Annotated in this window: 45 protein-coding genes, 1 tRNA gene and 1 riboswitch (1 of these 47 only partly in view); of the genes, 21 read left to right on the forward strand and 25 right to left on the reverse strand. The window is 67.0% G+C overall.

What is annotated here, in order from left to right:
- The first annotated feature begins 171 nt into the window (after positions 1–171).
- The gene (locus VSR71_RS11445) at positions 172–855 is read left to right on the forward strand and encodes a Fe2+-dependent dioxygenase (protein ID WP_342913972.1); all 684 of its coding nucleotides are present in this window, start codon (positions 172–174) and stop codon (positions 853–855) included.
- A 64-nt stretch (positions 856–919) separates the two neighbouring features.
- Here VSR71_RS11445 and VSR71_RS11450 read toward each other — a convergent pair whose 3' ends face one another.
- Both VSR71_RS11450 and VSR71_RS11455 read right to left on the reverse strand, forming a co-directional pair.
- Positions 920–1,228 carry a hypothetical protein gene (locus VSR71_RS11450; RefSeq protein WP_342913973.1) on the reverse strand — a complete coding sequence of 103 codons (309 nt, stop codon included), beginning with the start codon at positions 1,226–1,228 and terminating at the stop codon, positions 920–922.
- Positions 1,229–1,393: 165 nt separating this feature from the next.
- Complete coding sequence (locus VSR71_RS11455; protein WP_342913974.1) at positions 1,394–2,833, reverse strand: PLP-dependent aminotransferase family protein; 1,440 nt, start codon at positions 2,831–2,833, stop codon at positions 1,394–1,396.
- 132 nt (positions 2,834–2,965) lie between these two features.
- Here VSR71_RS11455 and VSR71_RS11460 point away from each other — a divergent pair, with 132 nt between their 5' ends.
- The 4 genes from VSR71_RS11460 (at position 2,966) to lpxO (ending at position 6,415) form a co-directional block, all read left to right on the forward strand.
- Complete coding sequence (locus VSR71_RS11460; protein WP_342913975.1) at positions 2,966–3,409, forward strand: carboxymuconolactone decarboxylase family protein; 444 nt, start codon at positions 2,966–2,968, stop codon at positions 3,407–3,409.
- A gap of 128 nt (positions 3,410–3,537) precedes the next feature.
- Complete coding sequence (locus tag VSR71_RS11465; protein WP_428979391.1) at positions 3,538–4,992, forward strand: DUF2252 domain-containing protein; 1,455 nt, start codon at positions 3,538–3,540, stop codon at positions 4,990–4,992.
- Positions 4,993–5,050: 58 nt separating this feature from the next.
- Positions 5,051–5,374 (forward strand): hypothetical protein, encoded by a 324-nt coding sequence (locus tag VSR71_RS11470; protein WP_151071348.1) that lies wholly within the window; start codon positions 5,051–5,053, stop codon positions 5,372–5,374.
- Between the two features lie 138 nt (positions 5,375–5,512).
- A complete protein-coding gene (gene lpxO / locus VSR71_RS11475; RefSeq protein ID WP_342913976.1) occupies positions 5,513–6,415 on the forward strand; it encodes a lipid A hydroxylase LpxO in 903 nt (300 codons plus the stop codon).
- A gap of 68 nt (positions 6,416–6,483) precedes the next feature.
- Here the strand turns inward: lpxO and VSR71_RS11480 are convergent, their stop codons facing one another.
- Together VSR71_RS11480 and VSR71_RS11485 are read right to left on the reverse strand one after the other, a co-directional pair.
- Positions 6,484–7,956 carry a sensor domain-containing diguanylate cyclase gene (locus VSR71_RS11480; protein WP_342914082.1) on the reverse strand — a complete coding sequence of 491 codons (1,473 nt, stop codon included), beginning with the start codon at positions 7,954–7,956 and terminating at the stop codon, positions 6,484–6,486.
- A 244-nt stretch (positions 7,957–8,200) separates the two neighbouring features.
- Entirely contained in the window at positions 8,201–9,637 is a 1,437-nt protein-coding gene (locus tag VSR71_RS11485; RefSeq protein WP_342913977.1) for a PLP-dependent aminotransferase family protein, read from the reverse strand.
- Between the two features lie 175 nt (positions 9,638–9,812).
- On the opposite strand from VSR71_RS11485, the gene VSR71_RS11490 reads away from it, so the two are divergent.
- Both VSR71_RS11490 and VSR71_RS11495 read left to right on the forward strand, forming a co-directional pair.
- Entirely contained in the window at positions 9,813–10,202 is a 390-nt protein-coding gene (locus tag VSR71_RS11490; RefSeq protein WP_342913978.1) for a hypothetical protein, read from the forward strand.
- A 67-nt stretch (positions 10,203–10,269) separates the two neighbouring features.
- On the forward strand, positions 10,270–11,895 hold the full coding sequence (locus VSR71_RS11495) for an NAD(P)/FAD-dependent oxidoreductase (RefSeq protein ID WP_342913979.1): 1,626 nt from the start codon (positions 10,270–10,272) through the stop codon (positions 11,893–11,895).
- On the opposite strand, the gene VSR71_RS11500 is transcribed toward VSR71_RS11495, so the two are convergent.
- The gene (locus VSR71_RS11500) at positions 11,892–13,178 is read right to left on the reverse strand and encodes a TIGR03862 family flavoprotein (RefSeq protein WP_342913980.1); all 1,287 of its coding nucleotides are present in this window, start codon (positions 13,176–13,178) and stop codon (positions 11,892–11,894) included. The two genes, VSR71_RS11495 and VSR71_RS11500, sit on opposite strands and share 4 nt — an antisense overlap.
- An 88-nt stretch (positions 13,179–13,266) precedes the next feature.
- Here VSR71_RS11500 and VSR71_RS11505 point away from each other — a divergent pair, with 88 nt between their 5' ends.
- The gene (locus tag VSR71_RS11505; protein WP_342913981.1) at positions 13,267–13,908 is read left to right on the forward strand and encodes a DUF1415 domain-containing protein; all 642 of its coding nucleotides are present in this window, start codon (positions 13,267–13,269) and stop codon (positions 13,906–13,908) included.
- Between the two features lie 5 nt (positions 13,909–13,913).
- Here the strand turns inward: VSR71_RS11505 and VSR71_RS11510 are convergent, their stop codons facing one another.
- Entirely contained in the window at positions 13,914–14,771 is an 858-nt protein-coding gene (locus tag VSR71_RS11510; RefSeq protein ID WP_342913982.1) for an SAM-dependent methyltransferase, read from the reverse strand.
- A 264-nt stretch (positions 14,772–15,035) separates the two neighbouring features.
- Between VSR71_RS11510 and VSR71_RS11515 the strand changes: the two genes are divergently transcribed.
- Both VSR71_RS11515 and VSR71_RS11520 read left to right on the forward strand, forming a co-directional pair.
- A complete protein-coding gene (locus tag VSR71_RS11515; protein WP_342913983.1) occupies positions 15,036–16,649 on the forward strand; it encodes a FapA family protein in 1,614 nt (537 codons plus the stop codon).
- Positions 16,650–16,934: 285 nt separating this feature from the next.
- A complete protein-coding gene (locus VSR71_RS11520) occupies positions 16,935–17,090 on the forward strand; it encodes a hypothetical protein (RefSeq protein ID WP_167884582.1) in 156 nt (51 codons plus the stop codon).
- A 72-nt stretch (positions 17,091–17,162) separates the two neighbouring features.
- Here the strand turns inward: VSR71_RS11520 and VSR71_RS11525 are convergent, their stop codons facing one another.
- Positions 17,163–18,275, reverse strand: a complete 1,113-nt coding sequence (locus VSR71_RS11525; protein WP_342913984.1) for a CapA family protein — start codon at positions 18,273–18,275, stop codon at positions 17,163–17,165.
- Between the two features lie 239 nt (positions 18,276–18,514).
- Here VSR71_RS11525 and VSR71_RS11530 point away from each other — a divergent pair, with 239 nt between their 5' ends.
- Together VSR71_RS11530 and ppk2 are read left to right on the forward strand one after the other, a co-directional pair.
- Positions 18,515–19,906, forward strand: coding sequence for an FAD-binding oxidoreductase (locus VSR71_RS11530; RefSeq protein WP_342913985.1), 1,392 nt, complete (start codon positions 18,515–18,517; stop codon positions 19,904–19,906).
- Positions 19,907–19,985: 79 nt separating this feature from the next.
- Positions 19,986–20,903 carry a polyphosphate kinase 2 gene (ppk2, locus tag VSR71_RS11535; protein ID WP_342913986.1) on the forward strand — a complete coding sequence of 306 codons (918 nt, stop codon included), beginning with the start codon at positions 19,986–19,988 and terminating at the stop codon, positions 20,901–20,903.
- Positions 20,904–21,380: 477 nt separating this feature from the next.
- Here ppk2 and VSR71_RS11540 read toward each other — a convergent pair.
- The 3 genes from VSR71_RS11540 to pepN all read right to left on the reverse strand — a co-directional run bounded on the left by VSR71_RS11540 (position 21,381) and on the right by pepN (position 25,478).
- Positions 21,381–21,456, reverse strand: a tRNA-Thr gene (locus tag VSR71_RS11540).
- Positions 21,457–21,638: 182 nt separating this feature from the next.
- Positions 21,639–22,655: a class 1 fructose-bisphosphatase gene (locus tag VSR71_RS11545; RefSeq protein WP_342913987.1), complete on the reverse strand. Its 1,017-nt coding sequence runs from the start codon at positions 22,653–22,655 to the stop codon at positions 21,639–21,641.
- A 96-nt stretch (positions 22,656–22,751) separates the two neighbouring features.
- The gene (gene pepN, locus VSR71_RS11550; protein WP_342913988.1) at positions 22,752–25,478 is read right to left on the reverse strand and encodes an aminopeptidase N; all 2,727 of its coding nucleotides are present in this window, start codon (positions 25,476–25,478) and stop codon (positions 22,752–22,754) included.
- 257 nt (positions 25,479–25,735) lie between these two features.
- On the opposite strand from pepN, the gene VSR71_RS11555 reads away from it, so the two are divergent.
- Together VSR71_RS11555 and VSR71_RS11560 are read left to right on the forward strand one after the other, a co-directional pair.
- Positions 25,736–26,395, forward strand: a complete 660-nt coding sequence (locus VSR71_RS11555; protein ID WP_342913989.1) for a DUF4136 domain-containing protein — start codon at positions 25,736–25,738, stop codon at positions 26,393–26,395.
- A gap of 298 nt (positions 26,396–26,693) precedes the next feature.
- Entirely contained in the window at positions 26,694–29,015 is a 2,322-nt protein-coding gene (locus VSR71_RS11560; RefSeq protein ID WP_342913990.1) for an NADP-dependent malic enzyme, read from the forward strand.
- A gap of 120 nt (positions 29,016–29,135) precedes the next feature.
- Here the strand turns inward: VSR71_RS11560 and VSR71_RS11565 are convergent, their stop codons facing one another.
- From VSR71_RS11565 to VSR71_RS11590, 6 genes are all read right to left on the reverse strand, one after another.
- Complete coding sequence (locus VSR71_RS11565; protein WP_029045604.1) at positions 29,136–29,381, reverse strand: hypothetical protein; 246 nt, start codon at positions 29,379–29,381, stop codon at positions 29,136–29,138.
- A gap of 239 nt (positions 29,382–29,620) precedes the next feature.
- Complete coding sequence (locus tag VSR71_RS11570) at positions 29,621–30,688, reverse strand: porin (RefSeq protein ID WP_342913991.1); 1,068 nt, start codon at positions 30,686–30,688, stop codon at positions 29,621–29,623.
- 183 nt (positions 30,689–30,871) lie between these two features.
- Positions 30,872–31,390, reverse strand: a complete 519-nt coding sequence (gene uraD / locus VSR71_RS11575; RefSeq protein WP_342913992.1) for a 2-oxo-4-hydroxy-4-carboxy-5-ureidoimidazoline decarboxylase — start codon at positions 31,388–31,390, stop codon at positions 30,872–30,874.
- Positions 31,391–31,402: 12 nt separating this feature from the next.
- Positions 31,403–32,347 carry an allantoinase PuuE gene (gene puuE / locus VSR71_RS11580; protein ID WP_342913993.1) on the reverse strand — a complete coding sequence of 315 codons (945 nt, stop codon included), beginning with the start codon at positions 32,345–32,347 and terminating at the stop codon, positions 31,403–31,405.
- Between the two features lie 111 nt (positions 32,348–32,458).
- Complete coding sequence (locus VSR71_RS11585; protein ID WP_342913994.1) at positions 32,459–33,865, reverse strand: nucleobase:cation symporter-2 family protein; 1,407 nt, start codon at positions 33,863–33,865, stop codon at positions 32,459–32,461.
- Positions 33,866–34,059: 194 nt separating this feature from the next.
- A complete protein-coding gene (locus VSR71_RS11590; RefSeq protein WP_342913995.1) occupies positions 34,060–34,827 on the reverse strand; it encodes a GntR family transcriptional regulator in 768 nt (255 codons plus the stop codon).
- 311 nt (positions 34,828–35,138) lie between these two features.
- On the opposite strand from VSR71_RS11590, the gene uraH reads away from it, so the two are divergent.
- Positions 35,139–35,492, forward strand: a complete 354-nt coding sequence (gene uraH / locus VSR71_RS11595; RefSeq protein ID WP_029044808.1) for a hydroxyisourate hydrolase — start codon at positions 35,139–35,141, stop codon at positions 35,490–35,492.
- A 31-nt stretch (positions 35,493–35,523) separates the two neighbouring features.
- Positions 35,524–36,729 (forward strand): urate hydroxylase PuuD, encoded by a 1,206-nt coding sequence (locus tag VSR71_RS11600; protein ID WP_342913996.1) that lies wholly within the window; start codon positions 35,524–35,526, stop codon positions 36,727–36,729.
- A 175-nt stretch (positions 36,730–36,904) separates the two neighbouring features.
- Here the strand turns inward: VSR71_RS11600 and VSR71_RS11605 are convergent, their stop codons facing one another.
- The 8 genes from VSR71_RS11605 to xdhA form a co-directional block, all read right to left on the reverse strand.
- Positions 36,905–39,850 (reverse strand): HD domain-containing phosphohydrolase, encoded by a 2,946-nt coding sequence (locus VSR71_RS11605; RefSeq protein WP_342913997.1) that lies wholly within the window; start codon positions 39,848–39,850, stop codon positions 36,905–36,907.
- Between the two features lie 144 nt (positions 39,851–39,994).
- On the reverse strand, positions 39,995–40,570 hold the full coding sequence (locus VSR71_RS11610) for a TMEM165/GDT1 family protein (RefSeq protein WP_342913998.1): 576 nt from the start codon (positions 40,568–40,570) through the stop codon (positions 39,995–39,997).
- A 31-nt stretch (positions 40,571–40,601) separates the two neighbouring features.
- Positions 40,602–40,826, reverse strand: a riboswitch (yybP-ykoY riboswitch).
- Between the two features lie 58 nt (positions 40,827–40,884).
- Entirely contained in the window at positions 40,885–42,045 is a 1,161-nt protein-coding gene (locus VSR71_RS11615; RefSeq protein ID WP_342913999.1) for a fatty acid desaturase, read from the reverse strand.
- 202 nt (positions 42,046–42,247) lie between these two features.
- Positions 42,248–43,567, reverse strand: a complete 1,320-nt coding sequence (gene guaD / locus VSR71_RS11620; RefSeq protein WP_342914000.1) for a guanine deaminase — start codon at positions 43,565–43,567, stop codon at positions 42,248–42,250.
- A 75-nt stretch (positions 43,568–43,642) separates the two neighbouring features.
- The gene (locus VSR71_RS11625) at positions 43,643–44,698 is read right to left on the reverse strand and encodes an adenosine deaminase (protein WP_342914001.1); all 1,056 of its coding nucleotides are present in this window, start codon (positions 44,696–44,698) and stop codon (positions 43,643–43,645) included.
- 51 nt (positions 44,699–44,749) lie between these two features.
- On the reverse strand, positions 44,750–45,739 hold the full coding sequence (gene xdhC, locus VSR71_RS11630; RefSeq protein ID WP_342914002.1) for a xanthine dehydrogenase accessory protein XdhC: 990 nt from the start codon (positions 45,737–45,739) through the stop codon (positions 44,750–44,752).
- 152 nt (positions 45,740–45,891) lie between these two features.
- Positions 45,892–48,246 carry a xanthine dehydrogenase molybdopterin binding subunit gene (xdhB, locus tag VSR71_RS11635; RefSeq protein ID WP_342914003.1) on the reverse strand — a complete coding sequence of 785 codons (2,355 nt, stop codon included), beginning with the start codon at positions 48,244–48,246 and terminating at the stop codon, positions 45,892–45,894.
- A 20-nt stretch (positions 48,247–48,266) separates the two neighbouring features.
- Positions 48,267–49,769, reverse strand: a complete 1,503-nt coding sequence (gene xdhA / locus VSR71_RS11640; protein ID WP_342914004.1) for a xanthine dehydrogenase small subunit — start codon at positions 49,767–49,769, stop codon at positions 48,267–48,269.
- A gap of 220 nt (positions 49,770–49,989) precedes the next feature.
- Here xdhA and VSR71_RS11645 point away from each other — a divergent pair, with 220 nt between their 5' ends.
- Positions 49,990–50,937, forward strand: coding sequence for a LysR substrate-binding domain-containing protein (locus VSR71_RS11645; RefSeq protein ID WP_063241445.1), 948 nt, complete (start codon positions 49,990–49,992; stop codon positions 50,935–50,937).
- Between the two features lie 24 nt (positions 50,938–50,961).
- On the opposite strand, the gene VSR71_RS11650 is transcribed toward VSR71_RS11645, so the two are convergent.
- The gene (locus VSR71_RS11650) at positions 50,962–51,807 is read right to left on the reverse strand and encodes a substrate-binding domain-containing protein (RefSeq protein WP_342914005.1); all 846 of its coding nucleotides are present in this window, start codon (positions 51,805–51,807) and stop codon (positions 50,962–50,964) included.
- 142 nt (positions 51,808–51,949) lie between these two features.
- Between VSR71_RS11650 and VSR71_RS11655 the strand changes: the two genes are divergently transcribed.
- The 4 genes from VSR71_RS11655 to VSR71_RS11670 form a co-directional block, all read left to right on the forward strand.
- Positions 51,950–53,047, forward strand: coding sequence for a substrate-binding domain-containing protein (locus VSR71_RS11655; protein WP_342914006.1), 1,098 nt, complete (start codon positions 51,950–51,952; stop codon positions 53,045–53,047).
- Positions 53,048–53,300: 253 nt separating this feature from the next.
- Positions 53,301–53,909, forward strand: coding sequence for a DUF4126 domain-containing protein (locus VSR71_RS11660; protein ID WP_342914007.1), 609 nt, complete (start codon positions 53,301–53,303; stop codon positions 53,907–53,909).
- A 99-nt stretch (positions 53,910–54,008) separates the two neighbouring features.
- Positions 54,009–56,630, forward strand: a complete 2,622-nt coding sequence (locus VSR71_RS11665; RefSeq protein ID WP_342914008.1) for an ABC transporter permease — start codon at positions 54,009–54,011, stop codon at positions 56,628–56,630.
- A gap of 24 nt (positions 56,631–56,654) precedes the next feature.
- Positions 56,655–56,914: the 5' portion of a group II truncated hemoglobin gene (locus tag VSR71_RS11670; RefSeq protein ID WP_342914009.1), read on the forward strand. It continues 169 nt past the right edge of the window; 260 of the gene's 429 nt are visible here — the first part of the coding sequence; its start codon is at positions 56,655–56,657; the stop codon falls past the right edge of the window.

Raw genomic sequence — 56,914 nt, forward strand, 5'->3', positions numbered from 1 at the left:
CCTTGGCGATGACGGGAACACAAAAACCATTGTAGTGGAGCCGGCGCCTGCGCAAGCTCAAACAATAATGATTCTTGTTCGAGCGATATCAGGGTTCACATACAATACGCGTTCACGACGCGTCCGTCAGGCGCGCGCTTTCCCCATTCTTGCCCAAAGGTTGTCGCCACCATGCTGCTGCAGATTCCAGACGTACTTTCCAAGGCCCAGGTGGCGCAGGTCCGGCAGATCATCGACGCCGCGCCGTGGACCGACGGCAATGAAACCTCGGGCTACCAGTCGGCGCTGGCCAAGCGCAACCTGCAGTTGCCCGAAGGCTCGCCCGCGGCGCGCCAGGTTGGCGACCTGATCCAGGATGCGCTGGGCAACAACGCGCTGTTCTTCTCGGCGGCACTGCCGCTGAAGGTCTATCCGCCGCTGTTCAACCGCTACGAGGGCGGACACACCTTTGCCAATCATGTCGACAACGCGATCCGCTACCTGCGCGGCACCAGCTTCCGCATCCGCAGCGACCTGTCGGCAACGCTGTTCCTGACCGAACCGGACCAGTACGACGGTGGCGAACTGGTGATCGAGGACACCTACGGCCAGCAACGCGTGAAGCTGCCGGCCGGGCATATGGTTCTTTACCCGGCTACCAGCATCCACCACGTGACGCCGGTTACGCGCGGCGCGCGGGTGTCATCGTTCTTCTGGATCCAGAGCATGGTGCGCGACGACGGCCAGCGTTCACTGCTGTTCGAGATGGACGGGCGCATCCGCCAGACAGCGCAGGAACTCGGCCAGTCGCATGAAGCCGTGATCGGCCTGACCGGCGTCTATCACAACCTGCTGCGCCGCTGGGCGGACGCCTGAGCACTACCAGCGCCCGGCGCCGGGATGCCGGCGGGGCGCTGCGTCAATGCGGCGAAGGGCGCGGCTACTCGTCGCGCCGCCGTCGCATCTGCAACTGCTCGATCGGGGAGGACTGGATGCGGCGCCGTGCCGGCCGCAGGGCGCGGTTCGGCCACAGCACGTAGTTGGTGTGCGGGTCCAGCGGCTTGCCGAGATACGAGACCCAAACCTGCACGCCGTGCTCGGTTTCGGCGATCACGGCCGCGACGGCGCGCGCCGCGGCGGAAGGGGACTTGAGCAATTCCGCCAGGGCTTCGACGCCCTGCACGACATGGTGCTTTACCCCTGAAAACCATGCGTACTGACGCATGGCGGACAACAAACGCTTGGTCATGAACGCGACTCTGGTGTGGTTGGAAGTGCGAATGAGACTGCTTCCCGTCCGATTTGTTCAACGGAAGCTTGCGGACGCCAGTATGACGGTGCGTGCGCTCCCACGCATTCGGTGCGTACCCTGAGGCCGACGTTTCTGTCGGAATGGCGCCGACGTCACAAGACGCTACGCCGACTCGGGGGCCAGGGCCGAGAGTACCATTGCCAGCCGGTCGAGCGCCGGATCGATGTCGAGCAGGTCGATGGCGCCGAAGCCGAGCACCAGACCGGCGCAGGTCGGCGGCGGCTTGGCGTAGAAGGGGTCGAGGGTGGCCAGTTCCAGGTCGGCGAGCCGTGCCATCGCCACCAGCGCGTCGGCAGCCACCGGCACGCGCAGCCGCGCTGCCAGGTGAAAGCCGGCCATTGCCGGCAGGGCTTCGAGCCACGGCGACAGGTCGCCGTGCAGCCGCGCCAGCAGCCGCGCGCGCCGCTGCGCATGGCGCGCGTGCGAGCGCCGGATGTGGCGCAGCAGGTGTCCCTCCGACAGGAAGCGCGCCAGCGCCTGCTGGATCAGCGTCGGTGTGTACCAGTCCATCAGGTGCTTGACCTTGCGTGCCGCCGGCATCAGCCATGGCGGCACTACCAGGTAGCCGCAGCGCAGGTTGGCCAGCAGGGTCTTGGAAAACGTGCCCAGGTACACCACGCGGCCGTGGCGGTCCAGCGTCTGCAGCGCGTCCAGTGCCTGCCCGCCATAGCGGAACTCGCTGTCGTAGTCGTCCTCCAGGATCACCGCGTGGCGGCGCGCGGCCCAGTCGAGCAGCGCCTGCCGCCGCGCCAGGCTCATCGGCACGCCCAGCGGCGACTGGTGCGACGGCGTGACGAAGACCAGCGTGGCCTCGCCGGGCAGTGCCTCCACCACCAGTCCTTCGCCGTCGACCGGCACCGGCACCACGCGCGCGCCCAGCGCCTGGAATAGCGCGCGGGCCATCGGGTAGCCCGGATCTTCCATGGCTACCACGGCGCCCGGACCCAGCAGCAGCCGGGCGGCCAGGTCGATGCCCTGCTGCGCGCCGGCGGTGACCAGGATATCGGTGGGCGCGCCCTGCACGCCGCGGGTGAAGGCGATATGGGCGGCAATGGCCTGCCGCAGCGGCATCTCGCCACAGGGATCCGCGGGCCCGGGCGCGCGTTGCCGCTCCACCGCCAGTGCCGCGCGCACGCAGCGCGACCAGGCTTCGTGCGGGAAGCGCGCGGTGTCGGCCTGACCCGGCTGGAAGGCATAGCGCGCACCACCGGCCGGCCCGAGAAAGGGTGCCTCGACCGCCATCCAGCGCTGCACCGCCGGCGGCAGCACCGGCGCGGCGGCAATGCGCACCGGCTTGCGCGCCAGACCCTCGGCGACATAGGTACCGTCGCCGACGCGGGCGTGAAGCCAACCCTCCGCCACCAGCCGCTCGTAGGCGGTGGTCACGGTCTTGCGCGCGACACCCAGCTGTGCGCCGAGCAGCCGCGTGGGCGGCATGCGTGCGCCAGCCTCCAGGCGCCCGGCCTGGATCGCGTTGCGGATCTGGTGGACGATCTGCGCGGTAAGGTCGCCGGCGTGGTCCAGCGCGAGATGGAGCTCCATGGCGCTTGCCCGGAAATTGGTCTACCGATTTTGCCGGAAATTGGCAGTGTACGGGGCCAATCGCCAGGGCTATCTTTGAGTCCAACGGGCCAGCGCCCGCCAATCACTTAACCGGATCCCTGGAGAATCGACATGGAAGAACGCATGAACTGGCAAGACGTGGCCCCGGACGCCTACAAGGCAATGGTCGGCGTGGAGATCTACCTGGCCCGCTGCGGGCTCGAAAACAGCCTGAAGGAACTGGTGAAGATCCGTGCGTCGCAGATCAACGGCTGTGCCTTCTGCCTCGACATGCATGTGACCGACGCGCGCAAGCACGGCGAGAGCGATCGCCGCCTGAGCCTGCTGCCGGCATGGCGCGAAGTGAGCTGGTTCACCGCGCGCGAGCGTGCCGCGCTGGCCTGGACCGAGGCGCTGACGCTGCTGCCGCAAAGTCAGGCGCCCGATGCCGACTACAACGCGGTGCGCGAGCAGTTCTCGGAAAAGGAAATCGCCGACCTGACCCTGCTGATCTCGATGATCAATGCCTGGAACCGCTTCGGCGCCGGCTTCCGCCGCCAGCCGCCGGCGCTCTGAACGTAGCGCCACGAAAGCCGCCGCGGCCGGTCGATTGACAAGCCGCGGCGCGCTGCATTAGCTTGCGCCACAGTAGCTGCACATATGGCACAACCGCCGGCGCGCCGGCAGGGGGAGGCATCGTGGCGATACGGCAAGACGTGGAAACGGATGGCGGCGCGGAAAGCCGCCCAGCTCCCCAGGATGTCGTCGGGGCCCGTCTCGAGCGCGGCAAGGCCATCCGGCAACAGGTGCCACGCGGCGCGCACGAGGCGCTGGGCAACCTGGACCGCGATCCCGTCAAGCTGCTCGAGATCAGCAGCGAGGGGCGCGTGTCCCGGCTGGTGCCGCTGCGCTACGGCCGCATGCTGGCATCTCCGTTCGCCTTCTACCGCGGCACGGCAGTCATCCAGGCGCACGATCTCGCCGGCACGCCCGACACGGGCCTGACCATGCAGGTCTGCGGCGACGCCCATGTGGGCAACTTCGGCGGCTATGCCACGCCCGAGCGCGCGCTGCTGTTCGACCTCAACGATTTCGACGAAACCAGCCCCGGTCCGTGGGAATGGGACCTGAAGCGGCTGTGCGCCAGCTTCGTGGTGGCCGCGCGCCATCTGCGTCACCCCGCCGACACCGCCGACGACCTGGTACGCCAGGCGGTGCGCAGTTACCGGGACCGGATGCAGGCCTACGCGGAGATGGGCATGCTCGACACCTGGTACGACCGGATCACCTTCGAGCGGCTGCTGGAGGAAGAGACCTCGCCCAACGTGCAGAAGCGCATCCGCCGCGGCATCGAGCGCGCGGCCGACCGCACCCATGAAGCGCTGCTGCCCAAGCTGGCCGAACGCGTCGAAGGCCGCTGGCGGATCCTGGACGCGCCGCCAGCTGTCTTCCATGTACGCGGCATGCAGACGCTGTTCGATCCGGGCGACGACTGGATGACCGTGGCGGATCCCGAACAGACGATGGAGCAGTCGTTCAAGGATTACCTGTCGACGCTGGCGCCCGACCGGCGCCGGCTGCTTAGCCATTTCACGCGGCACGACCAGGCCTTCAAGGTGGTCGGGGTGGGCAGCGTCGGCACGCGCTGCATGATCCTCCTGATGGTCGACCAGCACGACAAGCCGCTGTTCCTGCAGGTCAAGGAAGCCACGCGCTCGGTGGTGGCGCGCTTTTTCAAGGGGCCGCAGGCGGCGCACGAGGGGCGCCGCGTGGTCGAGGGCCAGCGGCTGATGCAGGCAGCCAGCGACCTGTTCCTGGGCTGGACCAAGGGGCCATTCGGGCGGCACTTCTACATGCGGCAGTTGCGCGACATGAAGCTGTCGCCCCAGCTTGAACTGATGGATGCCGAAATCTTCGGCCGCTACGCCGCGTTGTGCGGCTGGGTGCTGGCGCGGGCGCATGCCAAGGGCAGCGGGCTGGCCGCCGAGGTCAGCGGTTACCTGGGACGCAGCGACCGGATGGCCGATGCGATGGTAGGCTATGCCAATGGCTATGCCGACCAGGTCGAGCGCGACTATGAGCAGTTTGTCGCCGCGTGCCGGTCGGGCCGCCTGGAGGCGCGCACCGACGCCGACATGGCGGGAGAATTCCGCGTATAGCAACGAATGGCCGCGCTGGCCGTGCCCGTTGCATTCATGCTTTGCCAGGAGTCTGCCCATGACAGAAGACACCCTGCTGCAACTGATGGCCGAGGTCGAAAAGGAAGACCCGATCGACTACGCCGACCTGCCGTTCGATGACCGCGCGCTGCGCCAGCTGGCGTGCCGGCTGATCGCCGAGCGTTCCGAGCAGATGGAAGCGTCCGGCATGCCGACGGAAGCGCTGCTGGCCACGATGTGGGCCTCGACCGCCAAGCTGGTGCTGGAAAACCTGGTGCTCAACGCCCGCCTGCTGACGCTGCAGGGCATGCCCGAGGATGCCCAGGCGCTGATCGATCGCATTGCGCGCCAGTCGCGCGGCGGTCCGGACCGCGAGTCCTGATAGCCGCTCCGTTGCGATGTGCGGCAGCCGCCACTAGCTGCGGCGGGTCGGCCATTTCGGTAAAATGCCGGTTTTCGCCCAGCCTGCCCGCTGCGCAAGTCATCGGCGCGCCAGGGCGGCCAACCAGGAGGACTTCGGGTGATCAAGTGGATAATCGTCGCGGGCTACCTCGGTGCCATCCTGTATGTGCACTTCCGCGGCAAGGTAAGGCTGAAGATCTGGCGCCAGCTGCTGGACCATTCGGCGCTGGTCGCGCCGATCAACTGCTTCATGTACGCGTTCTCAGGCGTGCCGCGCACGCCGTATATCCCGGTCGATAATTTCCCCGACCTGGAGAAGCTGCGCGCCGCGTGGCCGGAGATCCGTGACGAAGGCCTCGCGCTGGCCGCGATGCGCAAGATCAAGGCCGCGGACAAGAACGACGACGCCGGCTTCAATTCATTCTTCAAGTACGGCTGGAAGCGTTTCTACCTGAAGTGGTACGAGGCCCAGCACCCGTCCGCCGAAGTGCTGTGCCCCAAGACCGTGGCGCTGCTGCGCGAGCTGCCGAGCGTGAAGGCCGCGATGTTCGCCGAGCTGCCGCCGGGCGGCAAGCTCAATCCGCACCGCGACCCGTTTGCCGGCTCGCTGCGCTACCACCTGGGTCTGTCCACGCCCAACGATGACCGCTGCTTCATTGAGGTCGACGGCGAGCGCCACAGCTGGCGCGACGGTGAGGGCGTGGTGTTCGACGAGACTTACCTGCACTGGGCCGAGAACCGCAGCGACGCCAACCGGCTGATCCTGTTCTGCGATATCGAGCGGCCGATGCGCTATGGCTGGGCCATGAAGTTCAATCACTGGATGGGCCGCAAGGTCATGACCGCAGCCAGTTCGCCCAACGACGAGCACGACCAGACCGGCATGATCAACAAGCTGTTCCGCTTTGTCTGGCTGGGCGGGCAATATCGCCGCCGCTTCAAGGCATGGAACCGCAAGCTGTACTACGTGGCCAAGTTCGGCCTGATCGTGGGGGGCGTGGCCCTGGTCATCTTCCTGTAATTCGCGGGATGTCATCAGCAAAAGAGCCGGCGCATGCCGGCTCTTTTGCTCTTCTGCGTCAGGCTGCTTCAGTTCCCGCGGCGGCGCTCATTGCCCAGCGCCACGTAGTGCGCGCGCTTGGCTTCGTACATGCGGCTGTCGGCCACCTTGACCGAGTCGGTCAGGCGCTCGCCCTGCACGCAGGTGGCGTGGCCGATAGAAAGGCTCAGGCGCACGCCGGGATAGAAGGTGTTGTTCAGTTCGACCACCTTCTCAATCTGCTCGACCACCGTGGCGGCGCCGCGCTCGTCGCGGCCGGGCAGCAGCACCATGAATTCGTCGCCGCCGATGCGCGCCACGCAGGCCTGCTCGCCCACCGCTTTCTTCAGCACCTCGCCGGTGCGCCGCAGCAGGCCGTCGCCGTCGCCGTGGCCGAACTGGTCGTTGACCACTTTCAGCCCGTTCAGGTCCACCGCCACCACGCTGACCGGCCACGGGCCCTTGCGGCCCAGCCGCGCCAGTTCGTCTTCGTAGTAGGCGCGGTTGTAGAGCTTGGTCAGCACGTCGTGCTTGCCCAGGAACTCGACATAGGCCTCGGCCTTCTTGCGCGCGGTGATGTCGGTCAGCGACACCAGCACCTGGTCCCAGTCGGCCTCGCAGCCGGGGAAGACCGACCACTGCATGAAGACGTCGACCTGGCGGCCGTCGAGCGCGTAGTTGATGACTTCGCGCTGCTGCCACAGCTTCTCGTGCCAGAGGTCGATCAGCTGCTCGGCAAAGTGGATGCGCATGTCGTCGCGGAACACATCGCCGAGGCGCGACAACAGGATCTGCTTGGATTCGGCGCCGAACATGAGCAGCGTCTGCCGGTTGACGTCGAGCACGCGGATCTCTTGCATGCAGCGCGAGACGAAGTCCGGATGCACGTTGAGGAAGGTGCGGAAGTCGGTAATGCCGGCCGCGCGCACTTCGTCGAGCAGTACCTTGACCGCGCTGAAGTCTTCCACCCACAGCGACACCGGCGAGTGTTCGAACAGGCCAACGGCGTATTGCTCGCTGCGGCGCAGCTCGCGTTCGGTGCGCACGCGTGCGGTGATGTCCTCGATCGACAGCAGCACGCGCTCCCAGCTGCCTTCATGGCCGGGCATCACCGTGGCTTCGAGCCGGATGTCGAGGCGTTCGCCGTCCAGCGTGTAGTTGACGGTCTGGCTGGCAAAGCGGTTGCCGCCGTCCCAGAGCTGGCCGAGCTCTTCCACGTGCTGGTCGAACATGTCGTCGCGGAACACCGTCTCTAGGTTGGCGATCAGGTCATCGAGGTCGGCCGCACGGAACAGGTCGAGCGTGCGCTGGTTGACGTCGATCACGCGGATCAGCGACGAGCACTGCGCGACCTGGTGCGGATTGGCGCGCAGGTAGGCGCGCAGGTCGGTGACCCCGTCGCGGCGCAGCTGTTCGAAATGCACCCGCACGTCGCTGAAGTCTTCCAGCCACAGCGACACGGGCGCGAGCTGGAACAGTGTCTGGTAGTCGTCGATGCTGTTGCCCGGCTCGGTGCCGGCCAGGCGGTTGCGCGATGCCGCGGATGGATTGCTCAAGGCCACTCTCCCTTATTCTTGTTCCCGTCTGGTGGCGGGGCCTGGCAGCGGGGCCACCGGCAGCGGGGACCAGCCGGGCCACGGCCGCGCGCCAGCGCACTAGGATAGGCGAGGCGGCGGCAAATGGGGGAGAACCGGGCGCAAAAAGCAGGTCGATCCGGCCGGGCGGTTGCGCGTGTGTTGCAAAAAGGCGCGCCGGCCCCGCGCGTGGCTAGCCGGCCAGACGGTGCACCACACCGGCCAGCGTGGCCAGCGCGCGCTCGATCTGCGCCGAGCGCGGCGTGCCGCAGTTGATGCGCAGGCAATGGTCGAAGCGCCCGGCGTTGGAGAACATCACCCCGGGCATGACGCGGATGCCGGCCTGCAGCGCCTGGTCGAAAACCGCCTCGGACGAGACCTGCGCGGGCATCTCCACCCACAGGTGCATGCCGCCGCGCGGCGAGCCCAGCCGCGTCCCGGCCGGGAAGCTGGCCGCCACCGCCTGGGCGAACCATTCGCGCTGCAGCTGCAGACGCGTGCGCAGCCGGCGCAGGTGCCGTTCATGCGCGCCGCTGGCAAGGAAATCCGCCGCCGCCATCTGCGACAGCATCTCGTTGGGCCGCGACAGCCCGAACTTGAGCATTTCCACGCGCGGCTGCCATTTGCCGGCAGCGATCCAGCCGAGCCGCATGCCCGGCGCCAGCACCTTGTGCAGCGAGGCGCAGTGGATCACGTTGCCGCGGCCGTCCCAGGCCTTGGCCGCCGCCGGCTGGGTATCGCCGTCGGCGGTGGCGGAGAAGCAGTCATCCTCGATCAGCGCGATGCCGCGCGCCTCGCACCACTGCACCAGGCGCGCCTTGTGCGTGTCAGGCATGATGCAGCCGAGCGGGTTTTGCAGGTTGGGCACCACCGCCACCGCGCGGATATTGTCGTAGTGCTGCGCCGCCAGCTCGAGCGCCTCGAGCGACATCCCGGTCTGCGGGCTGCACGGGATTTCCAGCGCGCGCATGCCGAGGCTTTCGAGGATCTGCAGCAGCCCGTAGTAGGTGGGCGATTCCACCGCGATCACGTCGCCCGGGCCGGCCACCGCGCGCAGCGCCAGGTTGAGCGCCTCGGTACAGCCGTGCGTGATGACGATCTCTTCCGGCGCCAGTTGCATCCGCGCGTGCAGCGCCTGGCGCGCGATGGCGCCGCGTAGCGGCGCATGGCCTTCCGGCTCGACCGCCTCGCCGAACAGCATCGGATGCCGGCGCAGGGCGCGCGCCGCGGCGCTGCGCAGCGCATCGGCGGGATACAACGAGGGCGCGCAGTAAGCGCCGCCCAGGTTGGTATGGACATGCTGGTGCTGGCTGCGCGCCAGCAGCCCCGAAATGCGCTGGTGGATGCCGACATACTGCGCGGGATCGGGCAGCGCGGCGTCGGGTTCGGTCAGCGGTGCCAGCGGCGCGCGCACAGGTGCCGCGACAAAATAGCCGGCGCGCGGGCGGGCTTCGAGCAGGCCGTCGCTCTCCAGCTGGCGGCAGGCCTGCAGCGCCGTGGACAGGCTGACGCCGTGCAGTCCCATCAGCGCGCGCACGGATGGCATGCGGTCGCCGGCGGTCAGCGTGCCGGATTCGATGGCGCGGCGGTAGTGGCCGGCAACCTGGCGGTAGAGCGGGGTGGATTCCATGGCGGCATGGTGGCGCGGATGGCCATCCGGGTACAGATACAGATGCGGGGGTCCTGTATCGTAACAGCCTCGGTTTTCCCTTGCTGTTCCGGTGGCGGTCGCGCGGGGGTGTGCCTGCCGTTCGTGAGAGGCGGCCGATAGGCTGGAGGCCTGAATCTGTTACCGGAGCCAAGCCATGCCAAGCCTGTCGATCAACACTTCAGGGGCCGTCCTGCCGGCGTTCGCCACGCGCCTGTCCGCCGGGCAATGCCTGCACCTGCGCGTGCGGGCGGATACGGTGCTGCATGCCCACGCCGGCCGGATCGAGGTCTGCGGACCGCCGCAATGGCTGGCCGAAAGCTGGCACGTCCCGCGCTGGCGCCTGGGCGCGGGCGAGACGCTGACCATGCCGGAACGAGGCTGGCTGCAGGTCGCGGCGCACGCCGACGCCGCCTTTACCATCGCCATGCCGCCTGGCTGGCTCGGACGCCTGGCGGCTCTGCTGGTGTGGCGCGGGCGCCGCGTGCCGGCGCCATGGCGCGATCGGCCTCAACCGATTGCCGACCCGGCGCCCGAAAAACTATAAAATTGCGCTCCGGCCGGCCTGGCACATTGGTGTGCCCAACCCCCCGGCCGCAGTTCCCGGGTTCCCCATGCTACGTCTAAGTGAAGTCAAACTCCCGCTCGACCATACCGAAAGCGACCTGGACGCCGCCGTGCGTGCCAGCGCCGCGCAGATCGGCGTCAAGGGAGACGGCCTGATCGGCTATACCGTATTCCGCCGCGCCCACGATGCGCGCAAGCGCTCCGATATCAAGCTGACCTACATCATCGATATCGAAGTCAGCGACGAAGCCGCGGCGCGCAAGCGCATGGCCGGCAAGCCCAACTGGAGCGTGACGCCCGATATGGAGTACCACTTCGTCGCGCGCGCGCCGCAGGGCGGCCCCGCGCTGCGCCCGGTGGTGATCGGCATGGGCCCGTGCGGCCTGCTGGCCGGCCTGATCCTGGCGCAGTCGGGTTTCCGCCCGATCGTGCTGGAGCGCGGCAAGGAAGTGCGAGAGCGCACCAAGGACACTTTCGGCCTGTGGCGCAAGAGCGTGCTCAACCCGGAGTCGAACGTGCAGTTCGGCGAAGGCGGCGCGGGCACGTTTTCGGACGGCAAGTTGTACAGCCAGATCAAGGACCCGAAGCACTATGGGCGCAAGGTGCTGAACGAGTTCGTGCGCGCCGGTGCGCCGGAAGACATCCTGTACAAGGCGCGCCCCCATATCGGCACCTTTCGCCTGGTCAGCATGGTCGAGAAGATGCGCGCGGAGATCATCGAGCTGGGCGGCGAGATCCGCTTCGAAACGCGCGTCGACGATATCGACATCGACGGCGGCCAGGTGCGCGGCCTGAAGCTGTCGAATGGCGAGTACCTGGAAGCCGATCACGTCATCATGGCGGTCGGCCACAGCGCGCGCGACACCTTCCAGATGCTGCACGAGCGCGGCGTGTTCATGGAGGCCAAGCCGTTCTCGCTCGGATTCCGCATCGAGCATCCGCAGGGCCTGATCAATCGCAGCCGCTTCGGCAAGTTCGCCGGCAACAAGCTGCTGGGCGCGGCCGACTACAAGGTGGTGCACCACTGCAGCAACGGGCGTTCGGTGTACAGCTTCTGCATGTGCCCGGGCGGCACGGTGGTGGCGGCGGCGTCGGAGCCGGGGCGCGTGGTGACCAACGGCATGAGCCAGTACAAGCGCGCCGAGCGCAATGCCAACGCCGGCATCGTGGTCGGCATTACGCCGGAAGATTACCCGGGCGGCCCGCTGGCCGGCATCGAGTTCCAGCGCAAGTGGGAAGAACGCGCGTTCGAGCTGGGCGGCAGCAACTACAACGCGCCGGGCCAGCTGGTGGGCGACTTTATTGCCGGCCGTGCCTCGACATCGCTGGGCTCGGTCGAGCCTTCGTACAAGCCGGGCGTGACGCCGACCGACCTGAGCACGTCGTTGCCCGACTACGTGATCGAGGCGATCCGCGAAGGCATTCCGGAGATCGACAAGAAGCTGCCGGGCTTCGCGCTGCATGACGCGGTGCTGACCGGCGTGGAGACGCGCACCTCGTCGCCGCTGCGCATCCGCCGCAACAACGACGATTACCAGAGCATCAACGTCAGGGGCCTGTTCCCGGCGGGCGAGGGCGCCGGCTATGCCGGCGGCATCTACTCGGCCGCGATCGATGGCATCGAGGTGGCCGAAGCGGTGGCGCTCAGCATCGTCGGCGGCAAGCAGGCTTAGGCTTGCTGCATAGGTTGTTGCAAGTACGCCGCGGCGCCCAGCGCCGCGGTGCGCCCGCTGGCAAAGCACGCCGTCAGCAGGTAGCCGCCGGTGGGCGCTTCCCAGTCCAGCATTTCGCCCGCGCAGAAGACGCCTGGCAAGGCGCGCAGCATCAAGCTTTCATCCATCGCCTCGAAACGCACGCCTCCCGCGCTGCTGATGACCTCGTCGATCGGCCGCGGCCGCAGCAGGCGCAACGGCAGCGCCTTCAGCGACACGGCCAGCGTGCCGGGATCCTGCATCGCATCTTTCGTCAGGCATTCGCGCAGCAGCCCGGCCTTGACACCGGTAATGCCGAGCCGGCTCTGCAGATGGCTCGACAGGGAACGCGAACCGCGCGGATGGTTCACTTCGTTGCCGACCTGTTCCGCGGTGTGCGAGGGCAGCAGGTCGAGGTGTATCACCGCGCTGCCGTCGGCTTCGATGCGGTCGCGGATCGGCGCCGACAGCGCATAGACCAGGCTGCCTTCGATGCCGGTAGCGCTGATGACGAACTCGCCCTGGCGGTAGTGCGCGTTGCCGTCGCGATCGGTCAATGCGATCGCCACCGGCTTGATCGGCGTGCCGGCGAAACGATCCGCAAACGATTCGCTCCATGCCACATCGAAGCCGCAATTGGCCGGGCGCAGCGGCGCGATATCGACGCCACGGCCAGCCAGCCGCGGCACCCACGCGCCATCCGATCCCAGCCGCGCCCAGCTTGCGCCGCCGAGCGCGAGCACCACGGCACGCGCGGGCACGGAGGCCTCGCCCTGCGGCGTGGCAAAGCGCAGCGCATGCGGCGCGCCTTCGTCACAGTCCAGCCAGCCGAGCCAGCGATGCCGCATGTGGAACTGCACGCCGGCCTCGCGCAGCCGGTGCAGCCATGCGCGCAGCATCGGCGCCGCTTTCATGTCGGTCGGGAAAACGCGGCCCGAGCTGCCGACGAAGGTGTCGATGCCAAGCCCGTGCACCCACTCGCGCAGCGCCTGCGGGCCGAAATCCGCGAGCATCGGCGCGATCTGCGCGGCACGGGCGCCATAGCGGCCGAGGAAGGCCGGTTCCGGCTCCGCATGCGTGAGGTTCATGCCGCCCTTGCCGGCCATCAGGAACTTGCGCCCCACCGACGGCATCGCGTCATAGACCGCCACGCTGGCACCTTGCGCCACCAGCACTTCGGCAGCCATCAGCCCGGCCGGCCCCCCGCCGATGATGGCGACATCGGGTGGCTTGGCGGTGGCGGCGGGAGGCGTGGCAAGGGACATGGGGCGCTCGGCAGGGCAGCAGTGTTTCCGCCGCGGATTATAGAGCCTGCGGCAGCGCTAGAATGACGGTTTCCCCCGTATCGCCATCATGTCCTCCGCCGCAACTTCCGCAGACGCTGTCATCGCCGCCACCCGCCACTGGCTCGAGCGCGCGGTGATCGGGCTAAACCTGTGCCCCTTCGCCAAGAGCGTCTATGTGAAGGAGCAGGTGCGCTACGTGGTCAGCACGGTAACCGAAGCGCCGGATGTGCTGGATGAACTCGAGCGCGAGTTGCGCCTGCTCGAGGAGTCCGATCCGGCAGAGATCGACACCACGCTGCTGATCCTGCCCGGCGCGGTGGCCGATTTCCTCGATTACAACGACCTGCTGTACTTCGCCGACCGCCTGCTCGGCAGCCTCGGCCTGGAAGGCACGCTGCAGATCGCCAGCTTCCATCCGCAGTACCAGTTCGCCGATACCGGGCCGGACGATATCGAGAACTACACCAACCGCGCACCGTATCCGATCCTGCACTTGCTGCGCGAGGACAGCATCGCGCGCGCGGTGGCGGCCTTCCCGGATGCGGCGGATATCTACGAGCGCAATCAGGCAACCATGCGCCGCTTGGGACATGCGGGCTGGCGGCGCTGGATGGCGGGCGAGGAGGAAGCCGAAGGCGAGGCCGAACGCAATGCCGAAGAAAAGGCCGAACGCAAGGCCGCCGGCAAGAACCCGCCCGCGAAAGACTGACTGACTTACGCCGGCTCGGCCGGCGTGTCCGATACCGGGGCGGTGAAGAAGCGCTCGTTCATCTCTTCCAGCCCCAGCGTTTCCAGCACGTTCTGCAGCCGCTCCGCCGGGCGCCGGCGCGGCAGGTCCTTGTACTGGGCGATGATCAGCTCGTTCTTCATCGAGTGTTCCCAGCCCACCAGCTCGGTCACGCTGACCTGGTAGCCATGCGCCTCCAGCTGCAGGCAGCGCAGCACATTGGTCACCTGGCTGCCGAATTCGCGCGTATGCAGCGGGTGGCGCCAGATCTCGGTCAGCGGGTTGCCCGCGAGCAGCTTGCCCTTGTGCTTGCGCAGCACGCCGGCCACTTCGGCCTGGCAACAGGGCACCAGCACGATGTGCTGCGCGCGCTTGGCCAGGGCGAAGCGGATGGCGTCGTCGGTGGCGGTATTGCACGCATGCAGCGCGGTGACCACGTCGACGGTCGGCGGCAGTTGCGGCGAGGTGATCGAGTCCGCCACCGACAGGTTCAGGAACGACATCCCGGGAAAGCCCAGCCGCGCTGCCAGCGCCTGCGAGGTCTTCACCAGTTCCTCGCGCGTCTCGATGCCGTAGATATGGGAATCGTCCTTCAATGCCTTGAAGAACAGGTCGTACAGGATGAAGCCGAGGTACGACTTGCCGGCGCCATGGTCGACCAGCGTGACGCGGCCGCGCTCATCCTTGACCTGCTGCAGCAGCGGCTCGATGAACTGGAACAGGTGGTAGACCTGCTTGAGCTTGCGCCGGCTGTCCTGGTTCATCTTGCCGTCGCGCGTCAGGATATGGAGTTCCTTGAGCAGCTCGATGGACTGGCCGGGGCGGATTTCGTGGGTATTTGACATGGGGACTGCGCAGGCTGCGGGACGCGGCGCGTCCCGGAAATGCCGACAGTTTACCGAAAAGTCCGGCGATGCCATCTGCTGGCGATCTGGCCCACCCCACCTCGGCGGGGATCGTTGCTCGCTCAAGTTTCGCACTCCCGCTGCCGATGGTCATGGATCGATAACAAGTGGAGCGTCAGCGGTCCGGGCCCGCGCTGTCCGCCAGCGCGGGCATGCCGCCGTGGCCGATCGCCATGCAGCTCCGCAACCAATGTCAAGGGACTCATGACGCACGAGTCGGGTTTGCGCCTGGAGCTGACCGAGCCAGGCGAGCAGGTGCATGCACGCTACACGCCGGAGCCAGGCAGGCTGGCTCCGGATCACGCCAGCCTGAAGCAGTGCCTGGACAGCCACGGCTGGGCCGGCGCCCGGCTGGACGCACGCGCGGTCGCGCAGTTCCTGCAGCAGTGCCAGCGCGCCGAGCACGAGATCGACGCCGCCATTGGTGTGCTGGTCGATGGCGCGTTCGAGCTCGATATCACGGATGACGGCCTGGCCGTGCGGCTCACGCTGTTGCCTGCCGAAGGCGGCCGCCCGGTCACCGGGGACGATATCCGCCGCGCCGTCGCCGGGCGCGGCGTGGTGGCGCCGATCCAGGTGCTGGCGCTCGACGCCGCGCTGGCCGAAGGCCGCTGCGAGCTGCGCACCATCGCCGCCGGCGTGGCGCCGCGCCAGGGCGAGCCGGCGCGCTTCGTCAACCTGCTGCAGCCGCGCAAGCCGGTGCAATCCGATGAAGACGATGCGCGCGTCGACCTGCGCGACCTCGGCAACCTGCTCCTGGTCAGCCCCGGCACGCCGCTGATGCGCCGCATCCCGGCGGTGCCCGGCCATGACGGCGTAGACGTATTCGGCAAGCCGATTGCCGCCGATCCCATGGACGATCCGCCCTTTGCCGAAGGCCTGACCGGCGCCGCCGCCGATCCCGACGACCCCGACCTGCTGGTTGCCGTGATCGCCGGCGCGCCAGTGGCCGGCGTGCATGGCATCGCCGTCAGCCCGGTGGTGCAGGTGGAGGCAGTCGACCTGCATTCGGGCAACGTCGCTTTTGACGGCACGCTGCGCGTGGCGGGCGATATCCGTACCGGCATGTCGGTGCGCGTCAGCGGCGACGTGCTGGTCGAAGGCACCATCGAAGCCGCCGATATCGACGCCGGCGGCAATGTGGTGGTCAAGGGCGGCATCATCGGCAAGGCCGAGAACGGCCGTGCCGACGGCGGCATCAGCCGCGCCAGCGTGCGCTGCAAGGGCGCGGTCAAGGCGCGCTTTATCGAGAACGCCGTAGTCGAGGCCGGCACCGAGGTGAGCGTCGACAGCGGCATCCGCCAGAGCGACGTTGCCGCGGGCGCACGCATCGTGGTCGGCGGCCCCGGCGTGCAGGGCAGCATCAGCGGCGGGCGCACGCGCGCCATGCTGGCGGTGCGCGCCGCGGTGCTCGGCAGTCCTGCCGGCAGCGCCACCAGCGTGCAGGTGGGACTGAACCCCTTTGCCGACGCGCAACGCGCCGCGCTCGAGGCCGAACGCCGGCGGCTGCTGGAAGAGCAGAACAAGGTCAGGCAACTGGTCGCGTTCTTTGCCGCGCATCCGGAGAAGGCCGTCGGCGACCTGCGCGAGAAGGCGCGTGCCACGCTGTTCAAGCTCTCGCGTGACCTGTTCGAGCTGGAAGGCCGCCTGACCGAGCTGGGCCAGCAGATGCAGCCCGCCGCCGATGCCGTCATTGACGCGGCACGGCGCATCCATGGCGGCGTCACGCTGCAGGTGGGCAGTCGCGTGCTCAAGGTGATGGAAGACAAGCCTGGTGGCCAGATCCGCCTGGTCGACGACCGAATTGCGGTGACGTGAACGGGACCTGATCGGCACCCGAGCGGGGGCTTCCCCGGGCCCGAATTTGTACTATCCTGCAGGTATGTCCTGGGGTGCCGCAGGATGGGCGAGAGAGCTAGTCTCGGGCAGTGAATGCAGAAGCGGACCAGCAAACTGTGGAAGCGTTACACGGAACCGACTCACGTGGCACTTGAGATACCGGAAGGCCAGCCAATGCGGCTGGCCTTCCTGCTTTTGCGCGCATCTGCAACGCGCGATCCGACCTACACTGAAGGTGCAACCAGTCGCTTACAGGAGGTTGCTATGACTGCCGCACTGATCACGGCACTGGCGCTGATCGCCCTGGTCGCCTGCGCCGCCTTTGCCATCTGGATCATGCGCGAGAAGAACCCGACGCTGCTGCAGCAGCAGGAGCAGTCGGTGCGCACATGGTTCGACCATATGATTCACCGCCACTAGCGGCGCACCGCAGCCTGGCGCTACGTGCCGCAAGAACCCGCCGTGCAGGCGGGCTTTTTCATGGCGCCGGGGTCATGCCGCCCACAGGCGCAGTTCGTGCAGCGCGCTGCGCTCGATCCGCGTGCCGAGCGAGCGTCCTTCGTAGGCGAACATCGCCAGCAGCCATGCGATGTCGACTTCGCCCGCATATTCGAGCCGGAAATGGCTGCGCCGCAGCGGCACCAGCCGCAGGTCTGCGTTGCCTGCCGTATCGAAGCCGACGAAGACCATCAGCGCCAGGTCCGGCCGGTAGTCGTCGTAGCCGCCGATGCCCTCGTAGTCGTTGATGAAATCGCCGCAGCCATAGAGGATGGGCTTGCCCGCATGCAGCTCGATGCCGAGCGGATGGTGCGAGGAATGTCCATGCACGATATCCACGCCGGCCCGTTCCACCAGCCTGTGCGCAAAGGCGCGTTGCGCCGGATCGATGCGGTAGCCCCAGTTGCCACCCCAGTGGATCGATGCCACCACGAGGTCGCCGGCACGCCTGTCCTTGCCGATCCGCGCGGCGATGCGTTCGCACGATGCGGCGGACCAGTCATCCAGCAAATTCACGCCGGAGTGGCCGGCGGTGGCGCGCCATGCCGCGGGTGTGCCGCAATCATGCATGGCGAAGGCAAACACAACGACGCGGCCGCCGCCCGGCCGCGGCAGCCACGCCGGCCGCATCGCGCTGTCTTCGTCGGGGCCGGCACCGGCATGCGCGATATGCGCGGCATCGAGCGCCGCCAGCGTATCGGTCAGTCCCGCGCGTCCCCAGTCGAGCACATGGTTGTTGGCCAGTGCCACGCAGTCGATGGCCGCCGCCTGCAGGCAATCGACATTGCCCGGATGCATGCGGTAATGCACGGCCTTGCCGGGCCATGCGTCGTCGCTGGTGGTGATCGCCGTTTCCAGGTTGGCAATGCGCGGCCATGCGCCGCGACGATCAAGCTCGGCGAGCGCATCGCCCCATGGATACGCCGGCGCCACCGGACGCGCGATCGCGCCCGCCTTGCGCTCGGCCAGGCGCACATAGTCGAGTGCCGAATGCACATACGACTCATGCAGCAGCGGCTGGCTGGGATGCGCCAGGATCTGGTCGATGCCGCGCCCGGTCATCACATCGCCGCACAGGAACAGGGGAGGGTGGCTGGTTGTGTCCATTGCGCAGCCGGCCGGCGCACGTTTGCACCGTGCCAGCAGTACTTCCATGATAGGCGGGCACGGCGCCATGATCGCGTTGCGGCACTTGGGCGAGACGCGCCGAACGTCGCGGTTGATGCCGCGTTTACATTCGGCGGGGGCCTGCCTTAAATGGTGAAGTCATCGGGCTCGTGGCCATCTTCCTGCACCCGGCAGCCGCGCGTCGTCCGATGGTTCCAACCCGCATCGGGAGACAGATCATGAGCCAGTTATCGCAAGAACATGTCGAATCACTGAAGGCGCAATTGCGCGGCCGGCTGTTGCAGCCCGACGACGCCGCCGCCTACGATGAAGCCCGCCGCATCTGGAACGCAATGATCGACCGCCGGCCGCAACTGATCGTGCAGGCCGCCGGCGTTGCTGACGTGATCGCCGCGGTCAACTTTGCGCGCGAGCGCGGCGTGCTGCTGGCGATACGCGGCGGCGGCCACAATATCGGCGGGCTGGCGATCTGCGACGGCGGCATGGTGCTCGACCTGTCGGCGATGCGCTCGGTGCGCGTCGATCCGCGGGCGCAGCGCGCCTGGGTCGAACCCGGCGCCACGCTGCGCGACTTCGACCATGAGGCGCAGGCCCTCGGGCTGGCTACGCCGCTGGGCATCAACTCGACCACCGGCGTCGCGGGCCTGACCCTCGGCGGCGGCTTCGGCTGGCTCAGCCGCAAGTTCGGCACCACCGTCGACAACCTGGTCTCGGCGCAAGTGGTCACTGCCGACGGCAAGCTGCTGCGTGCCAGCGCCGACGAGCATCCCGACCTGTTCTGGGCGCTGCGCGGCGGCGGCGGCAATTTCGGCGTGGCCACAATGTTCGAGTTCCGGCTGCACCCGGTCGGCCCCGAGGTCTATGGCGGCCTGATCGTCTACCCGCTCGAGCAGGCTCTCGCCGTGCTGCCGGCCTTCCGCGAGCAGTTCAAGTCGATGCCGGATGAATTGACGGTGTGGGCGGTGTTGCGCCAGGCCCCGCCACTGCCGTTCCTGCCACCCGAGGCGCACGGCAAACCGATCGTGGCGCTGGCGATCTGCTATATCGGCCCGCCGGGACAGGGGCCCGCGCTGGTCGAGCCGCTGCGCAAGCTGGGCACGCCTTATGGCGAGCACGTCGGACCGATGCCGTTCACGGCATGGCAACAGGCCTTCGATCCCTTGTTGACACCGGGCGCGCGCAACTACTGGAAATCGCATAACTTCGCCGGGCTCGACGACGGCCTGATCGCGATGCTGGTCGAGCAGATCGGCAAGCTGCCGTCGCCGCAATGCGAGGTGTTCGTCGGCGCGATGGGCGGCCAGACCAACCGCGTGGCGCCGGACGCCACCGCCTATGCCAACCGCGATGCGCAGTTCATCATGAACCTGCACGCGCGCTGGGACACGCCGGCTGAGGACGACGCCTGCATCGGCTGGGCCCGCGAGGTATTCCGCGCCGCGGAGCCGTTCGCGCTGGGCAGCGTCTATGTCAACTTCCTGACGCAGGAAGAAACCGACCGTGTCGGCGCTGCCTACGGTCCCAACTTCGCGCGGCTGCTCGAGGTCAAGCGCCAATACGATCCGGGCAACCTGTTCCGCCACAACCACAACATCAACCCGGCGGCATAGTGCCCGGAGCCGTTCACGCGGCTGCAACACTGGCGTGCCAGCATCGGAGCGACCGCGATGTATCCGACAGGAGGAGCAGATGAGACCGGGCGAGGCAGAGCTGGTACGGCGCATCCACAACGAAGTGGCCGACTACTACGACGAAGAGATCGAACTGGAACTGGATGACCGTGAAGCCAGTGAAGCCTTCGGCGACCCGGTAAACCTGCCCGACGGGGCCGAGCAGGACAGCCGCCGCCACTATTTCCGCGAGCTGTTCCATCTGCAGGGCGAACTGGTGCGGCTGCAGAGCTGGGTCGCGGCCACCGGCCACAAGCTGGTGATCCTGTTCGAGGGGCGCGACGCCGCCGGCAAGGGCGGCGTGATCAAGCGCATCACGCAGCGGCTGAACCCGCGCGTGTGCCGCGTGGCCGCGCTGCCCGCGCCCAACGACCGTGAACGCACCCAGTGGTACTTCCAGCGCTACGCGGCGCACCTGCCCGCGGCAGGCGAGATCGTGCTGTTCGACCGCAGCTGGTACAACCGCGCCGGCGTCGAGCGCGTGATGGGCTTCTGCAACGACGACCAGTATGAAGAATTCTTCCGCTCGGTGCCCGAGTTCGAGAAGATGCTGGTGCGCTCCGGCATCCAGGTCGTCAAGTACTGGTTCTCGATCACGCACGACGAACAGCGCCTGCGCTTCCTCAGCCGCATCCACGACCCGCTCAAGCAATGGAAGCTCAGCCCGATGGACCTGGAATCGCAGCGGCGCTGGGAGGACTACACCAAAGCCAAGGAGACCATGCTCGAGCGCACCCACATCGCCGAGGCGCCGTGGTGGGTGGTGCAGGCCGACGACAAGAAGCGCGCGCGGCTGAACTGCATCCACCACCTGCTCAGCCTGGTGCCCTACCAGGACGTGGACGCACCCACGATCGTGCTGCCGGCGCGCGAGCGGCATGAGGACTACGTGCGGCATCCGGTACCGAAAGAGATGTTCGTGCCGGACGTGTACTGATCCACCTTGCTCGAACTAGGGTAAGTGCGGGGTGCGGTATCGGCCCCGCAGCGGCAGCGCTCCCTATAATGAAATCGGCCACCTGGCAAACAAGGGTGGCCGTGCATCGTGGAACTGCTTGTTTTTTGGGCGACCGTGCTTGTCGCCTTCCTCCTGATGAAGCACGCTGGCTGCTTCAGCCAGCCGGTGCTCTATCCCGACTTCGACCATCCGTTCCGGTATTGGTGGGCGCGGCGGTTGGGGCGGTAGCCTGCCTCATCCCCCGTTCGCTGGATCGTCCATGGACGATGTGTCCGCGGCGGCGTCATGCGCGCCGGGGTGTTCCAGTGGCGTCATGCTAGGGACGCCGCGAGGAAGGATCCTGCCGAGATGTGAAGATCCGCTTGGACTGGCCTGACCTGCGTACGTGCAGGCAACAAAAAACCCGGAGAGCGTGACGCTGTCCGGGTTTGCGTGGGCGATGCCCTGAATGCTTTTTGGTGCCGAAGAGAGGAATCGAACCCCCGACCTTCTCATTACGAATGAGCTGCTCTACCGACTGAGCTACTTCGGCAACAAGTTCCGGTGAACTGGAACAGCCCGCAATATTAGCAGTGTTTTTCAGGCTTGGGAAGCCCTTTGTGTCGCCCGTGTCATCCGGCGGCGCAATCCAGGCGGCTCCTGCTCCGCTTGCAGGAGGCGGATGAAGAACGGGGCGCCAGCTGGCGCCCCGTTCTTGTTGCCGGGTGGCGAGGCTCAGGCCTTGCCTTCGGCTTCGTGGTGGTAGCGGGTGACGCGTTCCACTTCGTTCTTCGAACCCAGGATCACGGACACGCGCTGGTGCAGCTTTTCCGGCTGTACGTCCATGATGCGGATCTTGCCGTTGGTGGCCGCGCCGCCTGCCTGCTCGACCAGCATTGCCATCGGGTTGGCTTCGTACATCAGGCGCAGCTTGCCGGCCTTTTCCGGCTCGCGCTTGTCCCACGGGTACATGAAGACGCCGCCGCGGGTCAGGATGCGGTGCACGTCGGCGACCATCGAGGCGATCCAGCGCATGTTGAAGTTCTTGCCGCGCGGGCCTTCGTCGCCGGCCAGGCATTCGTCGATGTACTTGCGCACCGGCGGGGCCCAGTGGCGCATGTTCGACATGTTGATGGCGAATTCCTTGGTGTCTTCCGGGATCATCAGGTTGGACTGCGTCAGCACGAAGCTGCCTGCCTCGCGGTCCAGCGTGAATACGTGAACGCCGTTGCCGACGGTCAGCACCAGCGTGGTCTGCGGGCCGTAGACGGCGTAGCCGGCGGCGACCTGGTGGGTGCCGGGCTGCAGGAAGTCGGCCTCGGTCACGGTCTGGCCGGGCTTGGGCATGTGCAGCACCGAGAAGATGGTGCCGATCGACACGTTGACGTCGATGTTGGACGAGCCGTCGAGCGGATCGAACAGCAGCAAATACTCGCCCTTCGGGTAGCGGTTGGGAATCTCGTAGAACGATTCCATTTCCTCCGATGCCATCGCGGCGAGGTGGCCGCCCCACTCATTGGCGTCGAGCAGCACTTCATTGGCGATCACGTCCAGCTTCTGCTGGGTTTCGCCCTGGACGTTGCCGGTGCCGGCCGAGCCCAGCACGCCGGCGAGCGCGCCCTTGTTGACGGCGTTGGAAATGGCCTTGCAGGCGCGCGCGACCACTTCGATCAGCAGCCGCAGTTCGGGCTGGATCGTGTTGTGCTTGCGCTGCTCCTCGACCAGGTAGCGGGTGAGGCTGATGCGAGTCATGGTTGGTTCTCCTTGGATGGCCGCAATTCTACATGCCCGGCCGGCCCTGGCCGGGCAAAGGGGGCATTGCGGGGCCTCCCTGACGTGCTCATTGGTTCAGGCGGCCAGCGCCTTGCCGACGATCTCCCTGACGTCGCGCGACAGCGTGGTGCTGGCGGCGACGCGCTCCAGTTCGGCGCGCATGCGGTCGCGCAGCGTCAGCTCGTACTTCTGCCAGCGGTCCATCACCCGCGCCAGGCGCGCGGCCACCTGCGGGTTGATGGCGTCGAGCGCCAGTACCTGGTCGGCCCAGAAGCGGTAGCCCGAGCCGTCTTCGGCATGGAACTGCGCCGGATTGCCGGAGCAGAAGCTGAAGATCAGCGAGCGCGCGCGGTTGGGATTGCGCAGGTTGAACGCCGGGTGCTCCATCAGCCTGAGCACGGTGTCGATGGTGCGTTTGCCGGCGTGCGGGCCGCCCGATTGTGGCCCCACGCTGCCGCGCTGCATGCCCTGCAGCGAGAACCATTTGTCGATCACCAGCGCGTCGTCCTCGAAGCGCTCGTAGAAATCGGTGAGCGCATGCTCGCGCCCGGGCGCGAAGCTGTTGACCAGCGCCGACAGCGCGGAGAAGCGGTCGGTCATGTTGTCGGCGGCCTGGTACTGCTCGTCGGCCAATGCGTGCATGTCGGCATCGCCGCTGTCGGCCAGATAGCCGAGCGCGAGGTTGCGCAGCGCGCGCCTGGCGGCGGAGGTCGAATCCGGCGAGTAGGGGCCAGGCGTGGCGTTGGCCTCGTAGGCGGCCAGCCAGTCGGCCTTGAGCGCGCGGGCCAGGCCTTCGCGCATGAACTGGCGGGCGCGGTGGATGGCGGCGGGGTCGGCCACCCCCATGCGCTCGGCCAGGTAAGCTTCGGCGGGCAGCACCAGCGCCTGCTCGCGGAAGGCGGGGTTGAGCGTGTCGTCGGTCAGCACCGCGCGCATGGCCTGCGCCAGTGCCGGGTCGAGCCTGAGTTCGCGGCCGGCCTGCACGTCGGCGACCAGCTGCAGCAGTGCGCGCGTGGCCAGGCGCTGGCCGGCTTCCCAGCGGTTGAAGGCGTCGCTGTCGTGCGCGAGCAGGAAGGTCAGCTGCGCGTCGGTGTAATCGGCATCGACGATCACCGGCGCGGAGAAATTGCGCAGCAGCGACGGCAGCGGTGCGCCATCGCCTGACCCCGCGCCGCGCGGCAGGTTGGTAAAGCGGAAGGTCTGCTCGGCCTGCGTGAAGTCGAGCACGCGCGTGGTCGCGCCGGGCGCGCTTTCGCCTTCGAGCTGCAGCGGCAGGTCCTTGCCATCGGCGCCAAGCAGGCCGAGCGCGAACGGGATGTGGAAGGGCTGCTTATCGGGCGTGCCGGCGCTGGTCTCGATACCGACCTTGGGGCAGCGCTGCGTCAGCGTCAGCGTCAGGCTGCCGTCGTCGGCGTTCCACGCAGTGCGCGCGGTTACCACTGGCGTGCCGGCCTGGCTGTACCACAGGCCGAACTGCGTCAGGTCACGGCCGTTGGCATCGGCCATCGCCGCGCGGAAGTCGTCGCAGGTGACGGCCTGGCCGTCATGGCGCTGGAAGTACAGGTCCATGCCCTTGCGGAAGCCGTCGCGGCCCAGCAGGGTCTGGTACATGCGCACGACCTCGGCGCCTTTCTCGTACACCGTGACGGTGTAGAAGTTGTTGATCTCTTCGTAGCTGTCGGGGCGCACCGGGTGCGCCATCGGGCCGGCGTCCTCGGGGAACTGCACCTGGCGCAGCACGCGCACGTCCTCGATGCGCTTGACCGCGCGGCCCGATTCCGAGCCCATCATGTCGGCGGAGAATTCCTGGTCGCGGAACACCGTCAGGCCTTCCTTCAGCGACAGCTGGAACCAGTCGCGGCAAGTCACGCGGTTGCCGGTCCAGTTGTGGAAGTACTCGTGGCCGACCACCGCCTCGATATTGGCGAAATCCGTGTCGGTGGCGGTTTCCGCATTGGCCAGCACGTACTTGGTGTTGAAGATGTTCAGGCCCTTGTTCTCCATCGCGCCCATGTTGAAGTCGCCGACGGCGACGATCATGAAGCGGTCGAGATCGAGTTCCAGCCCGAAGCGCTGTTCATCCCAGCGGATCGAATGGACCAGCGAATCCATCGCGTGGCGGGTCTTGTCCAGGTCGCGCGCTTCGACCCAGACCTGCAGCAGCTTGTCCTTGCCGGAGGCGGACTGGATCTTTTCCTCGATGCATTCCAGCTTGCCGGCCACCAGCGCGAACAGGTACGACGGCTTGCGGAACGGGTCTTCCCACACGGCTTCATGGCGGCCGTCGGGCAGGTCATGCTTGCTGGCCAGGTTGCCGTTGGACAGCAGCACCGGATACGCCTCGCGATTGGCGCGCAGCGTGACGCGGAAGGTCGCCATCACGTCCGGGCGGTCGAGGAAGTAGGTGATGCGGCGGAAGCCCTCCGCCTCGCACTGGGTAAAGAAGTTGCCGTTGGAGACGTACAGGCCCGACAGCGTGGTATTGGCCGCGGGCTGGCAGGCGGTGGTGATTTCCAGCGTGCCCTGCGCGGGCAGCCCGGGGACGGACAGCGTGCCGGCGTCCTGGGTGGCGTTGGCCACCGGCTTGCCGTCCAGGCTGACGCCGACCAGTTCGAGTTCGTCGCCGCACAGCACCAGCGGCGCATCGGCGGCGGCGCCGGGCTGGCGCGCGAAACGCAGCGTGCTGGTGACGACGGTGCGCTGGGGATCGAGATCGAGCAACAGGTCGGCATGGTCGATGGCGAACGGGGGCGCGGTATAGTCCTTGCGATAGACGGTAACGGGCGTATCGGTGCGCAGCATGGAGGGATCCTGTCTTCGGAAGACCGTTGGGGAGGGTGCCATGCGCGTGCGGGCGAAGCATGGCGCCGAAGTCCTCATTGTAGCCAAGGGGGTGGGGGTTCATCGTCAGCCGCCGCGCCCGGACCGGCGGGAATTCCGCCGGTGCCGCGTGGTCTCAGCGACACGCAGAACGATTTCGACAGTGTGGAAAACGAGGTAGCACTATGTGGCAGCGCGCAGGCGGTGTCGGCAATGAAACCGGAAGAAATGCGGGGCTCATGGGATTCCCGGCCCTGTGGGGCGCGCTGGCGCTATTGGCGCTGCTGCTGTCAGGCTGCGCCAGCACCGTTGTGACCGATGTCACCGCCTTCCGCCAGCCCGGCTGGCAGAACGATGCGCCCCGCACCTACAGCTTCGAGCGCACGCCGGAGCAGGCGGGTCAACTGGATCGCCAGACCTATGAACAATGGCTGGCCGAGGCGCTCTACGACGCCGGCTACGAGCAGGTGCCGGAGAAACAGGCGCGCTACCGCATCAGCATGGATTACGACGCCGCGCCCGGCATCGTACGCGTGGCCGAGACGGTCTACCCCGATCCCTGGTATGGCCCTTGGGGACCCTATTGGGGGCCGTACTGGGGTCCCGGCTATTACCGCCCATGGGGGCCCTGGGGACCCTGGGGTCCGTGGGGGCCGGGCTACTGGCCGCCGCAGACGGTGGTGCGCGACGTGCCGGTGCTGTTCTCGAACGTGCGGGTCTATTTCAGGGACGCTGCCACCGGCAAGCGGGTCTACCAGGTCACGGCGCAGAACCAGACCGAGAACGGCAGCCTGCCAGCGACGATGCCGTACCTGATCCGCAGCATCTTTGCGGACTTCCCGGGGGACAGCGGACGGCCGCGGCGGGTCAAGCTGGAGGTCGAGAAACCGCAGAAATAGAACTGCGTGCAAATGCGTGCAGAGGCATGCTTCTGCACGTTCATTGCATACCCATTGGTAAAAGCTGTTTAACTGGAACATTCCGAGCAAAAAACGGCTTCCGGACTGGCTTTGGTGGCACTTTGCACGAAGCCGTGGGTAGAATGACTGCTCGATTTTTCCGAGCCTTGTGGTCGGAATCGTCAGTTTCGCTGCCAGATGTTTTTTTTCGCTTCCGGTCCTTCTCCCGATTGCGGCCGATACGAACCATGGCGTGAGAAGGGCGCTTCCGGCACCGGGCCATTTTCCGGACGAGCCAATGAGCAGCCAGAACAGCGGTGATGCACCGCAACATGCCCCGAACAGTCCTGAAGCGCAACTGCGCCTCGCTGCACTGGAATACCACCGCAGTCCCACCAAGGGAAAGATCCAGGTCACCGCGACCAAGGCGCTGTCCAACCAGCGCGATCTGTCGCTGGCCTACTCGCCGGGCGTCGCCTACGCCTGCGAGGAGATCGCCAAGGATCCCGCCACCGCCGCTGAATACACCTCGCGCGCCAACCTGGTGGCCGTGGTGACCAACGGCACCGCCGTGCTGGGCCTGGGCGACATCGGCCCGCTGGCCGGCAAGCCGGTGATGGAGGGCAAGGGCTGCCTGTTCAAGAAGTTCGCCGGCATCGACGTGTTCGACATCGAGCTCGACGCACGCGACCCGGACAAGATCGTCGAGATCGTCGCCGCGCTGGAACCCACGCTGGGCGGCGTGAACCTCGAAGACATCAAGGCGCCGGAATGCTTCTACATCGAGCAGAAGCTGCGCGAGCGCATGAACATCCCCGTCTTCCACGACGACCAGCACGGCACCGCCATCATCTCGGCGGCGGCGCTGCTGAACGGCCTGAAGGTGGTCGGCAAGGATATCGCCAAGGTCAAGCTGGCGGTGTCGGGCGCCGGCGCCGCGGCAATTGCCTGCCTGGACACCATGGTGAGCCTGGGCGTGAAGCGCGAGAACGTCTCGGTGGTGGACTCCAAGGGCGTGATCTACGTTGGCCGCGACGCCAACATGGAAGCCAACAAGGCCCGCTACGCGCAGGACACCTCGGCGCGTACGCTGGCCGACATCGTCAATGGCGCGGACGTCTTCCTGGGCTGCTCGACCGCCGGCGTGCTGACCGGCGACATGGTCAAGACCATGGCCGACAAGCCCATCATCCTGGCACTGGCCAACCCCGAGCCGGAAATCCGCCCGGAAGTGGCCAAGGCCGCGCGCCCCGACTGCATCATCGCGACCGGCCGTTCGGATTATCCGAACCAGGTCAACAACGTGCTGTGCTTCCCGTATATCTTCCGCGGCGCGCTCGATTGCGGCGCGACCAAGATCACGGAAGCGATGAAGCTGGCGTGCGTGAAGGCGATCGCCGATCTGGCCGAAGCCGAACTGAACGAGGCCGTGGCCGCCGCCTACGGTGGCCGCGAGCTGAAGTTCGGCCCCGACTACATCATCCCGACGCCGTTCGACCAGCGCCTGATCGAGAAGATCGCGCCAGCGGTGGCCAAGGCCGCTGAAGAGTCCGGCGTGGCCACGCGCCCGATCCAGGACCTGGAAGCGTATCGCCAGCAGCTGTCGACCTACGTCTACCACACCGGCCTGATCATGAAGCCGGTGTTCTCGGCCGCCAAGGCCGCGCCCAAGCGCGTGGCCTATGCCGAGGGCGAGGAAGAGCGCGTGCTGCGCGCGGTGCAGGGCGTGGTCGATGAAGGGCTGGCGCGCCCGACCCTGATCGGCCGCCCGCACGTGATCCAGATGCGCATCGAGAAGGCCGGCCTGCGTCTGAAGGCCGGCGTGGACTTCGACCTGGTCAACCCGGAAGAAGACCCGCGCTACCGCGCCTACCACGAGGCCTACCACGCGCTGCGCGGCCGCGATGGCGTCACGCCGGACATGGCCAAGGTGGCGCTGCGCCGCTCCAACACGCTGATCGGCACCATGCTGATGCACATGGGCGACGCCGACGCGCTGCTGTGCGGCACCGTGGGCCGCTTCGAGGCGCACCTGGAGCACGTGCGCGACGTGATCGGCCTGGCGCCCGGTGCCAGGGTGTTTGCCGCGATGAACGCCCTGATGCTGGAAAAGCACACGCTGTTCATCACCGACACCTTCGTCAATGACGATCCCACCGCCGAGGAACTGGCCGCGATCGCGCAACTGGCCGCCGAGGAGATCGCGCGCTTCGGCCTGCATCCCAAGGCCGCGCTGATGTCGCACTCGATGTTCGGCTCGTCGACGCGTCCGTCGGCGCGCAAGATGCGCGAGGCTGCCGCGATCCTGGCCAAGGCGGCACCGCACCTGGAAGTGGAAGGCGAGATGCAGGGCGACGCCGCCCTGGATGAGGACGTGCGCCGCCACTTCCTGCCGTCGACCAAGCTGGCCGGCAGCGCCAACCTGCTGGTCATGCCGACGCTGGACGCCGCCAACATCGCCTTCAACCTGCTCAAGATCACGGGCGGACAGGGCGTGACTGTGGGCCCGATCCTGCTGGGCGCGGCCAAGCCGGTGCACATCCTGAACCCGCAGGCGACCACGCGCCGCATCGTCAACATGACTGCGGTGGCGGTGGCGGAGTGCAATGCCATCCGCTGAGGTGCCGATAGCGTAGCTGCTGGCGTTGCGCCAGGATGCAAAAAGCCGGGTCGGTGACCCGGCTTTTTGTTTGATGCTGCCTTGCCGCACGACAGGTGCGGCAGGCATCCGGTGCGGTGGCTATTGCAGCACGTTGTACTGCTCACGCATGACCACGATGATGGACTTGGCCGCGGCCAGCTGGGTGTCGAGGTTTTCGACGTATTCCTGTCGAAAATCGACCTCGGCGCTCCAGTTGCATCCGGTGTGGTCAGGCTGGTGCATTCGCACCGCGTGCAGCTCGCATTCGCCGCACTCGGGGTTGTTGTCGAGGCACTGGTTCAGGATGGCCATCAGTTCGGATCGCGTCTTCGCATATCGCCGCATGAGTCACCTCTCTAGGATCGAGTTTTGAGGCCTGGAACACCAATCTAGGTAGCGCAAGATGGCCCTTCCAATTGAATCCCGCTATGGAGCGAGGGTTTCCGATCCGCTGTGGGGCTTGGCATCAAATGGCGCGGCGCAGCATTCCGTGATGTTTTCCTGCCACAAGTGACTGGTGCAGGTGCAATAAAAAGCCCGCCGGAAGGGCGGGCATCAGGACTGCCGGTGAGACGGTTACGCCATCAGAACTTGTGGCGCACGCCTACGCCGAAGGTATCGCCGTGCTCGATGCCGGTGATCTTGTCGTAGTAATAGGCGGCGTAGACGTCGGTACGCTTGGACAGGTTGTAATCGTAGGCGACGGCAAAGGTGTTGCGCTTGAAGTCGCCCAGCGAGTTGTCGACCTTGCCGTAGGCGTAGGAAGCGAGCAGGCTGCCGGCGCCGATGGGCACCGAGGCACCAAACTGGCCGTCGATGTGCTTGGTGTCGCCCGACGGCGCGGTGGTGGCGCGGGTCTTGATGTACTGGCCCTGCGCGAACAGCTTGACCACATTGAAGTCATAGGACAGGCCGATCTGCGCGGCGTCCTGGCGCGACAGGCCGGCGGAGCTCAGGTCGGTCGGCACATTGTCGAAACGCACCTGCTGGTAGGCAACCGTGGCCGCGAACGGGCCGCTGAAGTACATCAGGTTGCCGCCCCACTTGTTCTTGCCGGCGGCGCCGGCTTGCTCGCCGAAGGCGTAGATGAAGTTGGCGGTCAGGCCGCCGAAATTCGGCGTGGAGTACAGCACCGAGTTGTTCCAGCCCGAATCGCCGATGACGCCCGGATCCACCACCGCGCCGCTGGTCGCGCCGAAGTAGGTGTGGAAGATCGTCGGCGAGAACACGTACGAGTCGATCAGCGGGTTGAACAGGATGGTCGACACGAAGTACGGCGTGGTGTTGCGGCCCAGCTTGATGGTGCCGGCCTTGTCGTTCTGCAGGCCGACAAAGGCATTGCGGCTGAACATCGAGTCGCCGTTGAAGCGGCCGCTGTTGCCGCTGTCGGTACGGAAGAAGCCGTTCAGGTCGAAGATGGCCTTGGTGCCGCTGCCCAGGTCTTCGGTGCCCTTGATACCCCAGTAAGACGTCTGCATACCGCCCGAATTGGCGACCCATGCGCGCTCGCCCGTACCCGGGCTCTTGACTGCACCGACGAACATGTCGGCCTGGCCGTACAGCGTCACGCTGGACTGGGCCATGGCCGTGCCGGAAAGAAAGGTAGCCGCTACCGCCGCCAGCTTCATTGCCGGCTTGTACTGCTTCTGCATGTTTAGACCTCCGTGGTTTTGAATCCTGCTTGGAACGTTGTGTACTGGGTCCCTGTCGGGTTCTTTTAATGTCTTTGTGCTTTTATTCGTGCCGCCTGGCCTTGGCTCGGTGTGGTGGTGTTGCTCGGGGGACCGGCGGCATCGGGTACAGCGTTTTTTGTTATACAGGTGAAGCTTTTTTTGTCACGCGGATACTAAGTCGTCAAGACGGAACTGCGCAATGCGATGGATCTGGTTGATGCAGGTTTGCAACTCTTCCTTCGGCGAGTTTTCTACGCGGCGCGCGAACTCCGCGATGATCCCGTGGCGGTCGTAGCCGCGCACGGCGAGGATGAACGGAAAGCCGAACTTCTGGTTGTACGCGGCGTTGAGCGCCTGCAGGCGATCGAACTCTTCCGGCGTGCACAGGTTCAGGCCGGCGCCGCTCTGCTCGCGCGTGGACTCGGCGGTCAGCTCGCCGCGCACCGCGGCCTTGCCGGCAAGCTCCGGGTGGGCGCGCACCAGCTTCAGCTGCGCGGCCTCGCCGGCTTCATCCACGGCGCTGCGCAGCGCCTGCGCCAGCGCGGCGGCATCGGCAAAGGGACGTTGCGCGGCGGCGGCCTCGGCGAACCACGGCGAATGTTCATAGATGCCGCCCAGCACCTGCACGAATTCCGCGACAGGCATGGTGTTGAGTTGGGCGAGGGTATAGGTCTGGCTCATGCTGAATCCGGATTACTTGGCGGGCGTGTAGGGATGGGTCTCGGCCCAGTGGCGGGCGATGTCGACACGGCGGCAGATCCACACCTTGTCATGGCCCTGCACGTAGTCGAGGAAGCGCTGCAGCGCGCGGAAGCGGCCGGGGCGGCCGAGCAGCCGGCAGTGCATGCCGATCGACAGCATCTTGGGACTGTCGTGCCCGGCGGGATTGCCTTCCTCGTAGAGCACGTCGAACGCATCCTTCAGGTACTGGAAGAACTGCTCGCCGGTGTTGAAGCCCTGCGGCGTGGCAAAGCGCATGTCGTTCGAGTCCAGCGTGTATGGCACCACCAGGTGGGGCTTCTTCTCGCCGCCGGTGACTTCCACTTCGGTCCAGAAGGGCAGGTCGTCGCCGTAGTAGTCGGAGTCGTACAGCAAGCCGCCGTGCTCGACCACCAGGCGGCGCGTGTTGGGGCTGTCGCGGCCGGTGTACCAGCCCAGCGGCAGCTCGCCGGTCAGGTCCTTGATGATCTGCATGCCGATGCGCATGTGCTCGCGCTCGGTGGCCTCGTCGATGTTCTGGTAGTGGATCCAGCGCCAGCCGTGGCAGGCGATCTCGTGGCCCAGCTCGACGAAGGCGCGCGTCAGTTCCGGATGGCGCTGCAGCGCCATCGACACGCCGAAGATGGTCAGCGGCAGCCCGCGCTGTTCGAACTCGCGCAGGATGCGCCAGACGCCGGCGCGCGAGCCGTATTCGTAGATGCCCTCCATGCTCATGTGGCGGTCGGGATAGGCCGCGGCGCCGACGATCTCGGAGAGGAACTGCTCGGAGGCGGCGTCGCCATGCAGCACGCAGTTCTCGCCGCCTTCTTCGTAGTTGAGCACGAACTGCACGGCGATGCGCGCGCCGCCCGGCCAGCGGGCGTGCGGCGGCCGGGCGCCGTAACCGATGAGATCGCGTGGATAGTTCTCTGTTGTCATGGTCGTTGCTTGCTTCAGGGGAAACCGTCCGGGCCGCGGCGCCCGCAAGCGCCGTCGACTGTGCAATGAGCGAGCCAGTCACTGGCCCGGCGGCATGCTTCGATATAACCGTTACTCGGTGCCGTGCGAATTGGCGGCGGCGTTGCGCATCGCTTCCTCGCGCGACTGGATGCCGTTGTAGAACAGGTTCAGCGCCACGGCCACGATCGTGCCGAGCACGATGCCGCTGTGGGTAAAGGGGCTAGTCCACTTGGGCAGGTACTGGAAGAACGTCGGTGCCAGCGTCGGGATCATGCCGAAGCCGATCGCGATGGCGACGATGAACAGGTTGTGGCGATTGCGGTTGAAATCGCACGAGCCCAGGATGCGGATACCGGTGGCGGCCACCATGCCGAACATCACGATGCCGGCGCCGCCCAGCACGAACTGCGGCACCGAGGCCACCACGTGGGCCATCTTGGGGAACAGGCCGAAGGCGATCAGGATCAGGCCGCCGGCCGCGGCCACGTAGCGCGAGCGCACGCCGGTCACGGTGACCAGGCCGACGTTCTGCGAGAACGAGGTGTACGGGAAGGTGTTGAAGATGCCGCCGATCACGGTGCCCAGGCCGTCGGCGCGCAGGCCGCGGGTCAGGTCCTCATTGCTCAGCTTCTTGCCCGTGATGTCCGACAGCGCCAGGAACATGCCGGTCGATTCCACCAGCGTGATCAGCATGACGATGCACATCGACAGGATCGCGGTTACCTCGAACGTCGGCATGCCGAAGTGCAGCGGCGTGATGACGGCGACGAAGCTGGCTTCATCGAGGCCTTCGAACGACACCTTGCCCATTGCCATCGCCACCAGCGTGCCCCCGATAATGCCCAGCAGCACCGCGCAGTTGGCCACCAGGCCGCGGCCGTATTTGGTCAGCATCAGGATGACGACCAGCGTCAGGCCGGCGATGCCAAGGTTGGCCAGGTCGCCATAGGCCAGGTTGGGCACTTCCTTGACGACGCCGTCGATGACGGCGCGCGTGGTGGGCTGGCCGCCGGCCGACCAGTTGATGGCCACGCGCATCAGCGACACGCCGATCAGCGTGATCACCGTGCCAGTCACCACCGGCGGGAACAAGCCGAGCATGCGCCCCATCATCGGCGAAATCAGGATGCCGAAGATCCCTGACGCGATCACCGCGCCGTAGATGCCGAGCAGGCCGACGTTGGGATCGGTGCCGATGGCGATCATCGGCGCCACCGAGGCAAAGGTCACGCCCATCATCACCGGCAGGCGGATGCCGAACTTCCAGAAGCCGATGGCCTGGATCAGCGTGGCCAGGCCCGCGGCGAAAAGGTCGGCGTTGATCAGGAAAGCCAGCTGGTCCTTGGGCAGCTTGAGCGCGCCGCCGACGATCAGGGGTACGGCAACCGTGCCGGCGTACATCACCAGAACATGCTGCAGACCAAGCGCGAGCAGGCGCCCTGAAGGCAAACGCTCGTTGGTGAGGTCCGTCGGGACCGTGGTGCTTGCGGAATTCATTGGTGCGTCTCCTCTCCTTTGGTTTGATGGGAACGCCACGTCCGTGCCAGTTCTGTGCCAGCAATGCGTGTTGCCGGCCTCGCTATCGTTGTTTTCGGCCTGCCGTCGCTGCGCTCTCGTTTGCACTGCCTGGGCGCGGTGCGGACGGCGGGCGTTCGGCCTTCTTCTTGCTGGGGCGTGGCGGGTACACCGTGCTAGGTGGAGCGGCCTAGTACGCTGCGAAGATCGAAGCTGCCCGGCTCGTCCGGCTGCACGCGGTCGGCGCAGGCGCCGAGGTGGTGCGCCATGCGCGACTGGGCCAGCGCGGCATCGCCCTGTTCCAGTGCGTCGAGGATTTCCTCGTGTTCGTCGAACGAGCAGGCGTTGTTGCCCGGGGCTTCCACGCTGGCGATCATCAGCGTGGTGCGCGACACCAGCCGGCGCATCATGTTGACCAGCAGGGCGTTGCCCGACAGTTCCGCCAGCGCCGTGTGGAATTCGGCGGACAGCCGGATCCATTTGGGGCGGTCGTGCGTCAGGAAGGCCTGGCGCTCGCTGGCGACCATCTTGCGCAGCGGCGCGATCACGGTCTTCACGTCGGGCATGCCGGCGAGTTTTTCCAGCACTGCGCGCTCCAGCATCTGGCGCAGCTCGAACATGTCGTGCGCTTCGTCGGTGGAAGGGCTGGCGATAAAGGCGCCGCGATTGGGTTCGAGGTCGACCATGCCATCGGCGGCCAGGTGCGACAGCACCTTGCGTACGGTGTGGCGCGCGGTGGCATAGATCTCGCAAAGCGAATGCTCGGTGAGCTTGGTGCGCGGCGGCAGCCGGTGCTCCATGATCGCGTCGTAGATCTCGTGGTACATGCGCTCTTCGACCGAGCCCTTGCGCGCGGGCTTGTCCGGCCTGGCGGGCAGGGATCCGGTCGGATCGGCATCGGAAACGCCGGTGACACCGGCAATCAGCTTCAGGCTCTTGGACATCTTGGCACCAGCAGTCATGCAGTCAGGTCGGTCCGGACCCCCGTAATCCCGTGTATCAGGGTTCGGTGATCCGAAAATTGTTGACAATTATTTGGTTGGGGCCTCAATATTGTCAACAAAACCAGCTCAGGTTTTCGACAACTCAGGGAAATCCCTGAATTGCCAACCGGGTCGGGCAGGCGCATTGTCGCCACGCACCAACCCAGCGCCGGGATGCGTTACCAGACGTACCGAGCGGGCACCATTCCCGTAAATGGTGCTAGTGAAGGCAGCGGCGCCCCTCACAACCCAATCGCAAAAGGACAAATACGATGGGACGCTTGACTACCCACGTTCTTGACACCGCTGCCGGCACGCCCGGACAAGGGATGTCGATTACTCTCCATAAAATTGTCGACAATCGCCGCGAAACCCTGAAGACCGTGGTCACCAACCACGACGGCCGCTGCGACCAGCCGCTGCTGGAAGGCGCCGACCTTGCCGCCGGCGTGTACGAACTGGAATTCGCCGCGGGCGACTATTTCCGCGCACAGGGCACGAAGCTGCCCGAGCCGGCTTTCCTGGACGTGGTGCCCCTGCGCTTCGGCATTGCCGACGTCAACGCGCACTACCACGTGCCGCTCCTGGTTTCGCCCTGGTCGTACTCGACCTACCGCGGCAGCTGACGCGGTGGCTTAGGGAAACAGGAGACAAGACATGGAAGGCTATATCCTCGACTGGGCCAATATGCTGCTGCGGTGGGTGCACGTCATCACCGCGATCGCATGGATCGGCTCTTCGTTCTATTTCGTGTGGCTGGACAACAGCCTGACCAAGCCCACCGCGCCCGACCTGAAGGAAAAGGGCGTCGATGGCGAGCTGTGGGCCGTGCACGGCGGCGGCTTCTACAACCCGCAGAAGTACCTGACTGCGCCCAAGCAGTTGCCGGAGAACCTGCACTGGTTCTACTGGGAGTCGTACTCGACCTGGATGAGCGGCTTCGCGCTGCTGGTGGTGCTGTACCTGTTCAACGCCAGCACGTTCCTGATCGACAAGAATGTGTTCGACATGTCGCCTGGCGCGGCGGTCGGCTTCGCGGTGTCGTACCTGCTGATCGGCTGGATCGTCTATGACAGCATCTGCCGCCTGTTCAACAAGAATGACCGCCTGGTCGGCATCCTGGTGGCGATCTACATCGCGGCGGCCGCCTACGTCGCGTGCCATGTCTTCTCGGGCCGCGCGGCGTTCCTGCTGACCGGCGCGATGGTGGCGACGATCATGAGCGCCAACGTGCTGGCATGGATCATCCCGGGCCAGCGCAAGGTGGTGGCGGCACTGAAGGCCGGCCAGCCGGTGGACCCGATCCACGGCAAGCGCGGCAAGCAGCGCAGCGTGCACAACACCTACTTCACGCTGCCGGTGCTGTTCGCGATGCTGTCGAACCACTACAGCATGACGTACGCGTCCAAGTACAACTGGGTGGTGCTGATCCTGATCATGCTGTCGGGCGTGCTGATCCGCCAGTTCTTCATCCTGAAGCACAAGGGCAAGATCAACGTGCTGTGGCCCGCCGCCGGCGTTGCCGCGCTGGCCGTGGTCGCCGTGATGATCGCGCCGCAGCCGCGCCCGGCCGTGGCCAAGGGTGGCGAGGCAGCCGCAGCGACCGTCAGCTTTGCCAAGGTGCAGGAAGTGATGAATGCGCGCTGCGTGCAGTGCCACGCCGAGCAGCCGAAGATGATGCCGACCGCGGCCAAGGGCATCAAGCTCGAGACGCCGGAAGACATCAAGACCCATGCCCAGCTGATCTACCAGCAGGCGGTGCAGCAGAAGGCGATGCCGCTGGGCAACGTGACGCAGATTACCGACGACGAACGCGCGCTGCTGGGGCAGTGGTTCGAAGGCGGTGCCAAGACCACCAACTGATGGTGGCGTGAGCTGAAAAGAGTTGGGGCCGGCTTTTGACGAGCCGGCCCGCGAAATCCGAGCATCGGTGATCGACGGTCCGGAGGGCTGTGCTGTTGGCAGCCGTCAGTACCGGACCGGCGAGGGTTTGAACGGGGCCTTGTGCCCCGTTTTTTTTATGGCCAGCGCGCCGCGATCAGGCCGTCGCCGTGCCTTGCTGGGCGCCGCGGCCAGTGTACTGCGCGATATCGACGGCATCGATCTGGTCAGGCCGCATGAAGCGCTCGGCGTAGCGCAGGTAGACGCCTGAGGTCAGGAACAGCTCGAACAACTGCGGGTCGATGTGCTGCTGCGCCGCCGCCGTGGCCATGATGCGAACCGATTCCGACAGGCTCTTGGCCTTCTTGTACGGACGATCGGCCGCGGTGAGCGCCTCGAAGATATCCGCAATTGCCATCATCCGGGCCAATGGGCTCATCTCGCTGCCATGCAGTCTGCGCGGGTATCCGGTGCCGTCCATCTTTTCATGATGGTTGCCGGCGATTTCCGGGACCTGGCGCAGGTGGCGCGGAAACGGCAGGCGCGACAGCATGACCTGCGTCTGCACGATATGCTCTTCGATCTTGAAGCGCTCTTCCTCCGACAGCGTGCCGCGGCTGACCAACAGGTTGTGCAGTTCGCCGCGGTTGTAAAGGTGCGTGGGCGTATTCAGCCGGAAGCCCCATGGGTTGTCGGCCGGGAAGATGTCGCGGGTGCCGCGCGCGATCGCGTGTTCGGGCTTGTCGGCCAGCAGCGGTTCCACGGCCGGCACCGGTGCGGCGGGGTGGTGCGCCTTGCGCGCCAGTTCCTCCTGCGAGATGCCGAGGCGGTCATCGAGCGTGCGCAGCCAGGTACGCTCCGCGATGCGCATCAACCGTTCCTTTTGTGGTGCATCCATGAACTCGCCGCCCTGGTTGCAAGCGGCGACAAAGGCAAAGTCGTCATCCAGCGCCGCGAGCTCGGCATCGCGCCGCTGGCGCGCCGCGCCTGCCTCCTCGCCGGCGGAGATGGCGCGCAGGCAGGCGATCTCGGCATCGCGCTTGAGCACCTCGAAGCGCATCCGTACTTCATGGATGCGGTCGCACAGCGTTTCCAGCTTGGTGGCCTTGTCGATGATGTATTCGGGGGTCGTGACCTTGCCGCAGTCGTGCAGCCAGGCGGCTACGTTCAGGGCTTCCCACTGCGCTTCGGTCATCTGGAACGAGCGGTAGGGGCCGTCGGTGGCATCGCAGGCGGCGCGGGCCAGCAGCTTGGCAAGCTCGGGCACGCGTTCGCAGTGACCGCCGGTGTGTGGGCTCTTGGCGTCGATGGCACCCGCCATCATCCGGATCAAGGCATCGAAGAGATTGCGCTGGGCTTGCGTCAGTGCCCGCACTTCCAGCGCGCCGGCGCACAGGCTGGCCAGCGTGCCGACGAAAGCAAGCCGCGCGGGGTCGATCGGCGTGTCGCGCAAGACCAGGATCAGCCCCTGCAGTTCCTGTTGCCGCGTCGCGAGCGGAATCGCGGCGGCGTAGCAAGGGGCGTCGGATGCCAGCAGTTCGAGCTTCGCCGCGCGGATGTCTTCGGGCGTCAGCTGGCCGGTCTGCGGCGCGAGCACGGCGGCAGCCGCGCGCACCAGCGGCAGCGACTGCCGGATCGGGCTTGGTGGCATCGCCTGCGATACGCTGGTGCCGTCGCAATCCAATGCCGCGGCCACGCTCAGCGCCTCGCCGTCAGCAAGGTACAGCGCCCCCGCGCTGCCGCCGGCGGCGTTGAGCATTTTTCTCAGCAGCACCGGCAGCAGCTGCTCGAGGCGGCTTTCGGCAGAGATGGCCTGGACCATGACGACGAAACGCTGGACGGTTTGCCGCATGTCTTCCGTAGCGCTGGCAAGGGCATTCAACTCGCTGATGCGTGACTGCACCGCGATGGGCTGGCGGAAGTCGAACCGGCGCAGGGCTTCGACGCTGCCGGCCAGGTCATGCAGCGGCCGGGAGAAATAGCGGGCCGCCAGCCAGATCAGCGGCAACGACAGCAGCACGACCGCGACGGTGGCGCCCATGCCGATCCACGCGCGCTGCTTTGCCGTCTTGAGCAGTTCGTCCTGCGGAATGGCCGCGAGCAGGTACAGCGGCTTGCCGCCCGCGGGCGTCAACAGGTCGACGGTGGTGTACCAGTCCTCGTCGCCGGCGCGCATCAGTTCCTGCCGGCCGGAGGGGGCGCCGTGCGCGGCGATGCGTGCCGCGAGCCGGGTCAGGATGGGAATGCCGAAGTCGCCTGGCATGACCAGCACCTCCGTCCGGATGGTGTCGGGCGCGGATGCGGAATCCGGGAATTTGCGATCGATTGCGACGATGCGACCGTTGCTATCGAGCAAGGCCAGCAATGAGCGTGCCATGGTCGTCTTGCGTGCCAGCATGTTGCCCAGCGAGTCCAGGCGGAAGTCGCCGCCTACCACGGCATCGCGGCGGGCGGTGGGAATGGCGACCGTGGCCCCGGCTTCGTTGTCGGAAAAGAACAGGTAGGGTTCGGTCCTGACCATGCCGCCGCTGGATAAGGCGTCCTGGTACCACGTCCGCTGGCGCGGGTCGAACTTCCGGGCGAAGTCATGATCGTCGACGCTGTGCAAGATGCCGAGGCTGGCATCGAGAAAGTAGAGCCGGCCACGGCTTTGCGCGCTGCCGCCGCGCTCCACGCTGCGCACGGCATAGGCAGCCTTTTCGGGCGCATCGAACAGGGCCCGGTCGGCGTCGCCGCGCAGGGCCCGGAAATAGAAGAAGCTGCCGTCCGCATAGCCCAGATAGAGCGATTGCAGTACCGGCGAGGTGTCAAGCGCGTCACGCAGCAAGGCAAGGCGGGCCAGCCGCGCGTCGGTTGTGGGCGCGTCGGCCAGCGAACTGTGGCTGACCAGCTTGATGACCATCTGCGCCGGCACGATCAGCTCGCCCACTTCGTCGAGCGTCTCCCGGCTGATGCGATGGACGGCGTCGGAGGCCGCGGCCTCCAGCGCCGTCTTGGTCATGAAGAAGTTGATGCCGCAAGTCAGCGCACCAACTGCCAGGACCAGCGACCCGAACAGCAGCCACAGGTGGACGTGAAGCGGGACACTCTTGCGCGCTTGCATAGGCACCTCCGTCGGCTGGGTGTTGCACGGCGCATAGCGGCGGCCGCCGCGTTACCGTGGCGGCCCTCCCGCGTGTAGGCCAACGTCCAGTTTCGAATGCGCGAGGGTGATCGTCAAGGCGCGCCTCGCAGGGAGGCGCGGGGGTCAGCCGCCGATATTCAGCAGCGCCAGCACGCCCAGCACCACGAAAATCGCGGCGGCAATCTTGTGCACCAGTGCGATCGGCATCTTGTTGGCAAACTTGTCGCCCAGCAGCACAGCCGGTGCGTTGGCGATCATCATGCCGAAGGTCGTGCCGGCCACCACTGCGACTACCGCATCGCTGAAGCGCGCCGCCAGCGCCACCGTGGCGATCTGCGTCTTGTCGCCCATCTCGGCGAAGAAGAAGGCGACGATGGTGGTGCCGAGCACGCCGATTGCTCCTTTTACCGGCCTGGCCTGTTCGGCATCGTCGAGCTTGTCGGGAATCAGCATCCATGCGCCCATGGCGATAAAGCCCAGGCCCAGGATCCAGCGCAGCAGGTTTTCTCCGACAACATGCGTGATCCAGCCGCCAAGCGCGCCGGCAAAGCCGTGGTTGACCAGCGTGGCGATCAGGATGCCGAGGATGATCGGAACGGGCTTGCGATAACGTGCCGCCAGAACCAGCGACAACAGCTGCGTCTTGTCGCCCATTTCAGCAAGGGCGACGATGCCTGTGGAGACGAGGAAGGCTTCCATGTTGTTATGTGGGATAACCGGGCCGCAATGCATCGCGAGATGCCAATGACGCACACCTTTCCCGGCCCGGCCAGAAAGGTATGGTCATCGGTCTCGCCAGGCATGGACGCTGCCTGGGCCAGTCTGGCCAGGCGGGTCCGGAGCTGCGCACGCCATAACCGCAAGCGGTCAAGTCTGTTGACGTACGCCCCTGTCCCCGAAATCCGCATTGCGCGGCGCGGTGAGAGCAGGGCGGCTACTCCCCAATGGAAGCGGCGATTATAACCGCGGCGGCGCTGGATCGTCCACCGCGGCCGCCGAGGTCGGCATGGTGATCAGGCCGGCACCGGCGCGTTCTCGCTGGTCTGGCGGCCGCGGAAATCGGTCCAGCACAGCGCCTTGAAGTCATACAGCTTGCAGCGGCGCGCCGTATCGAAATACCAGCGCCACGAGAAGTTCTCGATGATGATGCGGCCCGGCAGCGCGTGCTCCAGCAGTGCCTGCGCGCGCTTGAGCCGATACAGCGGCACGCTCATGTCGACGTGGTGCGCGGTGTGCTCCATGATGTGGTGCAGCGCGGAGCCGATGCCATGGCGGAAGCGCAGGTGCACGGTGGTCGAGACGAACGGCTGCGCCTTGGCCCACATGGTCTTGGTGTCGTACCACGCCACGCTGGCATGGGTATGGTGCACGTACAGCACGAAGCCCACGGTCACGTTCCACACCAGGAAGGGCAGCACGAAGCCGGCGCCAACCAGCATCCAGACCGACTGGCCCGTAGCAAAGGCCAGCGCCACCAGCCCGCCGATCCAGGCCACGCCGAAGGCCGCCACCAGCAGGCAATCGCGCACGAACACCGGGCGGCGCGTCGCCATCTGGCGCTTGCTGGGGAAGAACAGCTTGTTCCACCAGATCTCGACCAGGTAATACAGGCCCGGGCCGAAGCCGGTGCGGTAGATGCGCTCCATCGCACGGCGCCAGCGCGGCAGCGCGTTGAATTCTTCCAGCGAGTAGGGCGCCCAGACGAAGTCGAAGCCCTTCAGGTTGGTATAGCCGTGGTGGACCACGTTATGGCCGACTTCCCACAGGCTGTACGGCGTCAGCGACGGCAGGAAGGTCAGCCGGCCCAGCCATTTGTTCAGGCCGCGGCGCGGCGTCAGGCTCTGGTGGCAGGCATCGTGGCCGATGATGAACAGGCGCGCGATCACCAGCCCGGCCAGCACGCCCAGCGCCAGCTTGGCGGCCCAGTGCGAGGCCAGCACCACGCCGGCGAGCACGGCGGCGAACAGCAGGTAGTCGAAGGCGAACAGCGCCAGCGCGCGCGGCGTGCTGCGCTCGCCCAGCGGGATCAGCCAGCTGCGGATGACCTTGCGCGACGGGAATGGCGCGTCCGGGGCGACCGGCTCGGGTAGCGGCAGCCGCCCCGGCTTGGCGGACTGCCGGGCATGCGCGGCATGCTCGGGATGCGCTGAGGGCGTGGATGGGATTGCGGTCATGCGGAACCTTCTGGGTTTGCGGTCGGATGGTGTCTGCCATGCGGCCGACGTATGCCGGCCATGGCGAAACCGCAAGGTTAGAAGGCTTTGCCGGTGGGGTTCTTGACGGGCGTCAATCCGGAAGGACGCGCTAAGCGGTAAAAGCGCGCCCGCCGCGAAGGGCGGGCGCCGTGAATCCGGATGGGGAGCCGGATGTGACGGATCAGGCGGTGGCGCGCGCCGGCTCGCCCATGATGTAGACGCTGTCGACCACGCGGTCGTCGCCCAGCATGGCATAGGCGAACAGCTCTTCCTCCAGCGTTTCCGAGCGGTTGCTGCGGCGCGCGATCAGCGGCGTGGCCTTGGGATCGAGCACGATGAAGTCGGCCTCGCAGCCCTCGCTGAAGCTGCCGACGCGGCCGGTCCAGCCCAGCGCCTCGGCGGCGGCGCGCGTGGCCAGGTAGAACATGCGCAGCGCGGTCAGGTAGTAGCCGCCCATGCGCGCGACCTTGTGCGCGGCGTTCATGGTGCGGAACATCGAGAACGAGGTGCCGCCGCCGACGTCGGTGGCCAGGGTCACGTTCAGGCGGTTGGCGTCGGACTGGTGGAAGTCATAGAAGCCGCTGCCCAGGAACAGGTTGGAAGTGGGGCAGTGCGCCACCGCGGCGCCGCTGTCGGCCAGCCGGCGGCGGTCGTCCTGGTCCAGGTAGATGGCGTGGCCGTACATCGCGCCGGGGCGCAGCAGGCCGTAGTGGTCGTAGACGTCCAGGTAGCTGCGCGCGTCCGGGAACAGCTCGGCGACCCATTTGACCTCGTCGCGGTTCTCGGCCACGTGGGTCTGGATGAAGGCGTCGGGATAGGCGCGCGCCAGTTCGCCGCAGGCTGCCAGTTGCGCTTCGGTCGAGGTCGGGGCAAAGCGTGGCGTGATGGCGTACGACAGGCGGCCCTTGTTATGCCAGCGCGACAGCAGGTCGGCCGAGTCCTTCGCGCCGGTCTCGGCGGTATCGCGCAGGAATTCGGGGCAGTTGCGGTCCATCATCACCTTGCCGGTGACCATGCGCAGGTTGCGCGCCTCGCTTTCGGCGAAGAGCGCGTCGGCCGAAGCCTTGTGCACCGTGCTCCAGACCACCGCGCTGGTGGTGCCGTTGCGCAGCAGTTCTTCGGTGAAGAAACCGGCCACGCCGCGCGCGTAGTCAGCATCGGCGAAGCGGCGCTCCTCCGGGAAGGTATAGGTGTCGAGCCAGTGCAGCAGGCCCGGCGATGGCGACGCGATCATGTCGGTCTGCGGGTAGTGCACATGGGTGTCGATAAAGCCCGGCACGATCAGCTTGCCGCGGTGGTCGACGATCTCGGCACCGGCCGGGATGCGTTCAACCAGCTTCGCATACTCGCCGGCGGCGGCGATGCGGCCGTCGGTGACGATCAGCACCCCGTCGTCCCAATACTGGTACGCATCCTCATGGAATTGCGGGTCGCGCAGGAAATGCAGCACGCGGCCGCGGATGGCACGGGTGGTGGACTCGGTCGTGGGAGTGGTCGTCATCGTTTGTCTCTTGTGGCCGGCCCGCGCGTGCCGACGTTACGTCACGCAGCGGGCCGGGCTATTGGCATGCGCCGTTCAGGCCGTGGGGGCCGTCGCGGGCGGGGATTTGGGCCTGGCCGACCAGAAGTGGTCGACTTCGGCCAGGAACTCGGCCTTCTGCACCTCGGACAGGAAGGCCGCTTCAAAGCTGTTGCGCGCCAGCTTGTGGGCGTCGGACTCGTCCAGCGGCAGCGCGTCGAAGGTGGCTTCCCAGTTGGCGTTCATGTAGCCGCCAAAGTAGGCCGGGTCGTCCGAATGCAGCGTGATCGCCACGCCCGCATCGAGCATGCGCTTGAGCGGGTGGTCGCGCAGGTCGGGGTAGACCTTGAGCTTGACGTTGGACAGCGGGCACACCGTCAGCGCCACGCGCTCGCGCGCCAGGCGCTGGATCAGCGCGGCGTCGTCGATGGCATGCACGCCGTGGTCGATGCGCTCGACCTTGAGGATGTCGAGTGTGTCAGTGACGTACTGCGCCGGGCCTTCCTCGCCGGCGTGGGCAACCAGGTGCAGGCCCAGCTCCTTCGCCCGCGCGAACACGCGCGCGAACTTCTCCGGCGGGTTGCCTTGCTCGGACGAATCCAGCCCTACGCCGATAAAGCGGTCGCGGTAGGGCAGCGCGGCTTCCAGCGTGGCAAAGGCGTCTTCCTCCGATAGGTGGCGCAGGAAGCACAGAATCAGGCTGCTGGAGAAGTCATACTCCGTGCGTGCCTGGGCCAGGGCGTCGGCAATGCCGTCGATCACCACGCCGATCGGCACGCCGCGCGCGGTATGGGTCTGCGGATCGAAGAAGATTTCGGCGTGGCGGACATTGTCGGCGACGGCGCGCTTGACGTAGTCCATGGTCATGTCGAAGAAATCTTCCTCGGTCAGCAGCACGCTGGCGCCGGCGTAGTAGATGTCGAGGAACGACTGCAGGTCGGTGAAGGCGTAGGCGGCGCGCAGCGCCTCCACGCTGGGGTAGGGCAGCGCCACCTGGTTGCGCTGGGCGAGCCGGAAGATCAGTTCCGGCTCAAGCGTGCCTTCGATATGCACATGCAGTTCGGCCTTGGGGGTACGGCGGATTTTGTCCGCCAGCGCGGCATCGATGGTCATGGGGGCCTCGTGTTCTCTATGCCCGCCGGCCAGGGCCGGCGGCACGGGTTCTCAGGGATGCACCGCCTCCGCCAGGCCCGCACGCAGCGCGGCTAAGCGCTGTTCGCGGACCTGGAGCAGCTGGGCGACGATGGCAACCGCAATCATAGCCGGAGCCTTGTCGGTGATCCCGGGAACCCCCATGGGGCATGTCATTTCCGCAAACCTGGCCGGGTCGATGCCGTGCTCGGCCATGCGGTGTTCAAAGCGTGCGCGCTTGGTCTTGGAGCCGATCAGGCCGAAGTAGGCGAAATCGGTGCGCTTCAGGATTTCTTCGCACAGGGTCTGGTCGAGCGCATGGCTGTGCGTCATCACCAGGAAATAGCTGCCCGCCGGCGCCTGCGCGACCACGGCCTCGGGCGTGTCGCTGGCCTCGGCCTCGACGTTGTCCGGCAGGTCGCCGGGGAACAGCGTGTCGCGCTCGTCGACCCAGTGCACGCGGCACGGCAGCGTCGCCAGCACCTTGACCAGCGCGTGGCCGACGTGGCCGGCGCCGAACAGCACCACGTGCATGGCGTCGGGCACCAGCGTGTCGGTCCAGCTGCCGTCCGGCTGCAGGTCGACGGCGGGGAGGACGGCGCGGCTGTCGGCAAAGGTCACCGCGCCGCTGGCCGGCACGTGGCGCTGCAGCGCGCGCGGCGCGCCGAAATTGCGTTCGACCGCATCGAGCCACGCCAGGTCGGCCTCACCCAGCACCTCGAACGCCAGTTGCACCACGCCGCCGCAGCACTGGCCCAGCGCCGGGCCGAGCGGGATGCGCTCGATGCGGCGCTGCTCATGCCGCACCAGCATCTCGCGCGCGATATCCATGCCGCGCCATTCCAGGTGGCCGCCGCCGATGGTGCCGACCAGGTCGTTGGGACTGACCAGCATGCGGATGCCGGGCTCGCGCGGGGCCGAGCCCTTGACCTCGACGATGGTGACCATCACCACCGGCACGCCGGTGCGCACCATGCGGGCGGCGTCGGCGAAGCGGAAGGGTTTGAGCGGTGCATCCTGCATGTCGGGGCCTTTTGGAATTACTTGGTCTTGCTGGGGCGGGGTGGGCGCGCGCCTGCTTCGTCCGCCGGCCCCGTGCCTGTCAAGGCAGGCACGGGGGGAAAGTCCGGGGAGCCCGCGGGCGCGCGCTTCCTGTGATCGCTACGCTGCCGCGATCAGGCAGCCTGGGCTGCCGCTTCGCGTACCGCTTCCACGGCGTCGAGGATCGCCTCGCTGGTGGCGGGCGCCTTCAGCGGCGGGTTGATGCGGTAGTCGCCTACTGCCGCAATCGCGTCGCGGATCGCGAAGAACACCGAGAACGGCAGCAGCAGCGGCGGTTCGCCCACCGCCTTGGAGCGATGGATGCTGTCCTCGACGTTCTGGTTCTGGAACAGGCGTACGTTGAATTCCTCGGGGCAGTCGTTGACCGTCGGGATCTTGTACGTGGACGGGGCGTGCGTCATCAGCTTGCCGTCCTTGTTCCACCACAGTTCCTCGGTGGTCAGCCAGCCCATGCCCTGGATGAACGCGCCCTCGACCTGGCCGATATCCAGCGCCGGGTTCAGCGAGCGGCCGGCGTCGTGCAGCGCGTCGGCGCGCAGCAGCTTCCATTCGCCGGTCAGCGTATCGACCAATACCTCGGAACAGGCGGCGCCGTAGGCGTAGTAGTAGAACGGGCGGCCTTGCAGCTTGCTCTGGTCCCAGTGCAGCTTGGGCGTGGTGTAGAAACCGTCGGACCACAGCTGCACGCGCGCCACGTAGGCCTCGCGCGCCAGTTCGCCGAAGGACACGCGCAGCTCGCCGGCGCTGACCAGGTCGTCGTTGAAGCGAACCTCGGAAGGCTCGACGCCTGCCTTGCGCGCGGCGAAGGCGGCCAGGCGCTCGCGGATCTGGCGGGCGGCATCCTGCGCGGCCTTGCCGTTCAGGTCGGCGCCGGTCGACGCGGCGGTTGCCGAGGTGTTGGCCACCTTGCTGGTATCGGTCGCGGTCACGCGCACGCGTTCCATGCGGATGCCCAGCTCATGCGCCACCACCATCGCCACCTTGGTGTTCAGGCCCTGGCCCATTTCGGTGCCGCCGTGGTTCACCAGCACCGAGCCGTCGTTGTAGACGTGCACCAGCGCGCCGGCCTGGTTGAAGTGGGCCACGTTGAACGAGATGCCGAACTTCACCGGGGTGATCGCGATGCCCTTCTTCAGGATCGGGCTCTGCGCGTTGAAGGCGCGGGTGGCCTCGCGGCGCGCGCGGTATTCGCTGGTCGCGGCCAGCTCGTCGATCAGCTCATGGATGACGTTGTCTTCCACGGTCTGGCCGTACGGCGTGACGTTGTTTTCGGTCTTGCCGTAGAAATTGGCGCGGCGCACCTCGAGCGAATCCTTGCCGACGTTGCGGGCCACGTTGTCCAGGATGTACTCGATCGCAAACGCGCCCTGCGGGCCGCCGAAACCACGGAAGGCGGTATTGCTCTGCGTATTGGTCTTGCCGCAGTAGCCGTCGATCTGCACGTTCGGCAGCCAGTAGGCGTTGTCGAAGTGGCAGATGGCGCGGGTCATCACCGGGCCCGACAGGTCGGCCGAGAAGCCGGCGCGCGACACCATCTGGACCTTGACGCCCTCGATGTGGCCTGCGTCATCGTGGCCCACTTCGTAGTCGAACACGAAGTCATGGCGCTTGCCGGTGATCATCATGTCGTCGTCGCGGTCCGGACGCAGCTTGACCGGGCACATCAGCTTCCACGCGGCCAGCGCGGCGCAGCAGGCGAACAGCGCCGACTGCGATTCCTTGCCGCCGAAGCCCCCGCCCATGCGGCGGCACTCGACCAGCACCTGGTGCGCCTGCCAGCCCAGCATATGGCACACGGCGTGCTGCATTTCGGTCGGGTGCTGGGTCGAGCACCACACCTGCATGCCATCGTTCTCGCGCGGGGCGGCGTAGGAAATCTGGCCTTCCAGGTAGAACTGTTCCTGACCGCCAAGGTGGATCTTGCCGCCGTCCTTGTGGGCGGCGCCGGCGATATGGCTGGCCGCCTCGCCGCGCTTGAGGTGCATCGGCGGCAGCACATAGCTGCCGGCTGCGTGCGCGGCTTCCGGCGACAGCACCGGCGCCAGGTCTTCGTACTCGATCACGCCCAGGCGGGCAGCGCGGCGGGCGGCATCGTGAGAGGTCGCCACCACGATAAAGACCGGCTGGCCGATGAACTGCACCACGTCGCGCGCCAGGATCGGGTCGTCGTGGATGATCGGGCCGCAGTCGTTGGTGCCGGGGATGTCGTCCACCGTCAGCACGGATACCACGCCGGGCGCGGCGCGCACCTTGTCGAGCGAGATCGACTTGATGCGGGCGTGCGCGCGGCTGCTCATGCCGAGGGCGGCGTGCAGCGTGCCGGCCAGCTCCGGGATGTCGTCCGTATAGGTGGCGGTGCCGGCCACGTGCAGGTGGGCGGATTCATGCGGACGCGAGATGCCGACCTGCGGCACTGCCTCGGCGGCAATGCCGGCGTCGAGCAGGAAGGGTTCGGTTTGCTTGTTCATGCCGATTTTCCTTTTTTCTCTCAGGCCGTGACGATTGCGATGGTGCCGGCGCCGGGCGCACGGACATTGACGGCTGCCGCGGGCAGCGCTTCGCTGGTGGTTTCCAGCCAGAAGCGGTACAGCAGGTTGGCGGCGCCGCGGCTGCGGTACGACGCGGTCGCGCGCATGTCGGTCAGCGGGGTGTAGTCCTGCGACAGCGCGGCCATGCCGGCGCGGGCGGTGGCTTCATTCCACGGCTGGCCGATCAGGGCCGCTTCCGTGGCGGCCGCGCGCCTGGGCGTGGCGGCCATGCCGCCGAAGGCGATGCGCGCCTCGCTGACGATGCCGTCCTGCACGGTGATGCCGAATGCGGCACACACGGCCGAGATATCCTCGTCAAAACGTTTGGACAGCTTGTAGGTGCGGAAGTGCTGCGGCCCCGCCACCGGCACGCGCAGCGCGGCGACGAATTCGCCCGGCTGCATGGCGGTCTTCTGGTAGGCCAGGTACAGGTCTTCCAGGGGCAGCGTGCGGCGGGTTTCGCCAAGCTGCAGCACCACTTCCGTACCCAGTGCAATCAGCGCCGGCATCGAGTCGCCGATCGGCGAGCCGTTGGCGATATTGCCGCCCAGCGTGCCGGCATTGCGGATCGGCAGGGAAGCGAAGCGCTTCCACATTTCTTCCAGTTCCGGATGCGCGGCATTCAGCGCGGCATAGGCCTTCTCCAGCGTGACAGCAGCGCCGATCTCGATCATGCCGTCGCGTTCCTCGATCCGGTTCAGCTCTTCCACCTGGCCCACGTAGAGCAGGTTGCCCAGCTCGCGGAACTGCTTGGTGACCCACAGGCCGACGTCGGTGCTGCCCGCCAGGATGCGGATATCTGGCTGCGACGCCTTGATCGCGCCGAACTCGGCCGCGGTGCGCGGGGCGAAAAAGTCCTGGCCTTGCGCGCGGTAGCGGAAGGTCTCGCCGCGCTTGAGGTTGCGCAGCGTGTCGGCGATCTGCTTCGGGTCGAGCTTGCCGTCCGTGGGGGCGGGCAGGGCCATCATGCGCTCGCCGGCGTCGATGATCGGACGATAGCCGGTGCAGCGGCACAGGTTGCCGGTCAGCGCGTCGCAGATGGTCTGGCGCGAGGGCGACTCGCCACCGGGGGTGTGTTGCTGGTACAGCGCCCACAGCGACATCACGAAGCCGGGGGTGCAGAAGCCGCACTGCGAGCCGTGGCACTCGACCATGGCTTCCTGCACCGGGTGCAGGGTGCCGTCGGCCTGGCGCAGGTCCTCGACCGTGATCAGGGCCTTGCCGTCGAGCGTGGGCAGGAACTGGATGCAGGCATTGACCGCCTTGAATTCGACGTCGCCGCCGTCCTGCAGCTCGCCGATGACGACGGTGCAGGCGCCGCAGTCGCCTTCGGCGCAGCCTTCCTTGGTGCCGGTGCAGCGCGCGTCTTCACGCAGGTACTGCAGCACGGTGCGGGTAATGGGGGCTTCGGATACTTCCTTGACCTGGCCGCGGTGGAAAAAGCGGATGGTTTGCGTCTCCATGGTCTTCTCTCTCTTGGGGATGGCGGAAACATAGCATCGCCACGTTTCTTGCAATATTCGGCCCAGGTGATATGCGCCATCAGCGGGCACGCCAGTCGGTGCCCGGCCGCACCGAGCGGGATGCGGATTTGACCGATTGTGGGGTGCCTGTCATACACTATGCGCCGTTCCCATCCCCCACGCCACCCATCCGGCCCCCGCCGGAGGGCTGCCCATCGCCATGCACGGACGCGACCATCTCGATACTTATTTGCTGCGGGTGCTCCACACCCTGCTGACCGAGCAGAGCGTGACCCGCACCGCCGTGCGCCTGGGCCAGTCACAGCCCGCCATCAGCAACACCCTGAAGCGCCTGCGCGAGATCACCGGCGACGCCATTCTGGTGCGGGGCAAGAACGGCATGGTGCCGACCGAGCGCGGCCGCGAGCTGCTGGCGCTGGCCGAGCAAAGCCTCGCGGCGATGGACCGCATTGCCCGCCCGCCGCAGCAGTTCGACCCGGCCACCACCACGCGCACCTTCCACCTGGGCGCGCCGGACTACCTGGACGCCTTCTTCCTGCCCAATATCGTCGAGCGCGTGCGCCGGCTGGCGCCGGGCGCCAAGCTGTTCGTGCATCCGATGACGTCGTCGTCGGACTTCCTGGACGACCTGGAGCAGGGCCAGCTGGATATCGTGGTCGGCAACTGGCTGTCGCCGCCGGAACACCTGCATATTTCGCCGCTGTTCGACGATGAGGTGGTGTGCATGCTGGGCGCGCAGCACCCGCTGGCGCGCAAGGGACTGACGCTGAAGCACTACCTGGAGATGCCGCACCTGGCCCCGGCGCCGTATGCGTCGATGCAGCGCAGCATGATCGACCAGGCGCTTGCAGAGCAGGGCTACAAGCGCAATATCCAGGTGACGCTGCCGTACTTCGGGCTGGTGCCGTATGTGCTGATGAAGACCGACATGGTCTTTACCACCGGCCGCCAGTTCGCGGCGCACTATGCGCAGTACCTGCCGATCCGCATGGTGCCGTCGCCGGTGTCGTTCCCGCGCATGCGCTTCTACCAGCTGTGGCACGAGCGCTGCCATGCGGCGCCGGACATCATGTGGATCCGGCGGATGATCGCGGAGGTGGCCGCGGACCTGCCGCAATTGCCGCGGCTGGAGGCGGAGGCGGGGTAATCCCCGCCGGCCCCGCCGGCGGATTTATTTCTGCGCGGTCTGCGCCTTGTAGTTCGGGAAGAACAGCTGCTCCCCCTCCACCTTGTAGCTGGCGATCGCGTCCTGCCCTTCCTTCGACGTGATCCACTCCACCAGCTTCATCGCGTCCGCATAGTTGGTGCCTGTATGTTTGGCCGGATTGACCGCGATGATCCCGTACGGGTTGAACATCTTCGGGTCGCCCTCGATGGCAATGGCCAGGCCGGTCTTGGCCCGGTACGCGCCGTAGGTGGCCCGGTCTGACAGCGTGTAGCCGGGCATCTGCGCGGCCATGGTCAATACCTCGCCCATGCCCAGCCCCGCGCTGACGTACCACGGCTTGCCCTTGGGCTCGATGCCGATTTCTTTCCAGTACTCCTTCTCCATCACGTCGGTGCCGGAGTTGTCGCCGCGCGAGATGAACTTGCTGCCGCTGCCGGAGAGCTTGCGGAAGCCGGCGAGCACGTCCTTGCCGCCCTTGACGCCCGCCGGGTCGTTGGCCGGGCCGACCACGATGAAGTCGTTGTACATCACGTCGCGCCGGTTGACGCCGTAGCCGGCGGCGACGAATTCATCTTCCATCTTGCGGGCGTGGACCAGCAGTACATCGACGTCCCCCATCTCGCCCATTTTCATCGCCTTGCCGGAGCCGACGGCGATCACCTTGACGTTGACGCCGGACTTTTGCTCGAAGCGCGGCAGCAAGTACTTCAACAGGCCGGAGTTCTCGGTGCTGGTGGTGGTGGCGAGCTTCAGTTCGCCAGCGTGCGCGGCCGACACCAGGGCCAGGCAGGCAACAGCGGCAGTGCGGCGCAGATGGCGGAACGGGCTGGAGGTGTGGCGCGGCTGCATGATGGGACCCTTTGAGTTATGTTTTGAAGAACATAATTGCCTTTCGCCATGGGACTACGGGAGAATGCAGCGAAAGACAAGAAACCGGGGTGTTCATTGTGATCCAGCAGAATTTCAAAAGTAAATATGCAGCGGGGAACATATGACGTTCCGCTTTGACCTGTTTCCGGTCATCGCGCCGGACGACAACCCGCGCGCCAACGACAAGGTGTTCCAGCTGCTCAAGGCCGTGCGCGAGACCGGCTCGCTGCACCGGGCCGCGCGCGAGATCGGCCTGTCCTATCGCCACGCCTGGGGGGTGATGCGTACATGGGAGGAAATGCTGGGCCGCACCATGCTCGACATGGAGAGGGGCCGCGGCGCATCGCTGACGCGATTTGGCGAGCGGCTGTTGCGCGCCGAGCTGCGCCTGCGCGAGTCGGTCGAGCCGGTGGTGCAGAAGGCCATGGCGGATTTCATCGCCGAGCTCGACGATGCCCAGCAGCCGCAATCGTGCGTCCATTTCACCGGCAGCCATGACCCGGCCGTCGAAGTGCTGGCAGCCGCGCTCGGCCAGGCGGGGGCGCCATTACAGCTGGACACGGTCTTCTGCGGCAGCGTGGAAGGGCTGGTCTGCCTGCAGGAACGGCAGTCGGAGCTGGCAGGCTTCTACGTCTCGCCGATACAGACGGCGGGGTCGGTAGCGCATGTGACCTTGCGCAAGTGGCTGCGGCCGACCTCGGTGCGGCTGCTGCGCCTGGCGTGGCGCGAGCAGGGGCTGATCGTGGCGCCGGAGCTCGCGCGCGAGATCCGCGACCTGCGCGACCTGGTGCGCACCCAGGCGCGTTTCGTCAACCGCCAGCGCAGTTCGGGCACGCGCATGCTGTTCGACCAGTTGCTGGCGGCGCAGGGCCTGTACCCGGACCAGATCGCCGGCTATGACGAAACCGAGTTCAGCAACGAGAAGGTGGCTGAAGCGGTGCATGGCGGCCGCGCCCAGGTCGGTTTCGGGCTGCGCATGAACGCCGAAAGCCATGGGCTGGCCTTCGTGCCGCTGACGCGCGAGGCCTACTACCTGGCGTTGCGCAAGAACGACCAGACCGCCGGCTGGATGGCGGCGCTGATGGCTTTGCTGGCCGATCCGGCGTTTGCAAGGCGTATCGAGGCGCTGCCCGGCTACGCCATGGCCGAGCCGGCCGGGGTGCTGACGCCGCAGGAAGCGCTGCCCTGGTTCGGGCCGGACGGCAAGGAAGGCAGCTGAGCGTCGGGCCGGGCGGATGACGGCCGGGATGGCGGACACGCTGCCCGCCCGCTCCGGTCGTATTACACCCGGCCGGGGTGATGACGCCGCAGGAAGCGCTGCCCTGGTTCGGGCCGGACGGCAAGGAAGGCAGCTGAGCGTCGGACCGGGCGGATGACGGCCGGGATGGCGGACACGCTGCCCGCCCGCTCCGGTCGTATTACACTCCTTGCCAGGGCGTGCCCCGCGCGCGCCCGGCCTTGCAAGGAGCAACATGCTGGAAACCGCCGCGCTGGCCGCGGGCATGTCCTGGGCCAGCGGTTTTCGCCTCTACCTCGCCGTGTTCGCAGCCGGCGTACTGGCACGCCTGGGCTGGCTGGAACTGCCACCCGGGCTGCAGCCGCTGGAATCCTGGTGGGTGATCGGCGTGGCCGCGGTGCTGGCCGTGGCCGAGTTCATTGCCGACAAGGTGCCGGGCTTCGACTCGGTCTGGGACGGCATCCATACCTTCGTGCGCATCCCCGCCGGCGCGATCCTGGCGGCCGCCGCGTTCGGCCAGCTCGACCCGCAGTGGGTAGTGGCCGCCGGCCTGATTGGCGGCACGCTGGCCGGCACCGCGCATGCGGCCAAGGCCGGCACGCGCGCGCTGATCAACGTTTCGCCGGAACCGTTTTCCAACTGGGCGGCCTCATTCACCGAGGACCTGACCGCGACCGGCAGCCTGATGCTGGCATTCTTCCTGCCGGTGGTGTTCCTGGTCGTGCTGGTCCTGTTCCTGGTTGCCGCCGTCTGGCTGCTGCCCAGGCTGTGGCGCGGCGTGCGCCGGGTGCATGCCACGCTGCGCGGCGGCAGCGCGCGGCCGGGGCGGCCGGGACCTCCGTAGTGCCTGGCGTTCACGCCGGACCATTTCCCTGACTGTTTTTCCGACTGAACCGAGGCGCACCGGCGCCACGCAATCATCGAACAAATCACCGAACCACCGATGCCCCCCGAGTCCGCCATCGACGCCCCGACCACCAACGCCAGTCCCGCCGCCGGCGCGAGCGCCGCGCAAGCGGGCAGGTTTTCCGCCTGGCGCCAGGCGCTGCGCATGGCACGCCGCGACTGGCTCGCCGGCGAGCTTTACCTGCTGCTGTTCGCGCTGGTGCTGGCGGTGGCGGCGCTGTCCAGCGTCGGCTTCATGGCCGACCGCATGCGGCTGGGGCTGGAGCGCGATGCGCGGCAGATGATCGCCGCCGACGTGCTGCTGGTCTCGGACCATCCTTTCGACGCCGCCTTCGCGCAGCGTGCCGGGCAGCAGGGACTGGCGATGGCGCAGACGGTGACCTTTCCGAGCATGGCCACGGCCAGCGGCAAGCCGCGTGCCGCCGGTGCCGACGCGCCCAGCCAGCTGGCCGCGCTCAAGGCGGTGACCGACGGCTATCCGTTGCGCGGCAAGCTCAGGGTGACCAACGCGCCGGGCACGCCGGACGCGCCCGCCGAAGGCATTCCCGCGCCGGGCACCGTATGGGTCGACGAAGCGCTGCTGGGTGCGCTCGGATTGAACGTGGGCGATGTGCTGCAACTCGGCAGCAGCACCTTCCGCATCGACCGCATCATCACGCAGGAGATGGACCGCGGCACGGGCTTCATGAACTTCGCGCCGCGCGTATTGATGCCGCTGTCGGACCTTGAAGGCACCGGCCTGATCGGCTGGGGCAGCCGCGTGACCTACCGGCTGCTGGTGGCCGGCCCCGACGCCGCCAGTGCCGCGTACCAGAAATGGGCGCAGCAGGAGATCGGCCGCCGCAATCTGCGCAACACCCGCATCGAGTCGCTTGAATCCGGCCAGCCGCAGATGCGCGCGACGCTCGACCGGGCCGAGCGCTTCCTGTCGCTGGTGGCGGTGCTGTCGTCGATGATCGCGGCGGTGGCGATCGCGATGTCGGCGCGCCGCTACATGCAGCGCCATACCGATGCCTGCGCGGTCTACAAGTGCCTGGGGCTGTCGCGCGGGCAGATCCTGCGCGCGTTCGGGCTGGAATTCCTGCTGATCGGCGCGGCCGGTGCGCTGGCCGGCGTGCTGATCGGCTACGCGGCGCACTACGGGCTGCTGCTGTCGCTGGGCGGGCTGCTCAAGGTGTCGTTGCCGCAGCCGTCGGCGTTGCCGGCACTGGTGGGTGTGCTGGCGGGACTGGTGCTGCTGACGGGGTTTGCGCTGCCGCCGCTGCTGGCGCTGACGCGCGTGGCGCCGCTGCGGGTGCTGCGCCGCGATATCGGGCTGCCGCCGGTATCGGCGTGGGTCGCGTATGCGCTCGGCCTGGGTGCCTTCGTCGCTCTGCTGCTGGTGGCGGCGCGCGACCTGCGGCTTGGGCTGACCACCGCGGGCGGCTTCGTCGGCGCCGGGGTGGTGTTCGGCTTGCTGGCGCTGGGGCTGCTCACGCTGCTGTCGCGGCTGCTGCGCGGGCGCCTGCGCGGCGCGTCGTCGATGGGCTGGCGCTTCGCCCTGGCGGTGCTGGAGCGCCGCCGCGGCGTCACCGTGCTGCAGACCGTGGCGCTGGCGGTGGGGCTGATGGCGCTGCTGCTGCTCGGCATGACTCGCAATGACCTGGTCGATTCGTGGCGCAGCGCCACGCCGGCCGACGCGCCCAACCGCTTCATCATCAATATCCAGCCCGACCAGCGCGAGCCGCTGCGCAAGATGCTGGCCAGCGCGGGCATCGACGACCTGCTTTATCCGATGGTGCGCGGGCGCCTGACCCATATCGGCGAGCGTGCGATCCAGGCCGGCAGCTTCGAGGAAGGCCGCGCCCGCAATCTGGTCGAGCGTGAATTCAACCTGTCCTATACCGATGTGCTGCCGGAGGGCAACCGCGTGATCGCCGGGCGGTGGTCCGACGGCAGCGCCGGCACCGACGCCGGCGCCTCGGTGGAGGAGGGCATCGCCAAGACGTTGGGGATCCGCCTCGGCGACACGCTGCGCTTTGACGTGGCAGGCCAGGCGGTGCAGGCGCGCGTGACCTCGCTGCGCAAGCTCGACTGGGGCTCGATGCGGGTCAATTTCTTCGTGATCCTGCCGCCGTCGGCGATGCAGGGCATGCCCGAGACCTACATCACCTCGTTCCACCTGCCCGCGGCCAGCGCGGCGCTGGGCAACCGGCTGATCGCGGCCTTCCCCAACATCACGGTGGTCAACACGGACATGATCCTGCGCCAGATCCAGGACATCCTGGACCAGGTGATCGCGGCGGTGGAGTTCCTGTTTATCTTCACGCTGGCGGCCGGGGTCACGGTGCTGTACGCGGCGCTGTCCGGCGCGCGCGACGAGCGCATGCGCGACGCCGGCCTGCTCAAGGCGCTGGGGGCGTCGGCGGCGCTGGTGCGGCAGACGCAATACGCGGAATTCCTCGTGGTGGGCGGCCTGGCCGGCTTCCTGGCCAGCCTGGGAGCGATCGCGGTGGGATGGGGGCTGTCGCAGTTCGTTTTCGACTTCCCCTACCGCTTCAACGCGTGGATCGTGCCGGTCGGCGTGGTTTCTGGCATGCTGTGCGCTTTTGCCGGCGGCTGGCTGGGTCTGCGCGAAGTGCTGCGCCAGCCGGCGCTGGCGACCTTGCGTGACGCCTGAGCGGCGCCGCGTCCAGAGTGTGTGATGAGTACTGAATCCAATCAACAATCCGGCAACGCCGACGGCACCCCCGAGGTCACGGCGTTCGAGCTGGTCGGCGGCGAGGCGCGCGTGCGCGAGCTGGTCGACCGCTTCTACGACCTGATGGACCTGGAAACCCAGTTTGCCGGACTGCGCGCGATCCATCCGCCTTCGCTCGAAGGCTCGCGCGACAAGCTGTTCTGGTTCCTGTGCGGCTGGCTGGGCGGCCCCAACCACTTTATCGAGCGCTTCGGCCATCCGCG

The sequence above is a fragment of the Cupriavidus oxalaticus genome (assembly GCF_038900635.1).
Lineage (GTDB): Bacteria > Pseudomonadota > Gammaproteobacteria > Burkholderiales > Burkholderiaceae > Cupriavidus > Cupriavidus oxalaticus_B.

What these genes read in the sequence shown, in the direction of transcription:
- VSR71_RS11445 (WP_342913972.1), top strand. Translation starts at nt 172, where the DNA reads ATGCTGCTGCAGATTCCAGACGTACTTTCCAAGGCCCAGGTGGCGCAG.
- VSR71_RS11450 (WP_342913973.1), bottom strand. Translation starts at nt 1,228, where the DNA reads ATGACCAAGCGTTTGTTGTCCGCCATGCGTCAGTACGCATGGTTTTCA.
- VSR71_RS11455 (WP_342913974.1), bottom strand. Translation starts at nt 2,833, where the DNA reads ATGGAGCTCCATCTCGCGCTGGACCACGCCGGCGACCTTACCGCGCAG.
- VSR71_RS11460 (WP_342913975.1), top strand. Translation starts at nt 2,966, where the DNA reads ATGGAAGAACGCATGAACTGGCAAGACGTGGCCCCGGACGCCTACAAG.
- VSR71_RS11470 (WP_151071348.1), top strand. Translation starts at nt 5,051, where the DNA reads ATGACAGAAGACACCCTGCTGCAACTGATGGCCGAGGTCGAAAAGGAA.
- VSR71_RS11485 (WP_342913977.1), bottom strand. Translation starts at nt 9,637, where the DNA reads ATGGAATCCACCCCGCTCTACCGCCAGGTTGCCGGCCACTACCGCCGC.
- VSR71_RS11490 (WP_342913978.1), top strand. Translation starts at nt 9,813, where the DNA reads ATGCCAAGCCTGTCGATCAACACTTCAGGGGCCGTCCTGCCGGCGTTC.
- VSR71_RS11495 (WP_342913979.1), top strand. Translation starts at nt 10,270, where the DNA reads ATGCTACGTCTAAGTGAAGTCAAACTCCCGCTCGACCATACCGAAAGC.
- VSR71_RS11500 (WP_342913980.1), bottom strand. Translation starts at nt 13,178, where the DNA reads ATGTCCCTTGCCACGCCTCCCGCCGCCACCGCCAAGCCACCCGATGTC.
- VSR71_RS11505 (WP_342913981.1), top strand. Translation starts at nt 13,267, where the DNA reads ATGTCCTCCGCCGCAACTTCCGCAGACGCTGTCATCGCCGCCACCCGC.
- VSR71_RS11510 (WP_342913982.1), bottom strand. Translation starts at nt 14,771, where the DNA reads ATGTCAAATACCCACGAAATCCGCCCCGGCCAGTCCATCGAGCTGCTC.
- VSR71_RS11515 (WP_342913983.1), top strand. Translation starts at nt 15,036, where the DNA reads ATGACGCACGAGTCGGGTTTGCGCCTGGAGCTGACCGAGCCAGGCGAG.
- VSR71_RS11520 (WP_167884582.1), top strand. Translation starts at nt 16,935, where the DNA reads ATGACTGCCGCACTGATCACGGCACTGGCGCTGATCGCCCTGGTCGCC.
- VSR71_RS11525 (WP_342913984.1), bottom strand. Translation starts at nt 18,275, where the DNA reads ATGGACACAACCAGCCACCCTCCCCTGTTCCTGTGCGGCGATGTGATG.
- VSR71_RS11530 (WP_342913985.1), top strand. Translation starts at nt 18,515, where the DNA reads ATGAGCCAGTTATCGCAAGAACATGTCGAATCACTGAAGGCGCAATTG.
- ppk2 (WP_342913986.1), top strand. Translation starts at nt 19,986, where the DNA reads ATGAGACCGGGCGAGGCAGAGCTGGTACGGCGCATCCACAACGAAGTG.
- VSR71_RS11545 (WP_342913987.1), bottom strand. Translation starts at nt 22,655, where the DNA reads ATGACTCGCATCAGCCTCACCCGCTACCTGGTCGAGGAGCAGCGCAAG.
- pepN (WP_342913988.1), bottom strand. Translation starts at nt 25,478, where the DNA reads ATGCTGCGCACCGATACGCCCGTTACCGTCTATCGCAAGGACTATACC.
- VSR71_RS11555 (WP_342913989.1), top strand. Translation starts at nt 25,736, where the DNA reads ATGGGATTCCCGGCCCTGTGGGGCGCGCTGGCGCTATTGGCGCTGCTG.
- VSR71_RS11560 (WP_342913990.1), top strand. Translation starts at nt 26,694, where the DNA reads ATGAGCAGCCAGAACAGCGGTGATGCACCGCAACATGCCCCGAACAGT.
- VSR71_RS11565 (WP_029045604.1), bottom strand. Translation starts at nt 29,381, where the DNA reads ATGCGGCGATATGCGAAGACGCGATCCGAACTGATGGCCATCCTGAAC.
- VSR71_RS11570 (WP_342913991.1), bottom strand. Translation starts at nt 30,688, where the DNA reads ATGCAGAAGCAGTACAAGCCGGCAATGAAGCTGGCGGCGGTAGCGGCT.
- uraD (WP_342913992.1), bottom strand. Translation starts at nt 31,390, where the DNA reads ATGAGCCAGACCTATACCCTCGCCCAACTCAACACCATGCCTGTCGCG.
- puuE (WP_342913993.1), bottom strand. Translation starts at nt 32,347, where the DNA reads ATGACAACAGAGAACTATCCACGCGATCTCATCGGTTACGGCGCCCGG.
- VSR71_RS11585 (WP_342913994.1), bottom strand. Translation starts at nt 33,865, where the DNA reads ATGAATTCCGCAAGCACCACGGTCCCGACGGACCTCACCAACGAGCGT.
- VSR71_RS11590 (WP_342913995.1), bottom strand. Translation starts at nt 34,827, where the DNA reads ATGTCCAAGAGCCTGAAGCTGATTGCCGGTGTCACCGGCGTTTCCGAT.
- uraH (WP_029044808.1), top strand. Translation starts at nt 35,139, where the DNA reads ATGGGACGCTTGACTACCCACGTTCTTGACACCGCTGCCGGCACGCCC.
- VSR71_RS11600 (WP_342913996.1), top strand. Translation starts at nt 35,524, where the DNA reads ATGGAAGGCTATATCCTCGACTGGGCCAATATGCTGCTGCGGTGGGTG.
- VSR71_RS11605 (WP_342913997.1), bottom strand. Translation starts at nt 39,850, where the DNA reads ATGCAAGCGCGCAAGAGTGTCCCGCTTCACGTCCACCTGTGGCTGCTG.
- VSR71_RS11610 (WP_342913998.1), bottom strand. Translation starts at nt 40,570, where the DNA reads ATGGAAGCCTTCCTCGTCTCCACAGGCATCGTCGCCCTTGCTGAAATG.
- VSR71_RS11615 (WP_342913999.1), bottom strand. Translation starts at nt 42,045, where the DNA reads ATGACCGCAATCCCATCCACGCCCTCAGCGCATCCCGAGCATGCCGCG.
- guaD (WP_342914000.1), bottom strand. Translation starts at nt 43,567, where the DNA reads ATGACGACCACTCCCACGACCGAGTCCACCACCCGTGCCATCCGCGGC.
- VSR71_RS11625 (WP_342914001.1), bottom strand. Translation starts at nt 44,698, where the DNA reads ATGACCATCGATGCCGCGCTGGCGGACAAAATCCGCCGTACCCCCAAG.
- xdhC (WP_342914002.1), bottom strand. Translation starts at nt 45,739, where the DNA reads ATGCAGGATGCACCGCTCAAACCCTTCCGCTTCGCCGACGCCGCCCGC.
- xdhB (WP_342914003.1), bottom strand. Translation starts at nt 48,246, where the DNA reads ATGAACAAGCAAACCGAACCCTTCCTGCTCGACGCCGGCATTGCCGCC.
- xdhA (WP_342914004.1), bottom strand. Translation starts at nt 49,769, where the DNA reads ATGGAGACGCAAACCATCCGCTTTTTCCACCGCGGCCAGGTCAAGGAA.
- VSR71_RS11645 (WP_063241445.1), top strand. Translation starts at nt 49,990, where the DNA reads ATGCACGGACGCGACCATCTCGATACTTATTTGCTGCGGGTGCTCCAC.
- VSR71_RS11650 (WP_342914005.1), bottom strand. Translation starts at nt 51,807, where the DNA reads ATGCAGCCGCGCCACACCTCCAGCCCGTTCCGCCATCTGCGCCGCACT.
- VSR71_RS11655 (WP_342914006.1), top strand. Translation starts at nt 51,950, where the DNA reads ATGACGTTCCGCTTTGACCTGTTTCCGGTCATCGCGCCGGACGACAAC.
- VSR71_RS11660 (WP_342914007.1), top strand. Translation starts at nt 53,301, where the DNA reads ATGCTGGAAACCGCCGCGCTGGCCGCGGGCATGTCCTGGGCCAGCGGT.
- VSR71_RS11665 (WP_342914008.1), top strand. Translation starts at nt 54,009, where the DNA reads ATGCCCCCCGAGTCCGCCATCGACGCCCCGACCACCAACGCCAGTCCC.